A 56,616-nucleotide genomic window follows, 5' to 3' on the forward strand; every position below is an offset into this window, starting at 1 on the left:
AACGCCACCATCACCTTGGGCGGCTCCGACATCGACGCCAACTTCGTGGTCGTCGACGGGACCCTGTACGCCACGCTGACCCCCAACAAGTGGAGCGATTTCGGCAAGGCGTCCGACATCTACGACGTGTCGGTGCTGCTGAACCCGGACAGCGGGCTGGGCAACGCGCTGGCGAACTTCAGCGACGCCAAGGCCGAGGGCCGCGAGACCATCGACGGGCAGAGCACCATCAAGGTCAGCGGCAACGTCTCGGCCGACGCGGTGAACAAGATCGTGCCGCAGTTCAACGCGACCCAGCGGGTCCCGAGCACGGTGTGGATCCAGGAGTCCGGTGACCACCAGCTGGTGCGCGCCAACCTGGAGAAGAGTTCGGGCAATTCCGCCGAGGTCACCCTGTCGAAGTGGGGCGAGCAGGTTCAGGTCACCAAGCCCCCGGTGAGCTCGTGACCACACAAACCGGGCGCCGCGTCGCGATCAGCGCCGGCAGCCTGGCGGTTCTGCTGGGCGCCCTGGACGCCTATGTCGTCGTGACGATCATGCGCGACATCATGAGCGACGTTCACATCCCCATCAATCAGCTGCAGCGCATCACGTGGATCATCACGATGTACCTGCTGGGCTACATCGCCGCCATGCCGCTGCTGGGCCGGGCGTCCGACCGGTTCGGCCGCAAGCTGGTGCTGCAGGTCAGCCTGGCGCTGTTCATGGTCGGCTCGGTGGTCACCGCGCTGGCCGGTCATTGGGGCGATTTCCACCTGCTGGTCGGCGGCCGCACGATCCAGGGTGTGGCCAGCGGCGCGCTGCTGCCGGTCACCCTCGCCCTGGGCGCCGACCTGTGGGCCCAGCGCAACCGCGCCGGCGTGCTCGGCGGCATCGGCGCCGCCCAGGAACTCGGCAGCGTGCTGGGCCCGCTGTACGGGATCTTCATCGTCTTCCTGTTCCACGACTGGCGCTACGTGTTCTGGATCAACGTCCCGCTGACCCTCATCGCGATGGTGATGATCCAGTTCAGCCTGCCGTCGCACGAACGCACCGAAACGCCCGAGAAGGTCGACCTGGTCGGTGGCGTGCTGCTCGCGGTCGCGCTGGGGCTCGCCGTGATCGGCCTGTACAACCCACAGCCCGACGGCAAGCAGATCCTGCCCAGCTACGGGTTGCCGCTGGTGATCGGCGCGGCCGTGGTCGGGGTGCTGTTCCTGCTGTGGGAGCGGTTCTCCCGGACCCGGCTGATCGAACCGGCCGGCGTGCGCTTCCGGCCGTTCCTGGCCGCGCTGGGCGCCTCGTTGTTCGCGGGCGCGGCGCTGATGGTGACCCTGGTCGACGTCGAGCTGTTCGGCCAGGGAGTGCTGGGGCAGACCCAGACGCAGGCCGCCGGGCTGTTGCTGTGGTTTTTGATCGCGCTGCCGATCGGGGCGGTGCTGGGCGGGTGGATCGCCACCCGCGTCGGCGACCGGGCGGTGACCTTCGTCGGGCTGCTCATCGCGGCGTACGGGTACTGGCTGATCCATTACTGGCGCCAGGACGTGATGAGCCAGAAACACAACATCCTGGGGCTGCTCAACGTCCCGGTGCTGCACGCCGACCTGCTGGTGGCGGGCTTCGGCCTCGGACTGGTGATCGGGCCGCTGACGTCGGCCGCGCTGCGCGTCGTCCCGTCGGCCCAGCACGGCATCGCCTCGGCGGCCGTGGTGGTGGCCCGGATGACGGGCATGCTGATCGGGGTGGCCGCGCTCAGCGCGTGGGGCCTGTACCGGTTCAACCAGATCGTGGCGGGCCTGACGGCCGCGATCCCGCCTGACGCCACCCTGTTGGAGCGGATCGCCGCGCAGGGAACGATGTACCTCAAGGCGTTCGCCATGATGTACGGCGACATCTTCGCGGCCACCGTCGTGATCTGCATCGCGGGCGCGCTGCTGGGTCTACTGATCGGCGGCCGCAATGAACACGCCGAGGAACCGGAAATCCCTGAGCCGCAAGAAGTTTCGCTGAGCGAGCGCTAGGCGCTGCGCGGCACCAGGCTGAGTACCACGTCGGGTCCCACCCGATCGATTCCGTCGAACTGCCAGCGCAACGCCCGCGCGATCGTCGACACACCGACGTCGTCGACCGCGGTGACCGGTCCCCCCAACAGGGTCGGCGCGACGTAGGCGAGGATTCGGTCCACCGCCCCGGCCCGCAGGAAGGCGCCCGCCAGGGTCGGGCCGCCCTCCAACAGCACGTCGGTGCGGTCCGACACGGCCTTGAGCACCTCGGCGGGGTCGTGTGTCCGGATCAGCATGGTTCGCGAATCGTCGTTGAGAACCTTTGCCTCCGAAGGTATTTCGCGCATCCCCACGACGACCCGCAGCGGCTGTCGCGCGGCCAGCGAGCCGTCGGGCAAGCGGGCCGTCAGCGCCGGGTCGTCGGCCAGCACGGTGCCCGTGCCCACCACGATCGCGTCGCATGCCCCGCGGCGGCGGTGCAGGTCCAGCCGTGAGGCCTCGCTGGAAATCCACTGGCTGGAGCCGTCGGCGGCCGCGCTGCGGCCATCGACGCTGCTGGCGTACTTCCACGTCAGATGCGGCAGCCCGGTCCGCTGCTTGTGCAGCCACTCGCGCAGCGGCCCGCGGGCGACCTCGTCGGCCAGCACTCCGGAGCGCACCGCGACGCCCGCCTCCTCGAGCCGCGCCGCGCCCCCGGCGGCCTGCGGGTTCGGGTCGGCGACCGCGTAGACCACGGTGGCGACGTTCGCGTCCAGCAGCGCGTTCACGCACGGCGGGGTCTTGCCGTAGTGGTTGCACGGCTCGAGCGTGACCACGACGGTCCCGCCCGCGGCCAGGTCGCCGGCGCGGCGCAGCGCCAGGATCTCGGCATGATCGCCACCGGCCGGCTCGGTGCCGCCCACGCCGACCACCTCCCCGCCGGCGTCCAGGATGACCGCGCCGACCGGGGGATTCGGATACGTCGTTCCCTTGACGAGAGTGGACTGCTCGATCGCCAAGCGCATCGCGGCGTCAAGGCCGTCGCCCGGGGAAACGGTCATCGACGCCAATGCGGGGACGCGGCGGCGGCCTGACGGCGCAACGCGTCGATCGCCGTCTCCGGGTCGGCGGCGCCGTAGACGGCCGACCCGGCGACGAAGCAGTCGACGCCCGCCTCGGCGGCCTGCTCAATGGTGTCCCCGTTGATCCCGCCGTCGATTTCGACCAGGATCGTCAACTCCCCCGCGTCGATCAGCTTGCGGGCCGTGCGCACCTTGCTCAGGACCTCGGGAATGAAGCTCTGGCCGCCGAAGCCGGGCTCCACCGACATGATGAGCAGGGTGTCGAACTGCGGCAGGATCTCCAGGTACGGCTCGAGCGGCGTGCCCGGCTTCACGCTGATCCCCGCTTTGGCGCCGGCGGCGCGGATGTCGCGCGCGACGGCGATCGGATTCTGGGTGGCCTCGGCGTGGAAGGTGACGTTGTAGGCCCCCGCCTCGGCGTAGGGCGGTGCCCAGCGGTCGGGGTCCTCGATCATCAGATGGCAGTCCATCGGGATGGTGGTGGCCGCCAGCAGGCTCTCCACCACCGGCAGCCCGAGGGTCAGGTTCGGCACGAAGTGGTTGTCCATCACGTCGACGTGCAGCCAGTCGGCGCCGGTCACGGCGGCGGCCTCGTCGGCGAGCCGGGAGAAGTCAGCGGAAAGGATCGACGGTGCGATCAGGGGCCCCTTCGATGATTCCGTGTTGCCAGCCATGAGCGCCAGACTACTGAGCCGCGCGGGCCGGTTCACATCTGGCGGCGCTACCCCGCTTCGCGGCGCAGCGCGGCCGCGGCGGGGTTCTTCGTGTCGCGCCCCCGCTACCCCGCTTCGCGGCGCAGCGCGGCCGCGGCGGGGTTCGTCGTGTCGCGCCCGGCGCTACCCCGCTTCGCGGCGCAGCGCGGCCGCGGCGGGGTTCTTCGTGTCGCGCCCCCGCTACCCCGCTTCGCGGCGCAGCGCGGCCGCGAACATCGCGTCGGTGCCGTGCCGGTGCGGCCACAGCTGAACGTAAGGCCCGTCGCCCAGGTGGTCGACGGGCTCGAACAACGGCCGGGTGTCCAGCGCGCTCACCGGATGGCGGCGCAGCGCGTCGGCGACCACCCCGACGGTTTCGGCCAGGTGCGGCGAACAGGTGGCGTAGAGCACCACACCCCCGGGACGGGTCAGCGCGATCGCGGCGCCCAGCAACTCGCGCTGCAGCTTGGCCAGTGCCGGCACGTCGGACGGTTGACGGCGCCACCGGGCCTCGGGCCGGCGGCGCAAGGCCCCCAGCCCGGTGCAGGGCACGTCGACGAGCACCCGGTCGAACGCCGGCTCGAGGTCGGTGTGCCGGCCGTCGACCCGCAGCACGTCGACCGGCAGGCCGCGGGTGTTCTCGGTCACTAGGTCGGCGCGGCGCGGGGCCGGCTCCACCGCGGTGACGTGGGCCCCGGATCCCGCGCCCAGCGACGCCAGCAGCGCCGTCTTGCCGCCCGGCCCGGCGCACAGGTCGAGCCAGCGGCCGCCGTCGCGCTCGACCGGCGCCAGGGTCAGCGCGCGCGCCACCAGCTGGCTGCCCTCGTCCTGGACCAGCGCCGCACCGTCGCGCACCGGCGCCAGCCGCCCGGGATCGCCGCCCGGCAGGTACACCGCGTACGGCGAATACCGCCCGACGGTGCCGCCCACCGCGTCCGCCAGCTCGACGGCGGTCAGCGTGCCAGCGCGAGCGGCCAGATGCACCTGGGGCCGTTCGTCGTCGCTGGCGAGCACCGCGTCGAGTTCGCCCGCGGCCGCGCCCAGCGCGTCGGCGAAGGCCTGGGCGATCCACCGGGGATGGGCGTGCACGAACGCGGCGTGCCCGATCGGGTCCCGCGCCGGGTCCGGCGCCAGCTCCGCGACCCAGGATTGTTCGTCGCGCCCGGAGATGGTGCGCAGCACCCCGTTGACGAAACCCGCTCGCGCCGAGTCGAATTCGATGCCTGCCTGTTCGACGGTGGTGGACACCGCGGCGTGCGCATCGACCCGGGTGCGCAGCAACTGATACGCGCCCAGGCGCAGCAGGTCGAGCAGGACGGGGTCGATGGCTTGCGGGGCGCGCCCGGCGGCCGCGCCGATGACCGCGTCGAGCAGGCCACGGCTGCGGCACGCGCCGTACGTCAGCTCGGTGGCGAATGCGGCGTCGCGGCCGGTGATTCCGCGCTCGCGCAGCAGCGCGGGCAGCGCCAGGTTCGCGTACGCATCGCGCTCGCTGACCGCCCGTAGCACCTCGAACGCCGCTGCCCGGGCCGGGTCCAGCGGCCGGCGGGCGGGCCGCCGATCCCGCTGCGCAGGCCGGCGCTGCGGCCGGGCCGGCTGGCGGTCCGGCCGGTTGCGCTGGCGCCCGTCACGGCCGGCGCTCATGTCGCCCGCACCGCGGGGTCGAGCCGGGCGCCGCGCGCCCAGTCGACCGCGTTCATGAATTTCTTTCCGGGCGGCTGGATTTGACCCAGGCGAACCGGATCCGAACCGGTGCCGACCCAGACGCCTTTGCGATCGACGTGAATCGCGCCGGGCGGCAACGGTTCTGGCGAACCGGACGCGACGGCGGCGTCGACCGGCCCGAGTTTGACGCGCAGGTCGCCGATCACGGTCCACGCGCCGGGGTTGGGCGTGACGGCGCGAATGCGGCGTTCCACCACGAGCGCCGGCAGATCCCAGCGCACCCGGGCCTGCTCCACGGTGATCTTGGGGGCGACGCTGACCCCCTCGGCCGGCTGCGGCCGCGGCGTCAACGTCGAGTCGGCGATGCCGTCCAACGTGGTCGACAACAGCGCCGCGCCCAAAATGGCCAGTCGCTCAAGCAATTCCCCGGCGGTATCGGTCGGGCGGATCGTCTCGGTCACCACCCCGTAGATCGGGCCCGAGTCCAGGGTCGGCTCGATCTGGAACGTCGAGGCCCCCGTGATGGTGTCCCCCGCCGCGATGGCCGCCTGGACCGGCGCGGCGCCGCGCCAGGCGGGCAGCAGCGAGAAGTGCAGGTTGATCCAGCCCCGCGGGGGCACCGCCAGCAGGTCGTCGCGCAGCAGCGCGCCGTAGGCCACGACCGCGCAGCAGTCCGGCGCCAGCCGCGACAGCTCCGCGACGAATTCCGCCGAGTTGGGCCGCGACGGCCGCAGCACCGGAATGCCCCGGTCGAGCGCCTCACGGGCCACCGGCGACGGCTCCGGCTTGCCGCGTCGCCCGGCGGCGGCGTCGGGCCGGGTCAGCACCGCGATCACGTCGTGGCGTGGCGAGTCGATGAGGCGGCGCAGTGCGGGCAGCGCGGGCTCGGGAGTACCGGCGAAGACAAGGCGCACCGGCCCAGTCTAGAAAGCGCCGGAGGCCGGCCGGACCCACCCGAGGAGACCGGAATTGCGCGCGTATACTATTGCTTATGACTACTATTTCTAGTAGTCATGATCTGAGCGGCGTGAAACCGCGCGTGTCGACATCGACGTCGAAGACAACCTTTCCGTTCCCCCAAGGAGGTCTGATGACCGTCGACTCCACCATCAGCGACGCCCGAGTCGCCGCCACACACCGCACGGTTTGGGCGCTGGGCGACTACGCCCTGATGGCCGAGGAAGTGATGGCCCCGCTGGGCCCCGCCCTCGTCGAGGCCACCGGCATCGGGCCCGGCGTCCGAGTCCTCGACGTCGCCGCCGGCTCGGGCAACATCTCGCTGCCGGCCGCCGCCGCCGGCGCGGCCGTCGTCTCCACCGACCTCACCCCCGAGCTGCTCCTGCGCTCGCGGGACCGGGCCGCGGCGCAGGGCCTGACGATCGACTACCGGGAGGCCAACGCGCACGCGCTGCCGTTCGGCGACGGCGAATTCGACGTCGTCATGTCGGCGATCGGCGTGCAGTTCGCGCCCGACCAGCAACGCGCCGCCGGCGAGCTCGTCCGGGTCTGCCGGCCCGGCGGCACGATCGGCGTGATCAGCTGGACCCCGGAGGGCTTCTTCGGGCGGATGCTGGCCACCATCCGGCCCTATCGCCCGAGCCTGTCGCACCCCGTGCCGCCGGCGGCGCTGTGGGGACGGCCCGGCTACGTCACCGCGCTGCTGGGCGACCGCGTCGGCGAAATCACCACGGCGCGTGGGATGTTGGCGGTGGACCGGTTCGCCAGCGCGGAAGACGTCCACGCCTACTTCAAGCGGCACTACGGCCCGACGATCGAGGCCTACGCGAACATCGGCCACAACCGGGTGCTGGCCGCCGAGCTCGACGCCCAACTCGTCGAGCTCGCGCAGCAATACCTCGCCGACGGCACCATGGGGTGGGAGTACCTGCTGCTCACCGCCACCAAGCGGACCGACTAGGCGGGGTAGACCCGGCGGCTACAGGCCGATATCGGCGTCCAGGTGCACGTCGGGCTCGCCACCGGCCGCGGTGAACGCGGTCAGCGCCCGCACCAGCCCGTGGCGCTCGGGCGGCGGCATCTTCGCGACGATGGCCGCGATCTCGGTGCGCCGGTGCGCGGTGACCTGGTGGACGACGTCGCGTCCGCGCGTGGTCAGCGCGGCGAGCAGCTCACGGCGCGAGGTCGGGTGCGGCAGGCGGTCGATCAGTCCGGCGGCGACCAGCCGGTCCACCATCCGGCCGGTGGCCGACGGCTGCACGCCCAACAGACCCGCCAGGGTGGCCAGATTGACCGGGCCGCGGTTGGACAGGATCACCAGCGTCCGGAACTGCGCGATGGTGATGGTCTCGTCGACCTGCCCGACCGAACGGGCCGAGATCGCCATCAGCAAACGGGAGGCCGTCAGCAAAGCGTCGGTGATGACATCCAACGACTCGTCAACGGTCGCGTTGTCCGCTGTCATATCGCCCCTCCCCGGATTGTTTCCGGCCTCTCGGCGGCTAAGGAATAGAAAGTGTAGCAACCTTCGAATGTCGTAAACAGGAAATATTGCATGCACATACTGTCGCCCAGGGTAACGGTTTGTGACCGCTAGCCGATGTGCAGCGGATCGATCTGGACCCGGGCGGGCTCATGGGTTTGCCGGGCGCTGAGCACACCGACGCCGCGGCGCAGCGCGGCCGCCAGCGCCAGGCCCTGCCGGCGGGGCACGCGCACCAGCATTCTCGTCACCGCCACGCCCGCCGGGGTCCCGGCCGGGCGGCGCACGCCGGCCGGCAGGTCCACCGGCCCGAGCAGGTCGGCTTCCAGTTCGGCGAGCCGGACCTCGCCGAGCAGCGCGGTCACCGCGTCGGGCGTTCCGTCGATGGCCGCCATGTGCACGCTCGGCGGCAGGCCCACCTCGGCGCGGGCGGTCAGTTCCGCTTCCGCGTGCCCCACCGGATCCCAGCGGATCAGCGATTGCACTGTGGGAAGCGATGATTCGGCGATCACCAGCACCACGCCGCCGTCGCCGCGAGCACGCACCAGCGCGGCGGCGCTCATCCAGCGCCACAACGCGTCCTCGGCGGCGCGCAGATCCTGCCGGCCCAGCAGCGCCCACGTGTCCAACAGCAGCGCCGCCCCGTAACCACCGGACGCGCGCGGTTCGGCCCCCGGGGTGGCGACCACCAGGGCCGGTCCGGGCGCGACCTCGGGCACGACGCCATCGCCCGACGAGGTGATCACCGCCGTGCCCGGAAACGCGCGGCCGAGCTCTTCGGCGGTGCGGCGGGCCCCGACGACCACGGCGCGCACCGCGTCCGAACCGCAGCGCGCGCACCGGCGGGTCGGGTCGATCCGCCCGCACCAGCGGCAGAGCAGCGCGGCGCCCCCTTCCTGCAGCGACAGCGGCCCGGTGCAGTGCCGGCACCGGGCGATGGTGCGGCAGCGCGCACACGCCAGCGACGGGACGTATCCGCGCCGCGGCACCTGCACCAGTACCGGAGTCCCGGCCTGCAACGCCGAGCGGGCCGCGCGCAGCGCGATCGAGGGAATGCGCGCCGTGCGGGCCGCCGGGTCGCGCTCGTCGGCGTAGCCGGTGTCGTCGAGCGCGCTCACCCGCGGGGTGCGGGCGCGCACCACGGGCCGCGCCGCGACGATGTCGTGCGCCCATCCGCTGCGCACCAGCGCGTGGGCCTCCGCGGTGCGCGCGTAGCCGCCGATCAGGGCCGCGCACCGGGCCTGGTGCGCGCGCAGCATCGCCACCTCGCGGGCGTGCGGATACGGGGCCCGCGGCTCGGCCAGGCTGTCGTCGGCGTCGGCCCACACCATGACCAGGCCCAGGTCGCTCAGCGGCGCGAACACCGCGCTGCGGGTGCCGATCACCAGCCGCGCGGTGCCCCGCAGCGCCGCCAGCCAGCGGCGATACCGGGCCGCGGGGCCCAGACCCGCCGACAGGGCGACCACGCTGACCTCGTCGATCCGTGTCGTCGCCGCCCGCCACAGGGCGTCCAGGTCGCGCTGGTCGGGAACGATCGCCAGCGCGGACCGGCCGGCCCGCACCGTTTGGGCGGCGGCCTCGGCGAATCGGTCGGTCCACGGCTCGCCCGGCAGCGCCTGCCAGACGGCCCGGGCGGCCCGCGACTCGGCCAGGGCGGCCAGGAATTGAGCGCCCCGCCCGTAGCCGTCCCAGCCCGCGGGGTCGACGGGGTCCGGGATCGCCGGGCCCGGCGGGTCCCGGCTCACGACGGGCTCCCGCTCCACCCTGGCGTGGCGGGCCGGCACGGCCAGCCGCAAGACGTCGGGACGGGTGCCCGCGTAGCGCGCGGCCACCGCGTCGACCAGCCGGCGGATCTCGGGGGTGAGCACCGGTTCGGCCGACACGACGCGGTCCAGCCAGCCCAGCTTGCCCGGGTGGTCGGTGTCGGCGCGGCGCTCCAGCACGAACCCGTCGACCAGCCGGCCATGGAAACGCACCCGGACCCGCACCCCGGGCTGGGCATCGTCGGACTGCTCGGCCGACACCAGATAGTCGAACTCGCGGTCCAGGTGCGGCACGGACAGCATCGGCAGCACGCGGGCGATGGGTTCCACTTCGACCGGCGTGCGCGCGCTGGGGCTCACGGCGCCCTCGGGCCGCGAATCATGGTGCTATCCAATGCCTTTACCGTCCGGCCCGCAGCGTACCGGCGACCACCGACAGATCAGCCTTCGGCGGGCGCCGCGGCGTCCCCGCCGTCCTGGCCGGGAAGCTCGCGGCCGAAGAAGAATCCCGCCGTGATCAGGATCTGGGCCGCCGCGTACGACCACCAGATCGGCACGGCGAGCGCCTCGTTGCCCAGGATGAAGCGGCTGATCGCGATCATCGAATCCGAGGCCGCGAAACACACCGCCCCCACCGCCGTCCAGATCGTCGGCATTTTCGCCAGCAGCGCCGTGCACACCATCGCGGTCAGCACCACGATGTAGACCGTCACCGGCAACGTCAGCTTGTCCGGGCCCAGGTGCGGCCAAAACCACACCAGCAGCGCGATCGACACCAGGCACATCAGGACCACCGCGGCGATCCGGAGCGCCGCGGGCCGCTCGGCTTGCGACGACCACGACAGCGGGGGAACCAGCGGCAGCAGGGCACCGATGAAACACATGTGCGCCAACAGGAATGCCGCCAGGCCGATCTCGAAGGACAGCGTCCACCACGGGATCGCGAGCACCCAGTCGCCCAGGGCCGACAACAGCAGGGCCGGCATCAGCCACCGCCGCTCCCGTACGCATCCGTGCCCGGCGGCGGCGAGCATCAGCAGGATCGCCATCGAGGCCTTGAACGCCGGCTGCAGCACCCAGTGCCCGGTCAGCTCCATTCCGGGCGGCGAGCGCAGCGCCAGCACGGTCAGGTAGATGCCGTAGCCGAGGGCCACCCAGCCGGCCACCACCCAGGCGCCGGCCACCAGACGAGGTGCGTACGGTACGTCCATGCCCAGCTTGGATAACACAGCCGACGAGAAACCCGCGATCGACCCCATCCTGCAGAAGGTACTGGACGCGGTTCCCTTCCGGCTATCCACCGAGGACGGCATCGCCGCGGCGCGCCAGCGGTTCCGCGACCTGCCGCGCAGGCCGCTGCATCCCGAGCTGCGGGTCGAGGACCGCACGATTGCCGGCCCCGCCGGGCCGGTCGCGATCCGGATCTATTGGCCGCCAAGCCATTCCGACGGTCAAACCGGGGCGCCCGTCGTGTTGTTCTTCCATGGCGGCGGCTTCGTGATCGGCGACCTCGACACCCACGACGGCACGGCGCGCCAGCATGCCGTCGGCGCCGACGCGATCGTGGTGTCGGTCGACTACCGGCTCGCGCCCGAGCACCCCTACCCCGGCGCGGTCGAAGACGCGTGGGCGGCAACGCTTTGGGTCGCCGGGCACGCCGCCGACCTGCACGGCGACCCGGGCCGGATGGCCGTCGCCGGGGATTCGGCCGGCGGCACGATCGCCGCCGCGGTCGCGCAGCGGGCACGCGATCACGGCGGACCGGCCCTGAAATTCCAGTTGTTGTGGTACCCGTCGACCATGTGGGACGCCACGCTGCCGTCCTTCGCCGAGAACGCCACCGCGCCGATCCTCGACGTCAGGGCCGTCGCCGAGTTCTCCCGTTGGTACGCGGGCGAAGTCGACCTGTCCGACCCGCCGTCGGACATGGCGCCGGGGCGCGCGAAGGACCTGAGCAACCTGGCGCCGGCCTACATCGGCGTCGCCGGCTATGACCCGCTGCGCGACGACGGCATCCGGTACGGCGAACTGCTGGCGGCTGCCGGGGTCGCCGCCGAGGTGCACAACGCCGAGACGCTGGTGCACGGCTACCTGGGCTACGCCGGTGTGGTGCCCGCGGCCACCGCGGCGCTCGAGCGCGGCCTGGCGGCGCTGCGAACCGCCCTGCGGGGCTGAGCCCGGGGCGTACGGTGAGTTCATGACGGAGCGCACCTTCGCCCGGATGGACGGGGAAACCCCCGATTACCACACGCTGATCATCGGTGCCGGATTCTCCGGCATCGGCGCCGCCATCAACCTCGACAAGGCGGGGCTGCCCGATTACCTGGTGCTCGAGGCCGGCGACGGGGTCGGCGGCACCTGGCACTGGAACACCTATCCCGGTATCGCGGTGGACATTCCGTCGTTCTCCTACCAGTTCTCCTTCGAGCAGAGCCGGCACTGGTCGCGCACCTACGCGCCGGGCCGCGAGCTCAAGGCCTACGCCGAACACTGCGCCGACAAGTACGGCGTCCGCTCGCGGATCCGGTTCAACACCAAGGTGCAGGCGGCCGACTTCGACGACGAGCGCGGGCTGTGGCGGGTGCAGACCGACCCCGGCGGCGAAGTCACGGCGAGGTTTTTGATCAGCGCCTGCGGCGTGCTGACGGTGCCGAACCTGCCCGACATCGACGGCGTGGACTCGTTCGCCGGCGTCACGATGCACACCGCGCGGTGGGATCACGGCCAGGATTTGCGCGGCAAGCGCGTCGCGGTGATCGGCACCGGCGCGTCGGCCGTGCAGGTGATCCCCGAGATCGCGCCAATTGTCTCGTCGCTCACCGTGTTTCAGCGCACCCCGATCTGGTGTTTCCCGAAGCTGGACGTCCCGCTGCCCGCGCCGGCGCGCTGGGCGATGCGCATCCCGGGCGGCAAGGCGCTGCAGCGGCTGCTCAGCCAGGCGTACGTGGAACTGACCTTCCCGATCTCGGCGCACTACTTCACGGTGATCCCGCTGGCCAAGAGGATGGCCACGCTGGGACGCGCCTATCTGCGGCGGCAGGTCCGCGACCCGGTGGTGCGCGAGCAACTCACCCCGCGCTACGCCGTCGGCTGCAAGCGCCCCGGCTTCCACAACGGCTACCTGGCCACGTTCAACCGCGACAACGTGCGCCTGATCACCGAACCGATCGACAAGATCACGCCCGACGCGGTGGCGACCACCGACGGCGAAACCCACGAGATCGACGTGCTCATCTTGGCGACCGGCTTCAAGGTGATGGACCCCGACAGCGTCCCCACGTTCGCGGTCACGGGCAGCGGCGGTCGCTCGTTGAGCCGGTTCTGGGACGAGCACCGCTTGCAGGCCTACGAGGGCGTCACCGTTCCGGGCTTCCCCAACCTGTTCACGGTGTTCGGCCCGTACGGTTACGTCGGCTCTTCGTATTTCGCGCTCATCGAGGCGCAGACCCATCACATCGTGCGGTGCCTCAAGCGGGCGGAGCGCCTGGGCGCGACCCGCGTCGAGGTGAGCGAGGAAGCCAACGACCGCTACTTCGCCGAGATGATGCGCCGGCGGCACCGGCAGATCTTCTGGCAGGACAGTTGCCGGCTGGCCAACAGCTATTACTTCGACAAGAACGGCGACGTGCCGCTGCGGCCGGGCACCACCCCGGAGGTGTACTGGCGCAGCCGGCGATTCGATCTGGACGACTACCGCTTCACCGGCTAGCTAGCGGTTACGCTGCACGGGTGGCGAAGGAATTTGACAGCATCGACGAGTCGCTGCGCGACTTCATCCGCGAACAGGCCGTGTTCTTCGTCGCCACCGCGCCCTCCGAGGGAGGACGAATCAACATGTCCCCCAAGGGATATTGCGACACGTTCGCGGTGCTCGACGAGCGCACCGTGGCCTACCTGGACCTGTTCGGCAGCGGCGTGGAGACCATCGCCCATCTGCGCGACAACGGCCGCATCACTGTCATGTTCTGCTCGTTCACCCGCAACTCGCGGATCCTGCGGCTGTTCGGCACTGGGCGGGTGATCCGGCCCGACGACGCCGAATTCACCGATCTCATCACGCATTTCGGTGACCGGCATGCGGGGATCCGCGCCATCATCGTGGTCGATGTGGAGCGGATCGCCGACGCGTGCGGATTCGCGGTGCCCTACTACGAGCTGGTCGACGAGCGACCGGTCCTCAACGCGTATCACCACAAGGCGCCCGACGAGGCCTACACCCGGCTGATCAACCGCAACCGGCGCAGCATCGACGGGCTGCCCGCGCTCGATTCCGACCACCCGGGTCCACCGCGGTGACCCGTCGAACGTGACACTGTGGTCACGCTCGGCGCCGAACGTGACTGCGACGTCACATTCGAGGCGGCGGGCAACCTAGATGGCGCGCTTGAGGTCGTCGACCTTGTTCAGCTGCTCCCAGGGCAGTTCGACGTCGGTGCGGCCGAAGTGCCCGTAGGCGGCGGTCTGCGCGTAGATCGGGCGCAGCAGGTCCAGGTCGCGGATGATCGCGCCGGGACGCAGGTCGAACACCTCCGGGACGATCTTCTCGATCTTGACCGGGTCGACGGTCGCGGTCCCGAAGGTCTCGATGAACAGCCCGACCGGCGCCGCCTTGCCGATGGCGTAGGCCACCTGCACCTCGACCCGCTCCGCGAGCCCGGCGGCGACGATGTTCTTGGCCACCCAGCGCATCGCGTACGCCGCCGAGCGGTCCACCTTGGACGGGTCCTTGCCGGAGAACGCCCCGCCGCCGTGCCGCGCCCAGCCGCCGTAGGTGTCGACGATGATCTTGCGGCCGGTCAGCCCGGCGTCGCCCATCGGGCCGCCGACGACGAACTTGCCGGTCGGGTTGACCAGCAGCCGCGTCGAGGAGGTGTCCAGCGTGTCGTGCGCCAGGTCGTTGAGCACGGTGTTGAGCACCTTTTCCCGGATGTCGGGGGTCAGGGTGTTCTCCAGGTCGATGTCGGCCGCGTGCTGGGTGGAGATGACCACGGTGTCCAGCCGGACCGGGACGTCGTCCTCGAATTCGATGGTGACCTGCGTCTTGCCGTCGGGGCGCAGGTAGGGCAGCACGCCGTTCTTGCGGACCTCGGTCAGCCGGCGCGACAGGCGGTGGGCCAGCGCGATGGGCAGCGGCATCCGCTCGGGGGTGTCGTTGATCGCGTAGCCGAACATCAGGCCCTGGTCGCCGGCGCCCTGCGCATCCAGCGGGTCGGCGGCACCCTCGACGCGGGTCTCGTGGGCGGTGTCGACGCCCTGGGCGATGTCGGGCGACTGCGCGCCGATGCCGATGTTGACCCCGCAGGACGCCCCGTCGAAGCCCTTGTCCGACGAGTCGTAGCCGATGTCGAGGATGCGCTCGCGGACCGTGTTGGTGATGTCGGCGAAGGCCTCCTTGGCCGTCGTCGTCACCTCGCCGACCACGTGCACCTGCCCGGTGGTCACCAGGGTCTCAACCGCGACGCGTGAGCGGGGGTCCTGCGCCAGCAGGGCGTCGAGGACCGAGTCGCTGATCGCGTCACAGATCTTGTCGGGATGTCCCTCAGTCACCGACTCACTGGTAAACAGGCGACCCTTTTCGCTCATGCCAATCCTTCCAAATAGTTAGTCAACCGAATTATATCGGCCCGCGTCAGCCCGGCCGGCACCCCGTCCCGGTGCCGGGAAGAACTCGACCGCTTTACCCGCTGTCCCCGTGCAGGAACGCGGCGATCGCATCCACGATACGACTGGCCATCAATGTCTTGGAGCCGTGCTGCAGTGCGGACTCGGTGCCGTCGGAGGCCAGCAGCCAGCCGTCGTTGCTGTCCACCTCGAACGCGCGGCCCTCGCCGACGGCGTTGACCACCAGCAGATCGCAGCCCTTGCGCTGCAGCTTGGCCCGGGCGTGAAACAGCACGTCGCCGCTGGCGTCGCCGGTCTCGGCGGCAAAGCCGACGATTGCCCGCATGTTGGGCAACTGCCCGTGGGCGCGGGCCCGCACCGCCCCGGCGAGGACGTCGTCGTTGCGCACCAGCTCGATCGTCGGGGGCGCCGTCTCATTCGAGGCGCTCTTTTTGATCTTGGCGGCGGCAACGTGCGCGGGCCGGAAGTCGGCGACCGCGGCGGCCATCACCAGCACATCGGCCTCCGGGGCGCGCTTGGACACCGCGTCGCCCAGCTGGGCCGCGGAGCTGACGTGGACGACCTCGACACCGGCGGGATCGATCAGCCCGGCGGTGTGCCCGGCGATCAGGGTGACCTCGGCGCCGCGCTGGGCCGCCACCCGCGCCACGGCATAGCCCTGCTTGCCGGAGCTGCGGTTGCCGATGAAGCGCACGGGGTCGACCGGTTCGCGGGTGCCGCCGGCGGTGACCAGCATCTTGCAGCCGGCGAGGTCGTAGGGCAGCGCGTCGTGGCGTTCCAGCAGCAGGTGGGCCAGGGTGGTGATCTCCTCGGCTTCGGGCAGCCGGCCCGACCCGCTGTCCGTCCCGGTGAGGCGCCCGGCGGCGGGCTCGAGCACCACCGCGCCCCGCCGGCGCAACGTCGCCACGTTGTCGACGGTGGCCGGGTGCAACCACATCTCGGTGTGCATGGCCGGCGCGAACAGCACCGGGCACCGGGCGGTGAGCAGCGTGGCGGTCAGCAGGTCGTCGGCGCGACCGTGCACCGCGCGCGCCAGCAGATCCGCCGTGGCCGGGGCCACCACGACCAGGTCGGCCTGCTTGCCGAGCTGGACGTGCGGGACCTCGGGAACGTCGTTGAAGACGCCGGTGTGCACCGGCTGGCCGGAGAGCGCCTCAAAGGTGGCCGCGCCGACGAAACGCAGCGCGGACTCGGTCGGGATGACCCGGACGGAATGGCCGGCCTCGGACAGCTGGCGGACGACGGTGCACGCCTTGTAGGCGGCGATGCCGCCGGAGACACCGACTACGACTCGTTTGGGGATCCGCGTGCGGTCCACAGCGCGCCCGGCCCGGCCCTGTTACTCGCCCTCGGTGTGCTCGAGCAGGTCGCCGTGGATCTCGCGGAGCGCGATCGAGAGCGGCTTCTCCTGCAGCCCCGGCTCGACCAGCGGCCCCACGTACTCGAGGATGCCCTCGCCGAGCTGGTTGTAGTAATCGTTGATCTGACGGGCCCGCTTGGCCGCGTAGATAACCAGGGCGTACTTGCTCGAGACCCGGTCCAGCAGCTCGTCGATGGGCGGGTTGGTGATGCCCAGCGGGGTGTCGTAGGCGCCCGGCGCCCCGGCGGACAGGTCGAACCGATCGGGGACGGCGGCCAGCGCGGCGTCGGACTGCGGAATAGTCACTGAGGTCAATCTCCTCTACGTTCGAAGGCGGGCCAGGGCCCAAAACGGCTGATCGCCGGCGAAAAGTCGGTGCTCAATCTTGATTGGATGTGGTCTGGCTTTCGGTGTGGCCAGCCGGGTCGTGCCGGTCCGGGGCAGTTCCCACCAGCAAGGATACCAATTCGGCGCACGCAGACTCCAATCGACGGTTGACGACCACCCGGTCGAAGTCGTCACGGGCCGCCATTTCGATGCGGGCCGTCTCGAGGCGCCGCCGCATGACCTCCGGGGTCTCGGTGCCGCGGCCGACGAGCCTGGCCTCCAAGTCCTCCCAGCTGGGCGGCGCCAAAAACACCGTCAGGGCCTCGGGCATCGCCCTCTTCACGGCCCTGGCCCCGGCCAGGTCCACCTCGATCAAAACCGGGAATCCGCGGGCCGTGGCGTCGCGAACCGGCTCGGCCAGGGTGCCCGAGCGGTGCAGGCCCGCGTGAATTTCGGCCCACTCCAGCAGGGCGCCCTCGTCGATGAGCTGCTGGAAGCGGGCGGGGCTGACGAAGTGGTAGTCGACGCCGTCGACCTCGCCGGGCCGGGGCGCCCGCGTGGTGGCCGAGACGCTGAAATGCAGGTCCGGGACCCGCTCGCGCAGGCATCGGACCACGGTCGACTTGCCGACCGCGGAGGGACCGGACAGCACGACCACACGCCCCGCACGCGATGGTTCGGGACGTGCCCCGTGCTGGATGTCCGGTCCCCCGCCGCCGTTCATCGGCGCTCCCGGGCGGGTGCGCCCACGGCTCGGGTCGGTTTGCCCGCCTTCTCCTCAGGCCGTTCGGCCTGCATCGTCGGCGGCCGGGTTAGGAGCCGAACTTTTCCAGCAGGGCCTTGCGCTGACGGTCGCCGAGGCCGCGCAGGCGGCGGGTGGGGGCGATCTCCAGCTCAGTCATGATTTCCTGCGCCTTGACCTTGCCCACCTTGGGCAACGCCTCGAGAAGCGCCGAAACCTTCATCTTGCCCAGGACTTCGTCGGTCTCGGCGTCCTTGAGCACCTGGGTGAGGTTGGTGCCGCCACGCTTCAGCCGGTCCTTGAGCTCTGCTCGTGCACGACGTGCGGCAGCCGCCTTCTCCAACGCGGCCGCGCGCTGCTCGTCGGTCAACTGGGGAAGGGCCACGATTCCTCCGTATCTGATCAATCAATTTCAATCGATCTCATTTTGTCTCGCCGGTTCTTCTGCCAGCGGAGACGACCGTACTCAGGCCTCCTGACGAAATCTAACCCGCCCCCCTGCTTAACGGGGCAAACTCCCAGCATGCAACGGCGCGTGTCCCCCCAAAGCGGCCCGCCGCGCGACGTCGACGGCGCCCGCCGCGACGCCGTGCCGAGGGGCCCGGCGCAGCCCGTTTTGGGCCGTCGCCAAGCCATCTACCAGCGGCTTTATCCGAAGGGGCCGTCGTGGGGTGCGACGACGTGGCCGTCCGGAAACGCGCCGGCGCGCACCCGGGCGGGGCGGTGCGAGGGATCACGCATTCGTCGCGGCGTGTCGCGCGTGTCGCGTTCGGCCGGTCAAAGGGCAGGCCAGCGGCGCCGCCCCGCGGCCGCGCGGGCGGCGGGGGGTCCCGCGGGGTCGTGTGTGCCGCCCGGGCCCCACGGCGGCGGGCGTGTCACTTCCGCGGATTCGCGTCGGCGAGGGACGTGTCACCGCAGGAACGGGATCGTGGCCTGAGAGCGTTCCGTACCCGCGGGAAGGCCGCGGCGCCGGCCGCGTATCAGCTAATCCGCGGTCGTGGATCGGATACCATCGGGGCGTGTCCAACCTGCGAATTCGCCAGGCGGCTGAGCTGCTCGGCGTCAGTGATGACACTGTGCGGCGCTGGATCAACCAGGGGGCGTTGGAGGTCAGTCACGACGCGGCCGGCCGCAAAGTGATCGCCAGCGAGGACCTCGCCCGCTTCTCCCGCAGCAACGCGCCCGCGCCGCCGGCCGACCCGCTCAGCATCGGCAGCTCGGCCCGCAACCGCTTCGTCGGGCTGGTCACCGCAGTGGTCAGCGACAAGGTGATGACCCAGGTGGAGATGCAGTGCGGCCCGTTCACCGTCGTCTCGCTGATGAGCACCGAGGCCGCCGAGGAGTTGCAGCTGCGTCCCGGCAGCGTGGCGGTGGCCGTCGTCAAGGCCACCACCGTCATCGTCGAAACAGCCCAGCCCAGCACGGCGCTGGCGTCGGACTAGCGGCGATCGCAAGCGCGGCCGCGGCGATCGCAAGCGCGGCGTAGCCGGGCGCAGCGGGTCGCCGCATAGTCCAAGCCGGGCGCAGCGGGTCGCCGCCATCGGACTAGCTCACACCGCCAGGTAGGCGACAGCGTCCAGCATCCGTTCGGCCGCCCCGCGCAGCTCCGCCACCCCCGGCCCGGCCCGCAGCACCTCGCGCGCGACCGCGGGCAGCAGCTGCCCCGGCTCGGCGCCGCCCAGCCCGGCGAGCGCCTCGGGGCGCCCGCCCTGCACCCCGAGGCCCGGCACCAGCACGGGCCCACCCAGGGCGCTGAGATCGGGCGCCTGCAGCACCGTCGCGCCCACGACGACGCCGACGTATCCGGGCCCGGACGGGGTCGCGGACCGATTCACCACGGCCGCCTGGTCGACGACCAGCTGGGCCACCGTGCGGCCGTCGAAGGCGGCCCGCTGCACGGTCGCGCCCTCCGGGTTGGAGGTCGCGGCGAGCACGAACACCCCCCGGTCGTGCGCGGCGGCGGCTTCCAGCAGCGGCCGCAACGACCCGAACCCCAGGTACGGCGTGGCCGTCACCGCGTCGGCGGCCAGCGGCGAATCCCCCGCCCAGGCGGCGGCATAGGCGGCCATCGTCGTTCCGATGTCGCCGCGCTTGGCGTCGGCCAGCACCAGCACGCCGGCCGACCGCAGGGCCGCGATGGTGCGTTCCAGCACCGCGAATCCGGCCGCGCCGTACGCCTCGAAGAACGCCACCTGCGGCTTGACGACGGCGAAGCCGGAGAACGCCTCGATGCAGATGTCGCAGAACGCGGCCAGCCCGTCGGCGGTGGTGGGCAGCCCCCAGGCCCGCAGCAGCTCGGGGTGCGGGTCGATGCCCACGCACAGCGGTCCGCGTTCGGCCTTCGCGTCGCTCAGCCGGACCCCGAAGCCGGTCACCGGGCCCCGTTTCCGGGCAGGCCGCCCTGGCCGATCTGGCTGTGCAGCTCCTGCAGGCTGCGCACCCCGATGTCGCCGCGGATGCCCGCTTCGATGCCCTGCACCGCGGCCGACGCGCCCTGCACCGTGGTGACGCAGGGGATGTTGACCGACACCGCGGCCGAACGGATTTCGTAGCCGTCGATGCGCGGACCGGAATTGCCGTAGGGGGTGTTGATCACCATGTCGACCTCACCGGCCTTGATCACGTCCACCGCCGACTGCGCGGGCCGCCCCGGCTGCGGGTCCTCGAAGTGCTTGCGCACCTCGTCGCACGGAATCCCGTTGCGGCGCAACATCTCCGCGGTGCCCTCGGTGGCGAGGACGCGGAATCCCAGGTCGGCCAGGCGCTTGACGGGAAACACCAGCGAGCGCTTGTCGCGGTTGGCGACCGACACGAAGATCGTGCCCCGCGCCGGCAGCGACCCGTAGGCGGCGGTCTGGCTCTTGGCGAACGCGCTGCCGAAGTCGCGGTCGATTCCCATCACCTCGCCGGTGGACTTCATCTCCGGGCCGAGCAGCGAATCGATGGCGGCGCCGTCGATGCGGCGGAAGCGGTGGAAGGGCAACACCGCCTCCTTGACGGCGATCGGGGCGTCCAGCGCCGCGTGTGCCCCGTCCCCGGAAGCCGCCAGCAGCCCCTCCTCGCGAAGCTGGGAGATGCTGGCGCCCAACATGACCCGGGCGCACGCCTTGGCGAGCGGGATCGCGGTGGCCTTGGACACGAACGGCACCGTACGGCTGGCCCGCGGGTTGGCCTCGAGGACGTAGAGCACGTCGTCCTTGAGCGCGTATTGCACGTTCAGCAGCCCCACCACACCGATGCCGTGCGCGATGGACTCGGTCGCGCGGCGCACCTTCTCGATGTCGCTGCGGCCCAGCGTGACCGGCGGCAGCGCGCAGGCCGAGTCGCCGGAGTGGATGCCGGCCTCCTCGATGTGCTCCATGATGCCGCCGATGTACACCTCGGTGCCGTCGCAGAGCGCGTCGACGTCGATCTCCACGGCGTCTTCGAGGAAGCGGTCGACCAGCACCGGGTGTTCGGGCGAGAGCTCGGTCGCGCGGGTGATGTAGCCCCGCAGCGTCTCCTCGTCGTAGACGATCTCCATGCCGCGACCGCCCAGCACGTAGGACGGGCGCACCAGCACCGGGTATCCGATGTCTTCGGCGATCCGGCGGGCCTGGTCGAAAGTGGTTGCGGTGCCGTACTTCGGGGCCGGCAGGCCGGCCGCGGTGAGCACGTCGCCGAACGCGCCGCGGTCCTCGGCCAGGTCGATGGCTTCCGGCGGGGTGCCGACGATCGGCACGCCGGCGTCGGCGAGGCGTTGCGCCAGCCCCAGCGGGGTTTGACCGCCGAGTTGCACGATCACCCCGACCACCCCCGGCCCGTCCCCGGCCGATTGTTGCTCGGCGCGAAACACCTCCAGGACGTCCTCGAAGGTGAGCGGTTCGAAGTACAGCCGGTCGGCGGTGTCGTAGTCGGTCGACACGGTCTCGGGGTTGCAGTTGACCATCACGGTCTCGAAACCGGCCTGGCTCAACGTCGTTGCCGCGTGCACGCAACTGTAGTCGAATTCGATGCCCTGCCCGATCCGGTTGGGGCCCGAACCCAGGATCAGCACCTTGGGTTTCTGGGTCTGCGGGGCCACCTCGGTCTCGGCGGCGGGGTCGAGCTCGTAGCTGCTGTAGTGATACGGCGTCTTGGCCTCGAACTCGGCCGCGCAGGTGTCGACGGTCTTGTACACCGGGTGCACGCCGAGGCGCTCGCGTAGCGAGCGCACCCCGTTCTCGCCGGCCAATTCCGGTCGCAGCGCGGCGATCTGGCGGTCCGAAAGCCCGTTGTGCTTGCCGCGCCGCAGCAGGTCGGCGTCGAGGACCGGGGCGGCGATCAGTTCGGCGCGCAGCGTGATCAGCTCGCCGATCTGCGCGACGAACCACGGGTCGACGCCGCTGGCCTCGGCGACGCGTTCCACCGAAGCGCCCAGGCGCAGCGCGAGTTCGATGTCGTAGAGGCGGCCCTCGGTCGGGGTGCGCAGCCGGGTCAGCACCTCCGCCGGCCCCTTTTCGGCCCCTGCCGGATCGTCCGGCTTGGTCCAAAAGCCCGTGCGGCTGGTCTCCAGCGAGCGCATCACCTTGCCCAGCGCCTCGATGAAGTTGCGGCCCAACGACATTGCCTCGCCGACGGATTTCATCGTGGTGGTCAGGGTGGGGTCGGCGCCCGGGAACTTCTCGAAGGCGAACCGCGGGGCCTTGACCACCACGTAGTCCAGGGTGGGCTCGAAGCAGGCCGGGGTCTCCTTGGTGATGTCGTTGACGATCTCGTCGAGGGTGTAGCCGATGGCCAGCTTGGCGGCGATCTTGGCGATCGGGAAGCCGGTGGCCTTGGACGCCAAGGCGCTTGACCGCGACACCCGGGGGTTCATCTCGATGACGATCAGCCGGCCGTCGGCCGGGTTGATCGCGAACTGGATGTTGCAGCCCCCGGTGTCCACGCCCACCTCGCGCAGGATCGCGATGCCCAGGTCCCGCATCCGCTGGTATTCGCGGTCGGTCAGCGTCATGGCCGGCGCGACGGTGACCGAATCACCGGTGTGCACGCCCATCGGGTCGAAGTTCTCGATCGAGCACACCACGACGACGTTGTCGTTGCCGTCGCGCATCAACTCGAGCTCGAATTCTTTCCAGCCGTAGATCGATTCCTCGATGAGCACGTTGGCGCTGGGGCTTTCGGCCAGCCCGGCGCCGGCCATCCGGTCGACCTCCTCGACGGATCGCGCCATCCCCGAACCCAGACCGCCCATGGTGAAGCTGGGCCGCACCACCACCGGCAGGCCCAGCTCCTCGACCGTCTCGCGGACCTCTTCCATGGTGAAACACACTCGGCTGCGGGCGGATTCACCGCCCACCTTGGCGACGATGTCCTTGAACATCTGCCGGTCCTCGCCGCGCTGGATGGCGTCGAAGTCGGCCCCGATGAGCTCGACGCCGTGGCGCTCCAGCGCGCCGTTCTCGTAGAGCGCGACCGCGGTGTTGAGCGCGGTCTGCCCGCCCAGGGTGGCCAGCAGGGCGTCGATCTTGTTGCCGCGCTCGGCCTGCTGGGCGATCACCTTCTCGACGAATGCGGCGGTGATCGGCTCGACGTAGGTGTGGTCGGCGTACTCCGGGTCGGTCATGATGGTCGCCGGGTTGGAGTTGACCAGGCTGACCTCCAGGCCCTCGGCCCGCAGCACCCGGCAGGCCTGGGTGCCCGAGTAGTCGAACTCGCAGGCCTGACCGATGACGATCGGCCCGGAGCCGATCACCAGGACGTGACGCAAATCGGCGCGACGCGGCACTACCGCCCCTTTCCGCGGTTTGGGGCCGCCATCAACTCGATGAATTGGTCGAACAGATAATTCGCGTCGTGCGGCCCGGCGGCGGCCTCGGGATGGTATTGAACCGAAAAGGCCCGTCCGTCGGCGAGTTTGACACCCTCGACCACCCCGTCGTTGGCGCACGTGTGGCTGACGATCGCCTGGCCGAACGGCGTGTCGAAGGACTGTCCGGCCTCCCCCTCGAGTGCGAAGCCGTGATTCTGTGCGGTCACCGCCACCCGCCCGGTGGCGTGGTCGATCACCGGGATGTTGATGCCGCGGTGACCGAACACCATCTTGTAGGTGGACAGGCCCAGCGCGCGGCCCAGGATCTGGTTGCCGAAACAGATGCCGAACAGCGGGATTCCGGCGCCCAGCACCTCGCGGGTCACCGCCACGATGTGGTCGGCGGTGGCCGGGTCGCCCGGGCCGTTGGACAGGAACACGCCGTCCGGATTGATGTCGGCGATCTGCCGGTAGGTCGCCGAGGACGCCAGCACGTGGGTGCGGATGCCGCGGCGGGCGAAGTTGCGCGGCGTGTTGGTCTTGATGCCCAGGTCCAGCGCGGCCACCGTAAACCGGGGCTCCCCTTCGGGTTCCACGATGTAGGTGTCCGGCGTGCTGACCTCGCCGGCCAGGTCGGCGCCCAGCATGGACTGCTGGCCCCGCACCCGCTGCAACAGCTCGTCGGGGTCGGCGAGCGCGTCCCCGGAGAACACGCCCGCCTTCATCGAGCCGCGGGTGCGCAGGTGCCGCACCACCGCCCGGGTGTCGATGCCGGCGATCCCGACGACGTGCTGGCGGATCAGTTCGTCCTCCAGGGTGCCGGTGGCCCGCCAGTTGGACGGGCGCGGCGAGGGATCGCGCACCGCGTAGCCGGCGACCCAGATCTTGTCGCCGCGGCTCTCGGCGTCCTCGTCGTTCCAGCCGGTGTTGCCGATCTGCGGCGCGGTGGCCACCACGATCTGCCGGTGGTAACTGGGATCGGTCAGCGTCTCCTGGTAACCGGACATGCCGGTGGAAAACACGGCCTCGCCCAGTGTTTGGCCGATCTTGCCGAACGGGGTGCCGGTGAAGACGCGGCCGTCTTCGAGTACCAATAGGGCCTTACTGCTCACGCGACCTCATTCTCCTGGCCATCCCGTTCCTCCAGCCACGGGTCGTAGTCATGGCGGTGATCCGCCCGGAAACCGGTGTCGATCTCGACGCCCGACGGCAGCCGCCAGCGGATCGCCAGAATGCCGATCCGGGCCGGCCTGACCGCCATTCCGCGCTCCATGCGGATGGCCGTGATCGAGTCCCGTGGAATCCAAATCGGGTGGGCCCGCAGGCGTTCCACCATGATGCCCCCGGCGTAGCGGGTCAGCACCGCTTTGCTGCGGTAACCGAGATCGCCCGCCGCGATCCGCTCGTTCCAGCCCGGCGCCATCATGGACCCGCAATAGTGGCCGCGGGTGGTGATGCTCGCCGCACCGACCTGGTCCGGGATCTGCGGCAGGTCGCCGATCAGCTCCGCCTGCCGCTGCGCGCGGCGCTGCCAGCTGCGCATCATCAGCTGGATCACCACCGTGATCACCACCACCAGCACGGCCGCGAAGATCAGCGACCCCGCCAGCGTGCCCGAATTCATGCCGGGCACTTCCCGTCTCGGCAGGTGACCTTGCCGCGCAGCAGGGTCGCGGTCACGGTGGCGGGCAGGGTCATCGCTTCGTAGGGCGTGTTGGCCGACCGGCTGGCCAGGTCGGGCCCGGCGACGGTCCAGGAGGCGTCGGGGTCCACCACGGTCAGGTTGGCCGGCTCCCCCACTTCCAGCGGCCGGCCGTGATCGGGCAGGCCCACGATGCGCGCGGGGTTCTCGCTCATCACCCGGGCGAGGCCACGCCAGGTCAGCAGCCCCGGGATGACCATCGTCTGCACGACGATCGACAGCGCCGTCTGCAGTCCCAGCATGCCGGGCCGCGCCGCGGAGAACTCCACGCACTTCTCGTGCTCGGCGTGCGGGGCGTGATCGGTGGCCACGCAGTCGATGACGCCGTCGGCCAGCGCCTGGCGCAGCGCAACCGCGTCGGCCGCCTCGCGCAGCGGCGGGTTGACGCGGTTACGCCCGTCGTAGCTGGACAGCCGGCTGTCGTCGAGCATCAAGTGGTGCGGGGTGACCTCGGCGGTGATCGAAATCCCTTGATCCTTAGCCCATTTCACGATCTCGACGGTGCCGGCGGTGGAGGCGTGGCAGATGTGCACCCGGGCGCCGGCGTCGCGCGCCAGCAGCGCGTCGCGGGCGACGATGGATTCCTCGGCGGCCCGTGGCCATCCGGACAGGCCCAGCCGGGCGGCGGTGGGTCCCTCGTGGGCGACGGCGCCGACGGTCAGCCGCGGCTCCTCGGCGTGCTGGGCGACGAGCACGCCCAGCCCGGTGGCGTACTCGAGGGCGCGGCGCATCACCAGCGGATCGTGCACGCAGATGCCGTCGTCGGAGAACATCCGCACCTGCGCGGCCCCGGCGGCCATCATGCCCATCTCGGTGAGCTCCTTGCCGGCCAGCCCGACGGTGACGGCGCCCACCGGGTGCACGTCCACCAGGCCGACCTCCTGGCCCCGATGCCAGACGTGGTCGGTGACCACCGGGCTGTCGGCGACCGGGTTGGTGTTGGCCATCGCGAACACCGCGGTGTAGCCGCCCAAAGCCGCGGCGGCCGAACCGGTTTCGATGTCTTCGGCATATTCGCGGCCCGGTTCGCGCAGGTGGGTGTGCAGGTCGACGAACCCAGGCAGCAGCACCTGGCCCGTCGCGTCGATGACGTCGGCGGTGTCGGGGATCTTCAGGCCCGGGCCGATCTCGGCGATCTGACCGTCCTCGGCCAGGACGTCGACGCGGTCGCCTTCGCCGTACAGCCGAACCCCGCGCAGCAACACGCTCATGCGGCCCCCTCGCTTCCGGCCGACTCGGCACCCACCAGCACGTGAAACAGCACCGCCATCCGCACGTGCACACCATTGGAAACCTGTTGCAGCACGGCCGATTGCGACGAATCGGCCACCGATGACGCGATCTCCATGCCGCGCAGCATCGGCCCGGGGTGCAGCACCACGGCGTGCCCGGGCAGCATCGCCTGGCGGCGATCGGAAAGCCCGTACAGGGACGAGTATTCGCGCACCGACGGGAAGAAGCCGCCGTTCATCCGCTCGGCCTGCACGCGCAGCATCAGCACCGCGTCGGCGGCGGGTAGCTCGGCGTCGAAGTCGTTCGACACCGTCACCGGCCAGCCGTCGACGCCGACCGGCAGCAGCGTCGGCGGTGCCACCAGCACCACTTCGGCGCCCAGGGTGTGCAGCAGCATGACGTTGGAGCGGGCGACCCGGCTGTGCAGGACGTCGCCGACGATCACGACCCGCCGGCCCTCGATGCCGCCGAGCCGCTGGCGGATGGTGAGCGCGTCCAGCAGCGCCTGCGTCGGGTGCTCATGGGTGCCGTCGCCGGCGTTGATCACCGAGGGGCCGGAATCGCCGCCGGCGCGTGTCCATTCGGCAAGCAGGTGCGCGGCCCCCGACGCCGGGTGCCGGATGATCAGCGCATCGGCCCCGGCGGCCCGCAGCGTCAGCGCGGTGTCGCGCAGCGACTCGCCCTTGCCCACCGACGATCCGGCGGCGCTGACGTTGATCACGTCGGCGCTCATCCACTTGCCGGCCACCTCGAAGGACACCCGGGTGCGGGTCGAGTTCTCGTAGAACATCGTCACGATGGTGCGGCCGCGCAGCGTCGGCAGTTTCTTGATCTCGCGGCCGACCAGCGCCTGGGCGAAGCGGTCGGCGTCGTCGAGGATGGCGGTGGCGTCGTCGAGGCTCAGGTCCCCGGCGGCAAGCAGGTGTCGGGTCATCGCGAGATCACCACCCCGTCGTCACCGTCGCTCTCCCGCAACAACACGTGCACGCTCTCGGTGCGTGAGGTGGGGACGTTCTTGCCCACATAGTCGGCGCGCAGCGGCAGTTCGCGGTGGCCCCGGTCGACCAGCACCGCCAGCTGCACCACCCGGGGGCGGCCGACGTCGCGCAGCGCGTCCAGGGCGGAGCGCACCGAGCGGCCGGAGTAGAGCACGTCGTCGACCAGGATCACCAAGGCGTCGTCGATGCCGCCGGCCGGGATCGAGGTGGCTTCCAGCGGACGGGGTGGTTTTTGCATCAGGTCGTCGCGGTACAGGGTGATGTCCAAAGCACCCCAGGCGACGTTGGCGGGAGAGCCGCCGCTGTATTCGCCGATGTTGCCGGCCAGGCGTTCGGCCAGGATCACGCCGCGAGTGGGGATGCCCAGCAGCACGACCCGCGGAGCGTCGGGGCCGTCGAGGGCCGTCTTTTCGATGATCTGGTGTGCGATACGGGAAATGGTGCGGCCCACGTCGGCCGCCGACATCAATTCCCGGGAATCACTGCCTGAGCGCGTGTCGCCCGCAGCACCCATACGAAACTTGACCTCCTTCTCCGCCTCACCGGACGGATCGTTAAAGGATGTCGACTGCACGGCAGCGTAGCACTTATTTCGGGGGCGGCGGCGCCGGCCGCGTGTGGCGCGCATCGCTCCCCGGTCGCGCTCGTCACACGCGTCCCACGAGTCTCTCCGGGGAGGCACACGATGTGTGCCCACCTCCCAGCGACAAGTTGCCGAGCGGCACCCGCCACGGGCGGCACCGCTACGGGCGGCACCCGCCACGGCCCGCGTCCCGGCCCGTTGTCGCTCGGAGGCGGGCAAAACACCCATCGCTTCGCCCAGTGTCGCGTGGGAGGAGAATCGGACGGTCCGTCGGCGCGCGTTGCGCCGCGTTCGCGCGCGTTGCGCCGCGTCCGTGCGCGGCGGCGCCGGTCGCGCGGCGGCGCCGGCCCGCTAACCTGACCGGGTGAATCGCTCGACCCTTGACGGCAACGCGGCCTCCGTCCGCGAGGTGTGCGACGCCGGCCTGCTCGCCGGCGCGGTGACGGTGGTATGGCAGCGCGGAGAACTGCTGCAGGTCAACGAGATCGGCTACCGCGACGTGGACGCGGGCCTGCCGATGCAGCGGGACACGCTGTTTCGCATCGCGTCGATGACCAAGCCGGTGACGGTCGCGACGATCATGAGCCTGGTCGACGAGGGCAAGCTGACGCTCAAGGATCCGGTCGTGCGCTGGGCGCCGGAGCTGGCCGGCGTGCGGGTGCTCGACGATTCGCATGGCCCGTTGGACCGCACCCACCCGGTGAACCGCGCCATCCTCATCGAGGACCTACTCACCCATACCAGCGGCCTGGCGTACGGATTCTCGGTGTCCGGCCCGATCGCCAAGGCCTACATGCGGCTGCCGTTCAACCAAGGCCCGGACGCGTGGCTGGCCGAACTGGCCAAGCTGCCGCTGGTGCACCAACCCGGCGAGCGGGTCACCTACAGCCACTCCATCGACCTGCTGGGCGTCATCGCTTCCCGCATCGACGGCAAGCCGTTCCATCAGGTTCTCGACGAACGGATCCTGGGGCCGGCGGGCATGACCGACACCGGGTTCTTCGTCACCGCCGAGGCGCGGCGGCGCGCGGCGACCATGTACCGGCTCACCAACGAGCACCAGCTGCAGCACGGGGTGATGGGCCCGCCGCACCTCACGCCGCCGTCGTTCTGCAATGCCGGCGGCGGGTTGTGGTCGAGCGCCGACGATTACCTGCGCTTCGTGCGAATGCTGCTCGGCGGCGGAACGATCGACGGGGCGCGGGTGCTCTCGGAGGAGTCCGTGCGGCTGATGCGCACCGACCGGCTGACCGACGAGCAGAAGCGGCACAACTTCCTGGGCGCGCCGTATTGGGTCGGCCGCGGCTTCGGGCTGAACCTGTCGGTGGTGACCGATCCGGCAAAAAGCACACCGCTGTTCGGACCCGGCGGCGTCGGCACGTTCAGCTGGCCCGGCGCCTACGGGACCTGGTGGCAGGCCGATCCCACCGCGGATCTGGTCCTGATCTACCTCATCCAGAATCTGCCGGACCTGACCGTCGACGCGGCCACGGCTGTCGCGGGCAACACGTCGCTGGCCAAACTCCGCACGGCCCAACCGAGATTCGTCCGCAACACCTACCGCGCGCTCGGCCTCTAAAGGGCGCATCGCCATGCCCGACTACCCACCCGACCGCATCAACGGGCCGCGGCTGACCCTGCGCCTACCCACGCTCGACGACGCCGGACCGCTGTACCAGCGGGTCGCGCGCGATCCGCAGGTCACCAAGTATCTGCTGTGGGCACCGCATCCCGACGTCGCGGCGACGCGGCGGGTGATCACCGAAAAGCTCAACGCGGCCGCCGACGAGAAGACCTGGGTGATCGAACTGCGGCACCGCGGCGAGGTCGTCGGGCTGGCCAGCTGCCGACGCACGGCGGCGCACTCGGTCGAGATCGGCTACTGCCTGGGCCGGCGGTGGTGGGGCAAGGGCCTGATGTCGGAGGTGCTCGGCATGCTGCTAACCGCGCTCGACGCCGATCGCGACGTGTATCGGGTCTGGGCCACCTGCAGCGTCGACAACGAACGCTCGGCGCGTCTGCTCGAGCACGCCGGCTTCTTCCTGGAGGGCCGGCTGGCCCGGCACGCCGTCTACCCCACGATGGGACCCGAGCCGCAGGACAGCCTCCTCTACGCCAAGATCCTGCGCTGACTAGCCGTTCTGCAGCGAGCCGTCGTGCTCGAGCGCCCGGCGGGCGTAGGCCCGCACGTCGGCGTCGCTGTCCTTGAGCGCGATCCCAAGCGCGTCGCGGGCGTCGGGTTCGGCCGCCCAGCGCGTCAGGCTGAGCACCGCCGCCTTGCGCACGTCCAGGTGCGCGTCGCTGAGCGCCTCGGACAGCTGGGGAACCGCGAAATCCGCAGCCGCGCCGGCCAGCGCGCGCGCCGCGCCTTCGCGCACCTGCCAGGCCGGGGCCCGTAGCGCCTGCGTGACGGCGGCGTAATCGTCTTGGCTGCAACCTATCTCACCCAGCGCGGCGAGGCCGGCGGCACGGACCAACGGGTCGGTGTCGGCGACCAGCCCGCGCACCGCCCGGCTAGCTGGGGCTGCCACCGCCGCTAGCGTCGCCAGACCGGCGGCCGCGGCGATCCGGACCTCCCGGTTCTCGTCGCCGGCGGCGTCGACGACGCCCTGCACGTCGTCGACGGACACCAGCGCGCGCACCGCCTCGATGCGGACCCGATGATCGGCATCGGCGAGGGCGCGGCGGTAGTGGGCGCCGTCACCGGCGCGGCGTGCCGCCAGCACGTACAGCGCCGCCGCCCGCACCACGCGGTCGGCCGAATCCAGGTATTCCCGGGCCTTTTCGGGCTCGGGCAGCACCTCGACCAGTTCGCGGATCCCGTCGGCGCCGGTGCGGCGCACGGCCGCGTCGTCGTCGCCCAGCACCGCCAACAGCGCGGGGGCGTACCCGTCGGGGATGTGCTCGGTCAGCGTGGCCACCGCGGTGCGGCGCACGCCGGGATCGAAGTCGGCCAGGTAGCGCGCCAGGTCGGCGACCGTCGGCTCCTCGAGCGCCAGCACTTCGGCGATGCGAGGCGAGGGCGCCTCGAAAGCCGTTGTCGCCGAGGCGATTCGGGACACCGCCGTGGCCGGGGCCTGGCCGCCGATCAGCGGCGGCTCCTCCACCGGGTACACGGTCCGGTCGGTGGGCGGCAGGCCGTCCAGCTCCGGGACCGGCACGAAGTACGGCGCCACCGGCCGCTTGAGGAACACCATCTCCCCGCCGGCGTCTTTGCGAAGGTTGAGGTGGTAGCCCCACTGGGCGTCGTCGCGGCCGGGCAGATCGGCGCGGTCGTGATAGAGGCCCCACCGCGATTCGGTGCGGGTGTGCGAGGATCGGGCGGCCATCTCGGCGCAGTCCCGGATGAACGACACCTCCACCGCGCGCATCAGCTCGTGCGGGTTGCGGGCGCCCATCTCGGCGATCTCCTCGCTCATCCGCTCGAAGGTGCGGATCGCGAGCGACAGTTTGGCCGCCGTCTTGGGCGGGGCGACATAGTCGTTGACGAAGCGGCGCAGCTTGTATTCGACCTGCGGCTGCGGCGGCCCGTCGGGGTGGCGCAGCGGCCGGTAGATCAGCTCGTGCGCCTCGCGCACCTGGTCCTGCGGAAGCCGTTGCGGCGCGGCGACATCGGCCAGGGTGGACGCGGCGTGCGTGCCGGCGAGGTCGCCGAACACGAACGCCCCGATCATGTAGTTGTGCGGGACGCAGGCCATGTCCCCGGCGGCGTACAGGCCGGGCACCGTGGTGCGGGCCTGCTCGTCGACCCACACGCCGGACGCGGAATGCCCACTGCACAAACCGATCTCGGAGATATGCATCTCGATGTCGTGGGTGCGGTAGTCGTGGCCCCGGTTGGCGTGGAATGTGCCCCGGGTGGGCCGTTCGGTGGTGTGCAGGATGTTTTCCAGCGCCGTCAGCGTCTCGTCGGACAGATGCGTCACCTTGAGATAGATGGGCCCGCGCGCGGAGTCGATCTCGCTTTTGACCTCGGCCATCATCTGCCCCGACCAGTAGTCGGAGTCCACGAACCGCTCGCCGTGCGCGTTGACCTGGTATCCGCCAAAGGGATTGGCCACGTACGCGCACGCCGGCCCGTTGTAGTCCTTGATCAGCGGGTTGACCTGGAAGCATTCGATGCCCGACAGCTCGGCGCCCGCGTGGTAGGCCATCGAGTAGCCGTCGCCAGCGTTGGTCGGGTTCTCGTACGTGCCGTACAGGTAGCCCGAGGCGGGCAGCCCGAGCCGGCCGCACGCCCCGGTCGCCAGGATGACCGCCTTGGCGCCGACGGTGACGAACTCGCCGCTGCGCGTGTTCAGCGCCGCGGCGCCCACCGCGCGGCCGCCATCCACCAGCACCCGCACCGGCATCAGCCGGTTCTCGATCCGGATCTTCTCGCGCATCGACCGTTGCCGCAGCACCCGGTACAGCGCCTTTTTCACGTCCTTGCCCTCGGGCATCGGCAGCACGTACGAGCCCGAGCGGTGCACCCGGCGCACGGCGTATTCACCGTGCTCGTTCTTCTCGAACTTCACCCCATAGCGCTCGAGACGCTGCACCATCGCGAACCCGCGGGTGGCGGTCTGATAGATGGTGCGCTGGTTGACGATTCCGTCGTTGGCGCGGGTGATCTCGGCGACGTAGTCCTCGGGTTCGGCCTTGCCGGGGATCACCGCGTTGTTGACGCCGTCCATGCCCATCGCCAGGGCGCCCGAGTGCCGCACGTGGGCCTTCTCCAGCAACAGCACCTGCGCGCCGTTCTCGGCGGCGGACAGTGCCGCCATGGTGCCGGCGGTGCCGCCGCCGATGACCAGGACGTCACAGTCGAGCCGGACCGGTGCCGCCGGGTCGGGAATCTGCATCATGGAACCTCCGCGTGGTTCAGCGCGGCGATGATCTGCGCGCGCAACTCCTGCTGTGGCCGGTCGCTGCGCGGCTCCGGCACCTCGATCGAGGCACGCACCGGCTCACCGGCGCGGCCCAGCACCACGATGCGGTCCCCCAGCGCCAGCGCCTCGTCGACGTCGTGGGTGACGAACACGATCGTGGTCGGGTGGGTGCGCCAGGTGTCGATCAGCAGCCGCTGCATGGCGGCGCGCGTCTGGGTGTCCAGCGCGCCGAACGGCTCGTCCATCATGACCGCCCGGGGCGCCCCGGCCAGGCCCCGCGCGAGCTGGACGCGCTGGCGCATCCCGCCGGACAGGCTCTTGGGCAAATAGTTGCCGAATCCGGTGAGCCCGAGTTCGTCGATCCAGCGTTCGGCGGCGGCGCGCCGGCCGGCCCGGGGTGCGCCGCGCAGGCGCAGCGCCAATTCGATGTTGGACCGCACGGTGCGCCAGGGCAGTAATGCGTTGTCCTGGAACACCATTCCCCGGTCGCCCGAGGTGGTTTCGACGGGGTCGCCGTCGGCCAGCACGCGGCCGCCGTCGGGTAAGAGCAGGCCGGCCAGGGCGCGCAGCACGGTCGACTTGCCGCAGCCCGACGGCCCGGTCAGCACCAGGATCTCGCCCGGCCGCACCACCAGGCTCAGGTCGTCGATCACCGCAGGACCGTTGTAGGACAAGCGAACCCGGTCCAGCTCGAGGCCCATCCCGGTCTTGGTCGCGGTCATCGTGCGCCCTCCTGGGCGCGCGGCAGCCAGCGGGTCACGCGGCGGCCCACCAACTCGACGGCCGCCGACGTCACGAATCCCAGCACGCCGATGGTGATGATGCCGACGAACACCCGGGGATAGGCCAGCACGGTGTAGTCCTGCCAGGTGCGGTAGCCGACGCCCAGGCGCCCGGAGATCATCTCGGCGGAGATCACGCAGATCCAGGCCACGCCCATGCCGACGGACAACCCGCCGAACACACCCGGCAGGATGCCGGGCAGCACCACCTGGGTGAGCACCTGCCAGCGGCCGCCGCCGAGCGTGCGCACCGAGTCCTCCCACAGGGTGGGCAGCGCGCGCACGGCGTGCCGGGTGGAGACCATGATCGGGAAATAGGCCGCCAGGAACGTGATGAACACGATGCCGGCCTCGTCGGTCGGGAACAGCAGGATGGCCACCGGCACCATGGCGATGGCCGGGATGGGCCGGGCCAGCTCCACCAGCGGCCCGAACACGTCGGCGAACAACCGCGAGCGGCCCAGCAGCACACCGGTCGCGACGCCGACGACGGCGGCCAGCCCGAACCCGGTCAGGATGCGGATCAGCGACTGCGCCAGGTCGAGCCAGTACTCGCCGGTGCCGAGCCGGCGGTGCAGCGCGTTGACGATCTCGGTGACGGTGGGCAGCGTGTCGAATCGCAGCAGCAGCCGCACCTTGTCCGCGGTGAGCAATTGCCACACCCCGATCGCGGCGGCCACCGACGCCAGCCGCAGCAGCCGAGATTGCCACCGCGCCGCGATCCGCCGCGGCCGCGCCACCGCGGGCGTCGAGACGACGCCGAGGACTTGATCGGCCACCACTTGGGCAGTCATACCGAACCTCCCAGTGCCTCTTGGTAATCCATGGCGACACCGCGCGGGTGACCGGCGAGGTACCGGTTCGCCCCGGCCGGGGTGCCGAACGGCAGGTAGTTCTGCCCGTCTTTGACCCAGAACGCCTTGTCGGCGAACCAGCGGGTGCCGAGTTCGGCGTCGGGAACGTAGGCGGCGCGGACCTTGGCTCCGTGGCTGACCGCGTCCCGCACGGCCTGCAGCAGCGCGGTCGGGGTCGCGACCGTCTGCGTGGCGTCGGCCCCGTCCAGCCACAGCTCGCTGGCCAGCGCGGGGTCGCCGCGCAGCGCCGACGGGTTGGCGGTGCGCGCCCGCGACGCCGCATAGTCGAGGCCGCGGGCGGTGAACACCGCGCGCAGCGGTTCGTCCACGACGAACTTCGCCACATCGAGATCGGCGAAGTCACCGATCGACTTCAGGTACGGCACATCGCTTTTCAGCGCCTCGACCAGCGACGGCTTCAGCGTGGTGTCGAACGATGTGCCCCCGGGACCGTTGTAGAGGTAGACGACCTCCTGGGGCAGCCCGCTTTCCTTGGCCACGATGCGGGCGGCCTGCAGCGGCTTGTCGTTGATGAAATCGGTGGCGTCCAACTGCGCCTGCAGGAAGGCGCCCAGCACCTCCGGGTGCGCCGACGCGTAGGAGCGGCGCACCACCACACCGTGCAGGGTGGGCAGGTTCAGCTCGGCCCCGTCGTAGAGCAGCTTGGCCTTGCCCTGATAGACCAGCAGCCCCGGCCAGGCGACGAATTGCGAAAGCGCCTGTACCTGACCGGATTCCAGCGCCGATGCCCCGACCTGCGGTTGCTGGTTGAGCACCTCGACGCCGGTGACGCCGGCCCTGCCCAGCGCGCGCACCAGGGTGCCGTGGCCGGCCGACCCGACGCTGGCGGAGACCTTGGTGCCGGCGAGGTCGGCCAGGCCCTTGGCGCGCGAATCCGGGGTCACCACCACCATGTTGAGGGCGCCCTTGGGGTTGTAGCCAGTGATGGAGACGATCTCGGTGCGGGCCAGCGGGTTGGCCTGCGTCTTGGAGCCGTTGATCAGCATCGGATAGTCGCCCATCGAGCCGATGTCGATCTTCTCGGCGAGCATCTGCGCGGTGATCGGGGCGCCGGTGTCGTAATCCTGCCACCGCACCGCGTATTTGGTGCCGGTGCGGGTGGTGATGTCGGCAAGGCGGTGTTCGAGGTAGCCCTGTGCGCGCAGCAGCGTGCCCGCGGTGACGGTGTTGATGGTCTTGGACTGGTATCCCACCACCACGTTGACCACGCCGGATGACTGCGACAGGGATTCCAGCGAGCACCCGGAGAGCAGCGCGGCGATCGCGATCATCACCGACGCCGGCCAGACGGCGTGTCGTTTCATCGAAGAATCCTGGGGATAAACGCTTTTCAGCGAAGGAGATAGGGCATGTTGACGGTGACGGCGCCAGTCGGACAGCGGGCCGCGCAGGGGCCGCAGTACCAGCATTCGTCGACATGCATGAAGGCCTTGCCGGTGTCGGGGTTGATGGCCAGCGCGTCGAGCGGGCAGACCTCCACGCACAGCGTGCAGCCGTCGATGCACAGCGACTCGTCGATCGTCACCGGCACGTCCGCGCGCGTGTTGTTGATCAGCGTCATGGGTTGCTCCTCGTTTCGGCTCGGACAAGATTGCCGCGCATGGTGATTCGGTCCCCGCGCATCCGGATGTACTCGAGGTCGACGGGGGTGCCGTCGGCGAGGCTGGTGAGGCGCTCGAGCATCAGCAGCGCCGCGCCGTCGGGCACCTGCAGCGTGGCCGCCGAGTGCGCGTCGGCGGGGATGGCCTCGAGTGCCAACGCCGCCGAGCCCAGCCGCTGCCCGCTGACCTCCTCGATGAGCGCGAACAGGTCGTCGGTTTCCAGGGGATGGTTCAGGACCTGGGCGCCGATGTCCGGGGCGAGGTAGGTGAGGTCCAGGCTGAGCGGCAGGTCCCCGAGGTAGCGCAGCCGCTCGACGAACACCGCCCGCTCCCCCGGTTTCAGCCGCAACCGGCGGGCCACCGACGGCGGCGCGGTGACCGGCATGGCCGCCCGCACCTCGTTGCGCACCTCGCCGAGATCCTTGAACGTTTCCTTCAGGCCCAGCAGCGCGTCGAGCCCGTGGTCGTACTTGCGCTGCGCGACGTGGGTGCCGACCCTGGGCCCGCGGTCGATCAGCCCCTCGTGCTTGAGGACGGTCAGCGCTTCGCGAACGGTGTTGCGCGAGACCGAGAACTCGGCGGCCAGATCGAGTTCGGCCGGCAGGCCGTCCGGGTAGGCGTCGGCGTGGATCTGCTGGCGCAACACGTCGGCGACCCGGCGGGCGCGGCTGGCCCGCGAGCCTTGAACATCCCCGACGGGTACTGGTTGCGCCACGCCGCCACGCTAACGCAGCTCAGGGGCCCTTTCCGGGCCGCCGGGCAGCGTCGGCGACGGCGCCCAGCCGCATTGCGCCGGGTCCCGTTCGCGCCCGACCAGCGGAAACCTCGGACCGACGCGCCATTGCGCCACCTGCGGCGATCCGCCGGTGTTGCGATCTGGATGAGCAGAACCCGACGCGCGCGTCAGGTGTTGTCGGCGACCGACGGCACCGCCGGCGCGCCGTTGCGCGCTCCGTTCATGCCGGAGGCGACGGAGGCGTCTGCGGGCAGCTCGAACGCCGCGGTCACCGAGCCCACCGCGGCCGCCGCGGCGTTGCGTTGCGCTTCCATGCGCGCCAGCGCCGTCTCGGTGAAGACCGACAGCCCCAAATCGGGGTTGTAGCCGTGGATTTCCTTGACGTCGAGCTGGGCCAGGAAGTAGACGATCTCCTTGGAGACCACCTGGCCGGGCACCAGCACCGGGAAGCCCGGCGGGTAGGGCACCACGAACGTCGTCGACACCAGCGTCTTGCCCTCGGCCAGCCGCCGGCCCGCCATGCCGATCAGCACGTGCTCGCGATCGGCCTCTTCGTATCCGGCGTAGAACGCCGACCGCATGTCACCGAAGTTGCATTCGTCGACGGGCCGGAACGCGACGTCGAACTCGCTGAAGTCGGGCAGGTGCGGCAGGTCCTCGGTGATCTCCTCGACGTGGCGCTGCTGCAGCGCCCGGTCCGCCACGCTCGCCGCCTTTTCGGTGCGGTCGAAATCGATTGCCACCCTCCGCAACACGTCGAGCAGGTAGTGCACGCTCGACCAGGTGACGCCGATCGTGAAGATCAACAACACGCTGTTGATCGACGTCTTGTTGATCTGGATGCCGAACCGCTCCATCAGGATCTTCTCGCGGAAGTCGTAACCGTTCATCCCGGTCGCGCCGACGAACAGGGTTACGCGCGTCGCGTCCAGCACGAACTGGTCGGAGCGCCACGCCTCGTTCCATTCGGCCAGCGCGCCCTGCCTGACCTCGCGGTACGAACTGACCGACGACTCCCGGAATTCCTCGGGCACCAAATCGGATTCGTCGAGGATGCGGAACCACTTGCTGATCAGCCGGTCCTTGCGGACCCGGTGCCGGAAGACCAGCGCCATGTCGTAGACCTGCCGGACGAGTTGGAAACCCTCGATGTCGACCTGGCGGCGGGCCAGGTCCAGCGACGCGAGCAGCTGCTGGTTCGGTGAGGTCGACGTGTGGGTCAAAAACGCCTCCCCGAACGCGTCGCGGGTGAGTGCGTTGAAATCCTGGTCACGGACGTGGATCATCGACGCCTGCCGCAGCGCCGACAGCGATTTGTGCGTGGAGTGCGTCGCGTAGACGCGGACCCGCGCGCTCGCCGGATCGGGCATCAGCTCACGCTCGATCCACTCCGACCGGTCGACCCCGTCCATCGACGCGGCCCATTTCCGGTATTCCTCAACGTATTCCGGCGATGCCAGCATGTGCTCGAGGCGTTCGGCGGCCACCATCGCGGTCCGCTGCCGCGCCCACGGCACCGCCGTCGCGAAGGCGTACCACGCCTCGTCCCACAGAAAGCAGATGTCCGGCTTGATCGCCAGCACCTCCTGCATGACCTGCAGCGGGTTGTAGACGACGCCGTCGAACGTGCAGTTGGTCAGCAGCAGCATCCGCACGCGGTCCAGTTGTCCCGCCGCCTCCAGGTCCAGCAGCGTCTGCTTGATGGTGCGCAGCGACACCGCCCCGTAGATCGCGAACTGCGGCAACGGATAGGCGTCCAGGTAGAGCGGGTAGGCGCCGGCCAGCACCAGCCCGTAGTGGTGCGACTTGTGGCAGTTGCGGTCGATCAGCACGATGTCGCCGGGCCGGGTCAGCGACTGCACGACGATCTTGTTGGCGGTCGACGTCCCGTTGGTGACGAAGTAGGTGTGGTCGGCGTTCCACGTTTTCGCGGCCTTGTCCATCGCCTTCTTGATGTTGCCGTGCGGGTCGAGCAGCGAGTCCAGACCGCCGGAGGTGGTGGAGGTTTCGGCCATGAAGATGTTGCGGCCGTAGAACTCCCCCATGTCCTGCAGAGACCTGGAGTTGAAGATGCTGGCGCCGCGCGCGACGGGCAGCGCGTGGAACTGGCCGACCGGCGCCGCCGCATACGCCCGCAGCGCGTCGAAAAACGGTGTGGCATAACGGTTCCGCAGCCCGGCGAGCACTGTGCTGTGCAGATCGGTGACGTCGTTGAGCCGGTAGAACGTCCGGTCGTAGACGTCGGGCTCGCTGTCGTCGCCCGCCGCGATCGACTCGTCGGTGAGCAGGTACAGGTCGATGTGGGGCCGCAGCTCCCTGATCCATTCGCCGCACTCGACCCAGTCGTTGGCGCGGTCGGGGATGACGCCGTCCGCGTCCTCGTTGGGCCCGAGCAGCGTGTTCATCAGCGGCAGCCGGTCACGCGAGCGCAGCGGCAGGTCGTCGCGGATGATCGCGGCCTGGATCTCCCCGTTCAAAGCGACGGCGGTGATCGCGTCCTCGACGCTGGGGACGACCAGGATCTCGAACTGCACATCGTCGGACGGGCAACGCAGCGCCCGCAGGCATTCGGCCAGGCTGTCCGGCGCCGTGCTGGGGGCGTCGTCGGCGAGCAACACGGTGTAGAAGTGCTGCTGTTTGGCCTGCGCCACCAGCTCCTGGTCATCCAGCGGCGCCGAGGTGTCGAAAAGGCCTGCGCGGTCGCCGTATTCGCTCAGCAGCCGCACGGCCAGGGAGACCTCTTCGGTGAGCCGCACCGTGGACAGGCTCTCCAGGTGCGCGCGGAAGACCGCCAGGTTTTCCGCGCCCGGGTACAGCCAGTAGCGCTCGTAGGCGGCGATGCGGTCCATCAAACGCTTCACCCGGGCCACGTCGTGGGTTTTGTCCAAGCCGGCGAGATCCACCTCGGCGAGGTGGCGGCACGCGTCGTCGAGCAGGTTCCAGGTGTCGACCCGGGCGTAGGACGGGTTGGCCACCGCCGCCAGCGCGGAGACTCGAAGTCGTCGCGGCTGGGTGCTGTATCGGATCATGACCTCACCTGTTCTTCTCGGATCGCCGCCGCTGCAGTCCAACTCGTATTGTCAACCCGCCGCGCCCCGACCGTGGCCGTTTCACCTGAGCTTGATCAGTGATCCGGCTCGTCACCACCTTCGATCATCCGCCGGTTTGCCCGGGCGTCCGCCCACCGCAGCACGGGCAACTCCCGGCTACGGGCCGGCAGGTCGGTGACGTCGCTGAGCGCTCGCACCACGCCCTGCGTCAGGCCCATGATCGCGGCCATCACCGGCAGCAGCGGCTGCAGCGGCCGGGCCGCCGAACGCACCGTGCTGATGCGGCGGGCGACGGCCACCCGTTCGACGCAGTGATACAGCCACGCGCCCACCCCCAGCGCGAAGATCGAGAGCACCGAGGCGACGATGGTCCACCCGTAGGCGGCGCACACCACGGCACCCACCACCACCGCCGCGGCCAGCACGGCCGCAACGACCAGGCGCAGCTCCAACCGGCTCATGGCTGCGGTCCGTGGTCCTCCGCTGTGCCGGGGGCGTCGGAACCCGCCGCGCCCCGAACGGCCTGGGCGGCCGCCCTGATCTGCGGGGTGACCAGCATGACGTGGCCGAGCACCCCGTTGACGAAGCCCGGCGAGTCGTCGGTGGACAGCTCCTTGGCCAGCTGGACGGCCTCGTCGACGGCGACCGGCTCCGGCACGTCGTCGGCGTAGAGGAGCTCCCACACCGCGACCCGCAGGATGGCGCGGTCCACGGCGGGCAGCCGGTCCAGCGTCCAGCCCTGCAGATGCGAGCTGATCAGGTCGTCGACGTGTGCGGCGTGTTCGCCGACGCCCCGCGCCACCGCCGCCGTATACGGCTGCAGGGGCGCGATTTCGGGGTTCGCCTCGGCGAGCCCGGTGCGGACGTCGACCACCTCCGCGGGGCTCAATCCGCGCGCCTCGGCTTCGAACAACAGGTCGACGGCGCGCTTGCGAGCCTGATGTCGCCCTTTAACGGGCCGGCTCACGCGTTGACACGTCCCAGGTAGCTGCCGTCGCGGGTGTCCACCTTCAGCTTGTCCCCGGTGTTGATGAACAGCGGCACCTGAATCTCGGCCCCGGTTTCCACGGTGGCGGGTTTGGTGCCGGCGCTGGACCGGTCGCCCTGCAGGCCGGGCTCGGTGTGGGTGACCTCCATCTCGACCGACACCGGCAGCTCGATGTAGAGCGGCGCCCCGTTGTGGAACGCCACCTGCACCGGCAGACCCTCGAGCAGGAACCGGGCGGCGTCGCCGACCAGCGACTCCGGCAGCGGATGCTGCTCGTAGTCCTGGCTGTCCATGAACACGAAGTCCGAGCCGTCGCGGTACAGGTAGGTGGTGTCGCGCCGGTCCACGGTCGCGGTTTCCACCTTCACCCCGGCGTTGTACGTCTTGTCGACGACCTTGCCTGACAGCACATTCTTCAGCTTGGTGCGCACGAACGCCGGGCCCTTGCCGGGTTTGACGTGCTGGAACTCGACGATCTGCCACAGCTGGCCGTCGATCACCAGCACCAGTCCATTCTTGAAATCGGCAGTGCTTGCCACGGTTCGGTACGTCTCCTCGGGGATGGACAGTCGTCTAGGGAACTGTCTGTGACTTGTCGGCCAGTTTAGAGTGCTCGCCGGCGCGGGCCCGCGGCCCGGGGTCGGGGCGCTGACGGGTGGAACGTGTCAGCGGTGGGCGTGTTGTCCGTCGACCCGGGATGGTTCCTCGTGCGACGCCAACGGCTTGATCATCGTCAACAGCGGGACGCGCAGCGTCACCCCGCTGGCGAACGGCAGCCGCACGGCGAAATAGACGATGTCCATCTCCAGCCGTGTCTCGCGTAGGGGCTGGGCGTACATGTCCCACCGGAAATCCCGCAGGCGCGCCAGCCCCCGTGCCACCCCGTTCACGCCCCCGACCTTACTCGGGCGCGCAACCCCCCCGAGCTAGGAGAGAACGGCCAGCTCCTTGGGGAATTTGGTCAGCAGTTCCGGGGCCTGCGCGCGGCCCTCTTCCGGCACCACCAGGGTGTCCTCGATGCGGACGCCCCCGCGGCCGGGCAGGTAGACGCCGGGTTCCACGGTCACCACGGACTCGCCCAGCAAGGTGCCGGTGGACGTGGCGCCGATGCCCGGCGCCTCGTGGATCTCCAGACCCACGCCATGGCCCAGGCTGTGGCTGAACTGCTCGCCGTAGCCGGCGTCGGCGATCACCTGGCGGGCCGCGGCGTCCACCCCGCGCAGGTCGGCGCCGGCGCGCAGCGCCTCCCGGCCGGCCCGCTGGGAGTCGGCGACCAATTGGTAGATCTCCAGCTGCCAGTCGGCGGCCTTGCCAAGCACGAACGTGCGGGTCATGTCGGAGTGGTAGCCGCCGACCAGCGCGCCGAAGTCGATCTTGACGAAATCACCGGCCGCCAGCGCGGCGTCGGTGGGGCGATGATGCGGGATCGCCGAGTTCGGCCCCGCGGCCACGATGGTCTCGAACGAGATCGCGTCGGCGCCGTGGTCGAGCATCAGGGCCTCGAGCTCCCTGCTGACCTCGCGTTCGGTGCGGCCGGGCCGCAGCCCGCCGCGCGCCACCAGGTCGGTGAGCGCGGCGTCGGCCGCCTCGCAGGCCAGGCGCAGCAGGGCGACCTCACCGGCGTCCTTGACCTCGCGCAACGCCTCGACGGTTCCGGCGGCCTTCACCAGTTCGGTGGGCGCCTTCCGGTCGTTCAGCTCGCCGGTCAGGGCGTCGAATCCGTCGACGGTCACCACGTTGCTTTCGAAACCCAGCTTTCGCGCACCCGCCGCGGCGGCCTGCCCGACCAGGTAGCGCCCCAGCACGCGCTCGATGGCGACCTCCAAGTCCGGCGCCTGCTCGGCGGCCTGGGTGCGGTACCGGCCGTCGGTCGCCAGCAGGGGGCTTCGATCGTCGGCGAACACCAGCAACGCGCCGTTGGACCCGGTGAATCCGGAGAGATAACGGACGTTGACCAGGTCCGTGACCAGCAGCGCATCCAATCCGCTGGTCTGCAGCCGTGCTCTGAGCCTGTCTCGACGCTGTGAATGTGTCACGGGTCTTGACGGTACTCGCTACGCTTTTGGGCCATGAGTAACTGGATGCTGCGCGGATTGGTGTACGCCGCGGCGATGGTCGTCGTTCGATTGTTCCAAGGTGCGCTGATCAACGCGTGGCAGACCCAGGCGGGTTTGTTCAGCGTGGTGCTGCTGCTGCTGTTCGTCATCGGGGTCGCCGTGTGGGGGGTTCTGGACGGCCGGGCCGACGCCATCGCCAACCCCGATCCGGACCGACGCGGCGACCTGGCGATGACCTGGCTGCTGGCCGGCCTGGTCGCGGGCCTGCTCAGTGGCGCCGTCTCCTGGCTGATCGCGCTGGTGTACACCGGCCTGTACACCGGTGGGCTGATCAACGAGGTGACGACGTTCGCGGCGTTCACCGCGCTGTGCGTCTTCCTGCCCGGCATCATCGGCGTGACCATCGGCCGCTGGCGGGTGGACCGCAATCCCCCGCCGCGCCGCCCCGGCACTGACGAGGAACGCGCCGACACCGACGTGTTCTCCGCGGTGCGCGCCGACGACGCGCCCACCGGTGAGATTCCCGCGGCCGGCGCCCAGACCGAAGAGCGGACCTCCGCTGTCGCCACCGCCGAGCGCGAGGGGCCCACGGAGACGATGCCCACGGAGGAATCCCCCACCGAGACGATCGCCAAGACCGAGGACGACCCGAAGACCGAGGTCATCCCGTCGGCCCGCGAGGAGCCGAAAAAGGACTAGCCGGCGGCGGCCAGGTAACGCAGGGCGAGCAGATAGCCCTGCACGCCCAGCCCCACGATCACTCCGGTCGCGACCGGGCTGAGGTAGGAGTGCCGCCGAAACTCTTCGCGCGCATGCACATTCGAGATGTGCACCTCGATCAGCGGCGCGCTCAATTCCGCGCACGCGTCGCGCAGCGCCACCGAGGTGTGGGTGAGCCCGCCGGCGTTGAGGATCACCGGTTCGCTCGCGTCGGCCGCCGCGTGGATCCAGTCCAGTAGCTGCGCCTCGTTGTCGCTTTGTCGCACAACGGCTTTGAGGCCGAGCCCGGCGGCTTCGCGCTCAATCAGCGCCGCCAGCTGCTCGTGCGTGGTGTCGCCGTACACGTCGGGCTCGCGCCGGCCGAGCCGGCCGAGGTTGGGACCGTTGATCACGTTCACCGTGGTGGTCATGATTGCGCCTCCGCGAGTCCGGCGTACGCCGCCGCCAACAGCGACGGGTCGGGCCCGGCCAGCCGGCCGGGCTTCGCCAGCCCGTCGAGGACGACGAACCGCAGCACACCGGCGCGCGACTTCTTGTCCCCCGCCATGTATTCCAGCAACTGAGGCAACGCGTCGGCGTCGTAGCTGACCGGCAGGCCGAGCGCGGACAGAATGGTGCGGTGGCGCTGCGTGGTGGCGTCGTCGAGGCGCCCGGCGAGGCGGGCCAGTTCCGCGGCGAAGACCAGCCCCACCGATACCGCCGCGCCGTGCCGCCACTCGTAGCGCTCCCGGCGTTCGATCGCGTGCCCCAATGTGTGCCCGTAGTTGAGGATCTCGCGCAGCTCGGACTCCTTCTCGTCGGCGGCGACGACCTCCGCCTTGACCGCGATCGCGCGGCGGATCAGCTCCGCGAGCACCTCACCGGAAGGGTCCACGGCGGCTTTCGGGTCGGCCTCGATGAGGTCGAGGATCACCGGATCGGCGATGAAGCCCGCCTTGACGATTTCGGCCATCCCGGCGACGAGTTCGTTGTGCGGCAACGTTTGCAGCGTCGCCAGATCGACGAGGACCGCGCGCGGCTGGTGGAACGACCCGACCAGGTTCTTCCCCGCGTCGGTGTTGATGCCGGTCTTGCCGCCGACGGCCGCGTCGACCATGCCCAGCAGCGTCGTGGGCACGTGCACGATGTCGACGCCGCGCAACCAGGTGGCCGCCGCGAAACCGGCGACGTCGGTGGCCGCGCCGCCCCCGAGGCTGACCAACGCGTCCTTGCGCCCGATCCCGATGCGGCCCAACACTTCCCACAAAAAGCCCACGACCGGCAGATCCTTGCCGTCCTCGGCGTCCGGGATCTCGATGCGGTGGGCGTCAACGCCCTTGTCGGCCAACCGGCTTCGGATCAGCTCGGCGGTCTCGGCCAGGACCGGTTGGTGCACGATGGCCACCTTGTGCCGGTCGCCGAGCAGCTCCTCGAGCTCCGTCAGCAGGCCGGTGCCGATGATCACCGGGTACGGCGGGTCGACGGCCACCTCGATGGTGACCGGGTCACCGGCTGTCATATGGCGCCGCTCCTCCTCATCGCTTCGCTCTGCATCGTCGCCGGCGCTGCCCTCACGTGGCCGCCCCCGCCGGTGCCTGCAACCGCGAGACGATGTAGCGGACCACCGCGCCGGGGTTGCGGCGGTTGGTGTCGACGCGGATGGTCGCCGCCCGGCGATACAGCGGACTGCGTTCGGCCATCAGCGCGCGGTATTTGTCGGCGCGGTCGGGCCCGGCCAGCAGCGGGCGCACCGTGTTGCCGCCGGTGCGCCGGACGCCTTCGGTGGCGCTGATCTCCAGGTAGACGACGGTGTGGCCGGCGAGCGCCTCGCGGACGCCGGGGCTGGTGACGGCGCCGCCGCCCAACGACAGCACGCCGTCGTGGTCGGCCAGCGCGGCGCGGACCACGTCCTCTTCGATGCGCCGGAATTCCCGTTCGCCGTCGGTGGCGAAGATCTCGTCGATGCGCCGCCCGGTCCGCTGCTCGATCGCCGCGTCGGTGTCGAGGAAGCCGACGTCGAGCGCCTTGGCGAGCCGGCGCCCGATGGTGGACTTGCCCGACCCCGGCAACCCGATCAGGACCGCTTTGGGCGCCATCACGCCGTGCCCCGGGCGGCCGGCGATTCCCGCTCGGCGACCGCCCTGCGATAGGCCTCGACGTTGCGGCGGGTTTCGGCCAGCGAATCGCCGCCGAATTTCTGCAGCGCGGCGCGGGCCAGCACCAGCGCAACCATGGCCTCGACCACCACGCCGGCGGCGGGCACCGCGCACACGTCCGAGCGCTGGTGGATCGCGACGGCTTCGTCGCCGGTCGCCATGTCGACGGTGGCCAGCGCGCGCGGGACGGTGGAAATCGGCTTCATCGCCGCGCGCACGCGCAGCGGCTGGCCGTTGGTCATGCCGCCTTCGAGCCCGCCGGCGCGGTTGGTCGAGCGGACCACGCCGTCGGGGCCCGGGTACATCTCGTCGTGGGCACGGCTGCCGCGGCGGCGCGCGGTCTCGAATCCGTCGCCGATCTCGACGCCCTTGATCGCCTGGATGCCCATGACGGCGGCGGCGAGCTGGCTGTCGAGCCGGTTGTCGCCGCTGGTGAACGAGCCCAGCCCGACGGGCAGGCCCAGGGCGACCACCTCGACCACACCGCCGAGGGTGTCGCCGTCCTTCTTGGCCGCTTCGATCTCGGCGATCATCGCCTTTTCGGCCGCCTCGTCGTACGCGCGGACCGGGCTGGCGTCGATCGCGGCCAGGTCCCCCGGGCCCGGCGGCGGGCCCTCGTAGGGCGCCGACGGGCCGATCGCGATCACGTGCGAGAGCACCTCGACGCCCAGCGCCTGGCGCAGGAACGACCGGGCGACGGTCGCCGCGGCGACGCGGGCCGCGGTCTCCCGGGCGCTGGCCCGCTCCAGGACCGGCCGGGCGTCGTCGAAGCCGTACTTGAGCATGCCCGCGTAGTCGGCGTGGCCGGGCCGCGGCCGGGTCAGCGGGGCGTTGCGCGCGCTGTCGGCCAGCTCGCCGGGGTCGACCGGGTCGGGAGCCATCACGGTCTCCCACTTCGGCCATTCGGTATTGCCGATCTCGACGGCGATGGGCCCGCCCAGGGTGACGCCGTGGCGCACCCCGGACAGCACGCTCACCGCGTCCCGCTCGAACGCCATCCGGGCGCCGCGGCCGTAACCGAGCCGGCGGCGGGCCAACTGCTCCGAAATGTCCAGGGAGGTGACCTCCACGCCGGCGACCATGCCTTCGAGCACGGCCACCAGCGCACGGCCATGCGACTCCCCGGCGGTGATCCAACGCAACACGCGTCCCATCTTCCCATGGCGGCTTCCGAAAGCCGATTCGCGCAGCCCGCGGCTGCGGGGAACCGATGCGGGGACTTTCATCCTCCCTGATGCCAGGGGTGACCACGCGATTCGGTCGGCGGCCGGGCCGGGCCGCCGCGGTCGTGTGCCAGCATCTTGTCTGGTGGGTCAATTTCTCTGGTACATACCGAATACCGTCGAGCCCGGCCATCGCGGCGACGACACCGTCGACGGCTGGGGAAGCCTCGACTATTCCGTCGAACTGGCGCAGCGCGCCGAGCAACACGGCTGGGACGGCGCGCTGATCGGCACCGGCTGGGGACGTCCGGACACCTTCACGGTCGCGACCGCAATCGCCGCGCGCACCAACCGCTTCGCGCCGCTGGTGGCGGTCCGTCCCGGGTACTGGCATCCGGCGCATTTCGCCAGCGCGGCGGCCACCCTCGACCGGCTCAACGACGGCCGGCTGCTGGTCAACATCGTCAGCGGCGCCGACGATCCGGCCGCCTACGGCGACGCCGAGGTCGACAAGTCACGCCGCTACGACCGCACGCGGGAATTCATCCGGTTGCTGCGCCGGTTGTGGCGCGAGGACGACGTCACCCACCGCGGCGAGTTCTACACCGTCGAACACTCGAGCCTGCAGCCCCGCCCGCTCGGCGCGGCCGAGGGCCGGCACCCGACGCTGTACTTCGGTGGGGCATCGGCGGCCGCCGAGCAGGTCGCCGCGACCGACGCCGACGTCCAACTGTTCTGGGGGGAGCCCCTGGACGGGATCGCCGAACGCATCGACCGGCTGAAGTCGTTGTCCGCCAAGCTCGGTCGCGAGCACGCGCCGCTGGAGTTCGGCCTGCGGGTCACCACGCTGGTGCGCGACACCTCCGAGCAGGCCTGGCGCGACGCCGAGGCCAAGGTCGCCACCCTGGCCGGAACGCCCACCATGCAGCTGCTGCACGACCCGAAGGGATCCGCGGGCCAGCGGCGGCTGTCCGACCTCGCCGCGCGCGGCGAGGTGCTCGATTCCTGTCTGTATACGACGCCGAGCAAGTACGGCGGCGAAGGCGCCGGGACGACGTGGCTGGTCGGGTCGGCCGCCGAAGTCGCCGCCGCGCTGCGCAAATACGCCGACCTGGGGGTCAGCCATTTCGTGCTGTCGGACACCCCGTACAAGTCGGAGACGGTCCGGCTCGGCGACGAGCTGTTGCCGCTGCTGCGCCCCGCCGTCGTCGGCAACTGAAGGCGTCAGAGCAGCGACAGGCCGATGCCCGCCGCGCTGGCCAAGCACATCGACGGCCCGTGCGGCACCGTGCGGCCGCCCCGAGCGCCGCCGCGAATCCGGGCGACCATCCCGACCAGCACGGTCAGCAGCGGCGCACCGAACGCCGCCAGGAACCACACGCCGGCGCCACAACAACCGGTCAGCGCGCCCACGCCGATGGCCAGCTTGACGTCGCCGGCCCCCATCCCGCCCGGCGCCACCCAGTGGACCAGCAGATAGATCGCGGTCAACGCCGCGGCTCCGGCCAGCGCCGACCACCCGCGCCCGGCCACCCCGGCCACCGCCAGGATCGCCGCGGCGCCGGTCAGGGTCAGCGCGTTGGGCAAGCGCCGTTGGTGGATGTCGTAGCAGCTCAACGCCGCCAACCAGGCCAGCACCAGGCACCCCGCCGCAATCCGCATGCGCGGCAGGCTAATCCGATGCCTCCAGGGCGCAAGCCATGGCCTCGCGGGGCGCCGGCAGCCCGGTGAACTGTTCGACCTGCGCGAAGGCCTGGTGCAACAGCATCTGCACGCCGCTGATCACCCGGCCCCCCGCGGCGCTCACCGCGGCGGCCAGCGGCGTCGGCCACGGGTCGTAGACGGCGTCGAGCAGCACACCGATGCCGGCGAACGTGCCGGCATAGCGGGCGGCCACGTCCGCGGGAATGGTGCTGACCAGCACGTCGGCGGAAGCGACCTCGTCGGCCAGCCCGCCGCCGTCGAGGTCGCAGAACCGCGTCGCGACGCCCATCGCGTGTCCCAGCTCCACCAGCCGGGCCGCCTTGCCGGGATTGCGGGCCACGACGGTGATGCCGCCGACGCCCAGTTGCGCCAGGCCGGCGACGGCCGCCGGCGCGGTGCCGCCCGATCCACAGACCAGCGCCCATCCAGAGGCCGTCGACCCGAGCGCGCCCGCCACCCCGTCGATGTCGGTGTTGTCGGCCCGCCAGCCCGCCGGGGTGCGCACCAGGGTGTTGGCCGACCCCACCCGCTCGGCACGCTCGGTGCGCTCGTCGGCGAACGCCAGGGCGGCGAACTTGCCCGGCATGGTCACCGACACCCCGACCCATTCGGGGCCGAGCCCGCCGACCACCCCGGGCAGCTGGTCGGCGTCGCATTCGATGCGGTCGTAGGTCCAGCCGGTCAGGCCCAGCGCGCGGTAGGCCGCCAGGTGCAGCTGCGGGGATTTCGAGTGGGCGATGGGTTTGCCGAGCACCGCCGCCTTCCGGGGTGCGCCGCTGGCTTGACCGAGCGGCGACCCGCTGCGCCCGGCTTCGCCGCGCTTGCGATCGCCGTCAGCGGGCGGAATCGAGGACACCGTTGTGCTTAGCCAGCTCGATGTTGGCCAGGTGCTGCTGATAATCCTTGGTGAACAGCGTCGTCCCCTGACCGTCGATGGTGACGAAGTACAACCAGTCGCCGGGTTCGGGGTGCTCGGCGGCGTTGAGCGCGTCGACACCGGGCGAACAGATCGCGGTGGCCGGCAGGCCCTGGGACACGTAGGTGTTCCACGGCGTCTTCTGGGCCCGGTCGCCGTCGGTGGTGGCCACCTCCCGGCGGTCCAGCGGGTAGTTGACGGTCGAGTCGAACTCCAGCGTGTGGTGGGCGTGCAGCCGGTTGTAGATGACGCGGGCAACCTTCGCGAAGTCCTGCGACCTGGCCTCCTGCTGCACCAGCGACGCCACCACCAGGATGTCGTAGGGCGACAGGCCCATGGCCTGGGCGGTGTCGACCAGCCCGGACTTCATGTACTCCACCGCCCCGGCGCCGATCAGGTTCGACAGGATGGTCTCGGGCGGCGCGGACGGATCGACGTTGAAGGTCCCCGGCGCGATCAGCCCCTCGATGCGGCGGTGGTCCTTGCCGAGCTCACCGACGGGTTCGGTGGCCCAGGGCGGCACCGCCAACGCCAAGGGAGAACTGTTGGTGGCGGCCGCGCGCAGGTCCTCCACGGAGACGCACCGCTTACTCCCGTCGAAATCCACGCAGGTGGCCCGCGAGATCAGGGTGAAGATGCCGGGGTTGACCACGTTGGTCTTCATGTCGGTGGTGTCGTCGAGCTGCCGGCCCTCCGGGATGACCAGCCGGCCCACCCGGCTGTCGGGGTCGGCTAGCCGCGTGACGGCGTTGGCGGCCGGGATCTCGGTGCGCATCCGGTAGAAACCGGGCTGGATCGAGGAGATCTTGCTGTTGCCGTGCGCGGCGTTGACGAACGCGCGGACGGTCTTGATCACGTGCTCGTTCTGCAGCGTCTCCCCGACCATGGTGGTCGAGTCGCCGTCCTTGATCTGAATCACGATGTCGCGCTTGCCGTTTCCGGTGTAGTCGTCACCGGGACCGAACACGGCGTGCCACAGCTTGCCGCCGGCGAAAACACCCGCCACCACGATGACCGCCACCAGCGCCAGCGCGGTGCGCAGGGCGGTGCGCCGGCGCCGGCGGCCCCGCTCCGCCCGATTGCGGGCGGTGCGGCTCGACCTGCGCCGGGGCGGACCCACGGCCTCGGGTTCGGCGCGTTCACGCCGTGCGCTGTCAACCATCGGCACGCTCCCCGGGCCCGGTCAGGGTCGCGCGGCGCTGATCCAGCCAACTCTGCAGGATGGCCACCGCCGCCGCCTGGTCGATCACCGCACGCTGCTCTTTGGCCCGCACCCCGGCCGCGCGCAGCGATCGCTGCGCGCTCACCGTGGTCAGTCGCTCGTCGGCCAGCCGCACCGGCGTGGGTGCGACGCGGTCGGCCAGCGCGTCCGCCAGCTCGATCGCGTCGATCGCCGAGGGACCGGTGCGGTCGGCCAGCGTGCGCGGCAGCCCGACGACCACCTCGACGGCCTCGAGTTCGGCGGCCAGCGCCGCCAGGCGGCGCAGGTGTTTGCCGGAGCGGTCGCGGCGCACGGTTTCCACCGGGGTGGCCAGGATGGCGTCGGGGTCGCTGCAGGCCACGCCGATGCGGACGCTGCCCACGTCGACGCCGAGCCGCCGGCCCCGCCCGGGGTCCTGGTCAGGATCGCCGGGCCGGTCGGGCGCGCGGTGCTGTGCGGAAACCACTCAACCGACCCGCGCTATCGCGGTGATCTCCGAGCGGATTGCGGCGAGGGCGGCGTCGATGCCGGTCGGGTCCTTGCCGGAGCCCTGCGCCAGGTCGGCCTTTCCGCCGCCGCGGCCGTCGACCGCCGCGGCCAGCTTCTTGACCAGGTCGTTGGCGCGAAGCCCGAGGTCCTGGGCGGCCGGATTGGCCGCGACCGCATACGGCACGCTTCCGCCCTCGCCGTCGGCGATCAGCGCGACCACCGCGGGATCGCCGCCCAGCTTGCCGCGGATGTCACCGACCAGGGAGCGCAGATCGCCCGCCGTCATCCCGCCGGTCATCCGTTGCGCCACCACCCGGACGTTACCGATGCGCTCCGCGCCGGCCGCGGCGTCGGTGGCGGCGGCCTTCGCGCCGGCCAACCGGGCGCGTTCGAGCTCCTTCTCCGCCGCCTTGAGCCGCTCCACCAGGTTGGCCACCCGGGCGGGCACCTCGTCGGACGGCACCTTGAGCGACGACGCCAGCCCGGCCATCAGCGCGCGTTCCTTGGCCAGGTGCCGGAAGGACTCCAGCCCGACGTAGGCCTCGACCCGGCGCACCCCGGAGCCGACCGAGGATTCGCCCAGGATCGTGACCGGCCCGATCTGCGCGGAGTTGTGCACGTGGGTCCCGCCGCACAGCTCCAGCGAGAAGGGCCCGCCGATCTCCACCACCCGCACCTCGTCGGGATAGCGTTCGCCGAACATCGCGATCGCCCCCATGGCCTTGGCCTTTTCGAGTTGCTCGGTGAACGTGTGCACCTCGAAGTCGGCCTGCACGGCCTGGTTGGTCACCTCTTCGATCTGGGTGCGCTGTTCGTCGGACAGGGCGCCCTGCCAGTTGAAGTCGAAGCGCAGGTAGCCCGGCCGGTTCAGCGATCCGGCCTGAACGGCGTTGGGGCCCAACACTTGTCGCAGCGCCGCGTGCACCATGTGGGTTCCCGAGTGGCCCTGGGTGGCGCCCCGCCGCCATTGCGGGTCGACGGCCGCGATGACGGTGTCGCCCTCCACGAATTCCCCGGACTCGACGTTGACCCGGTGCACCCACAGGGTTTTGGCGATCTTCTGCACGTCGGTGACCGCGGCGCGGGCGCTCCCGCTGGCGCCCGTCCCGCTGATGGTGCCCTCGTCGGCGATCTGGCCGCCGGCCTCGGCGTAGAGCGGGGTGCGGTCCAGCACGAGTTCGACGCGGTCGACCCCCTCGGTGCCGTGCGTGACCACCGGCACCCGCTTGCCGTCGACGAAGATTCCCAAAAGCTTTGCCTCGGACGTCAATTCGTCGAAGCCGGTGAATTCGGTGGGGCCGGCGTCGACCAGTTCGCGGTACGCGCTCAGGTCCGCGTGCGCGTGCTTGCGGGCGGCGGCGTCGGCCTTGGCGCGGCGGCGCTGTTCGGCCATCAGCTCCCGGAACCCGACCTCGTCCACCTGCAGGCCGGCCTCGGACGCCATCTCCAGCGTGAGCTCGATCGGGAACCCGTAGGTGTCGTGCAGGGTGAAGGCGTCCGATCCCGAAATCGCCTTCGCGCCTGAGGCTTTGGTGGTGCCGGCGACCTCGTCGAACAGTTTCGATCCCGCCGCCAGCGTGCGGTTGAACGCGGTTTCCTCGGCGACGGCGATGCGCCTGATCCGGTCGAAATCGGCGACGAGTTCGGGATACGACGGGCCCATCGCGTCGCGCACGGTGGCCATCAGGTCGCCGACGATGGGGCCCTCGATGTCGAGCAGCTTGGCCGAGCGGATCACCCGGCGCAGCAGCCGGCGCAGCACGTAGCCGCGGCCGTCGTTGCCCGGCGTGACGCCGTCGCCGATCAGGATGGCCGCGGTGCGGCTGTGGTCGGCGATGACCCGGTAGCGCACGTCGTCGTCGTGGTTGCCGGCGTCGTATCCGCGCGGGGCCCGCGCGGCCACGGCGTCGATGACCGGGCGCAACAGGTCGGTCTCGTAGACGTTGTGCACGCCCTGCAGGATGAACGCGACCCGCTCCACACCCATGCCGGTGTCAATGTTCTTGCGGGGCAACGGCCCGAGGATCTCGAAGTCCTCCTTGCCGGTCCCCTCCCCGCGCTCGTTCTGCATGAACACGAGGTTCCAGATCTCGATGTAGCGGTCCTCGTTGGCGATCGGGCCGCCCTCGACGCCGAATTCGGGTCCCCGGTCGTAATAGATCTCCGAGGACGGGCCGCACGGCCCGGGGATGCCCATCGACCAGTAGTTGTCGGCCATGCCGCGGCGCTGGATGCGCTCGTCGGGCAGCCCGGCGATCTCCTTCCACAGCTGCACGGCCTCGTCGTCGTCGAAATAGACCGTCGCCCAGATGCGTTCGGGATCCAGGCCGTAGCCGCCCTGCTCGACGCTGTTGGTCAGCAGGGTCCACGCCAATTCGATGGCGCGGCGCTTGAAGTAGTCGCCGAACGAGAAATTCCCGGCCATCTGGAAGAACGTGTTGTGCCGGGTGGTGATCCCGACCTCGTCGATGTCGGGGGTGCGGATGCACTTCTGGATGCTGGTGGCGGTCGGGTATTCCGGTGTGCGCGCGCCCAGGAAGTAGGGCACGAACTGGACCATGCCCGCGTTGACGAACAGCAGGTTGGGGTCGTCGAGGATCACCGATGCGCTCGGCACCTCGGTGTGACCCGCCTTCACGAAATGATCAAGAAACCGTTTCCTGATCTCGTGTGTCTGCACTTTCGGAGTCCGCTTCTTTCTCTTACTTCGACGTCTTGTTCCCAGCCTATTCGCCGGGGTATGGGAAGCCCGTCTAACGACGCATTTCGACCGCTCACAGTACCTGCTCGGTGGCGTCGGCTACCGGGCCGCTAACCCTCCAAAAAGCTCAGCCGGACCGAGCGTTGCGGGTTGTCGCGGTTCAGGTCGACCAGCACGATGCTCTGCCAGGTGCCCAGCATCGGCTCCCCGCCGGAGACCGGAACCGTCACCGACGGCGCGACGAGCGCGGGCATCACGTGGTCGGCGCCGTGCCCCTCGGAGCCGTGCGCGTGCCGGTAACGGTCGTCGCGCGGCAGCAGCCGTTCCAGCGTGTCGACCAGGTCATCGTCGGAGCCGGCGCCCGTCTCGATGATGGCCACCCCCGCCGTGGCGTGCGGGATGAACACGTTGCACAGACCGTCCCCGCGCGACCAGCAGAAGCCGCGCACCGCCTCGGTGAGATCGACGATGCGGCGGCGGGAGGTGTCCACGTCCAGCACATCGGTATGCATCCGAACCAGCCTACGGCGCGCGCGTCGCGAGCGGCCAATCGTTTGTGAGCGCGACCACATTTGGGCATTGCGGCGCGTAACCCGCAGGAGGAAGGTGGTTCATGACCGGTGGCGCCACCGGGGCGCTGCCCCGAACAAAGAGGGGGTGGATCGTGTACGCACGCTCTACCACAATTCAGGCGCAACCCTCGTCGATCGACGCCGGGATAGCGCATGTTCGCGATGAGGTCATGCCCGCGCTGCAAGGCATGCCGGGCTGCATCGGAGTATCCCTTTTGGTCGACCGTCGCTCCGGCCGGTGCATCGCCACCAGCGCCTGGGAGAGCGACGAAGCCATGCGCGCCAGCGGTGAAGCCGTGACGGGAATCCGCGATCGGGCGGCGGAAATGTTCGGGGGCACGACGGACGTCGAGCAGTGGGAGATCGCGGTGCTGCATCGCGACCACCACGCGCCCGACGGTGCGGGCGTGCGGGCGACGTGGGTCATGGTGCCGCCGGAGACCATGGACCAAGGCATCGAGTACTACAAGTCGTCCGTCCTGCCCCAGCTCGAGGGCCTCGACGGGTTCTGCAGTGCGAGCCTGCTGATCGACCGCGCCTCCGGGCGTGGCGTGTCCTCGGCGACGTTCGACAGCATCGACGCGATGGAGCGGAACAGGGAACAGGCAACCGCGCTGAAGAGCTCCTCGATGCAAGAGGCGCGCGCCGAGGAGCTCGATGAATGCGAGTTCGAGCTGGCGCTGGCGCACCTGCGAGTGCCCGAGCTGGTCTGATCGAGAGGGGCGGTGGACCGGCCGAACCAGGCATTCGGCCGGTCGCCGATCCGCGTCCCGAAAGCATTGCGGCGAGTTGCCGGCAGGAGGAAGGTAACTGGTGGGACCGGTGGCGCCACCGGGGTGCCGCCCCGACAGAGAAGGGGTCGACCGTGTACGCACGCTCTACCACCATCCAGGCGCAACCCCTTTCGGTCGACATCGGAATTGCGCATGTTCGCGACGTCGTCATGCCCGCCCTCAAGGAGATCGACGGGTGGTTGGGGTTGTCGCTGTTGGTCGACCGGCAGTCCGGCACCTGCATCGCCACCAGTTCGTGGGAGACGGTGGAGGCGATGCGTGGCAGCGCCGAGCGGGTCGCGCCCATCCGTGACCGGGCCGCGCTGATGTTCGACGGCAGCGCGCGGGTGGAGGAATGGGACATCGCCCTGCTGCACCGCGACCACCCCTCCCGCCAGGGCGCGTGCGTGCGCGCCACCTGGCTCAAGGTGGTGCCGGACCAGCTGAGCAGATCCCTGGACTTCTACCGGATGGCGGTGCTGCCCGAGATGGAGAACCTGGACGGGTTCTGCAGTGCCAGCCTGCTGGTCGACCACCCCAGCTGCCGCCGGGCGGTGACCTGCTCGACGTTCGACTCGATGGACGCGATGGCCCGCAACCGCGACCGCGCCACCGAGCTGCGCAGCCGGCGGGTGCGCGAGCTGGGGGCCGAGGTGATCGACGTCGGGGAATTCGAGCTGGCGATCGCCCACCTTCGGGTGCCCGAGCTGGTCTGAGCGCGCGCCCGCGGGTCAGGGCAGCGCGTCCCCGGGGAATCCGCGGCAGGCGTGCACCTGGTAGACGAACACCCCCGCCGCCACCCCCGGGTCGTCGGCCATGATGGCGGCGGTCTCGTCGACGGTCGCGGCGAAAACGCCGATGCCGCAGACGTCGGACTCGTCGGTGACCGGCAGTACCACCGCGAGCACGCCGTCGTCACGCAGTCCGAAGTTGCGCCGGCCGTGCTCCCAGATGATCTGCGCTGACGACTCGTCCCCGAACCTCGGGCCGCGCTTGAGGATGACGACGCTGTATTGCTTGGCGGTGGGCAGCAGTTGGCCCATCTCCTCGTCGCTGAAGGTTTTCATCCCTTGTCACCCCGCTTCCGGCGGATGATCGCGCGCAGCCGCTCCAGCCGGCCCGCCATGTCGCGCTCGAAGCCCCGGGCGGTGGGCCGGTAGTAGTCGACGCCCACCAGCTCGTCGGGCGGATACTGTTGCGCCGCAACACCATCCGGCTGATCATGGGAGTATTTGTAGCCCTGCGCATTGCCCAGCGCCTCCGCCCCCGAATAGTGTCCGTCGCGCAGGTGGGGCGGCACGAGGCCGGCCTTGCCGGCCCTGATGTCGGCCATCGCCGC

56 protein-coding genes (2 of these 56 cut by a window edge) are annotated in these 56,616 nt (G+C 70.6%); 13 read left to right on the top strand and 43 right to left on the bottom strand.

Translation table 11 applies throughout. The annotated features are described in order from the left end of the window. Window positions 1–447 carry the 3' portion of an LppX_LprAFG lipoprotein gene (locus W7S_RS16025; RefSeq protein WP_008258177.1) on the top strand. Its footprint begins 261 nt before the window's first position, so the window shows 447 of its 708 coding nt (coding positions 262–708); the start codon falls outside the window, past its left edge; its stop codon occupies window positions 445–447. Further along, window positions 444–2,000, top strand: coding sequence for an MFS transporter (locus tag W7S_RS16030; protein WP_008258179.1), 1,557 nt, complete (start codon window positions 444–446; stop codon window positions 1,998–2,000). Before W7S_RS16025 ends, W7S_RS16030 begins: the two co-directional genes overlap by 4 nt. Here the strand turns inward: W7S_RS16030 and ribD are convergent. The 4 genes from ribD to fmt form a co-directional block, all read right to left on the bottom strand. Further along, a complete protein-coding gene (gene ribD / locus W7S_RS16035) occupies window positions 1,997–3,022 on the bottom strand; it encodes a bifunctional diaminohydroxyphosphoribosylaminopyrimidine deaminase/5-amino-6-(5-phosphoribosylamino)uracil reductase RibD (RefSeq protein ID WP_008258181.1) in 1,026 nt (341 codons plus the stop codon). The genes W7S_RS16030 and ribD overlap by 4 nt on opposite strands. Next, complete coding sequence (gene rpe, locus W7S_RS16040; RefSeq protein ID WP_085976506.1) at window positions 3,019–3,726, bottom strand: ribulose-phosphate 3-epimerase; 708 nt, start codon at window positions 3,724–3,726, stop codon at window positions 3,019–3,021. Before rpe ends, ribD begins: the two co-directional genes overlap by 4 nt. A 210-nt stretch (window positions 3,727–3,936) precedes the next feature. Next, window positions 3,937–5,379, bottom strand: coding sequence for a 16S rRNA m5C967 methyltransferase (locus W7S_RS16045; RefSeq protein ID WP_008258183.1), 1,443 nt, complete (start codon window positions 5,377–5,379; stop codon window positions 3,937–3,939). Further along, entirely contained in the window at window positions 5,376–6,314 is a 939-nt protein-coding gene (fmt, locus tag W7S_RS16050; protein WP_008258184.1) for a methionyl-tRNA formyltransferase, read from the bottom strand. Before fmt ends, W7S_RS16045 begins: the two co-directional genes overlap by 4 nt. A gap of 176 nt (window positions 6,315–6,490) precedes the next feature. Between fmt and W7S_RS16055 the strand changes: the two genes are divergently transcribed. Next, window positions 6,491–7,318: a class I SAM-dependent methyltransferase gene (locus W7S_RS16055; protein ID WP_008258185.1), complete on the top strand. Its 828-nt coding sequence runs from the start codon at window positions 6,491–6,493 to the stop codon at window positions 7,316–7,318. 18 nt (window positions 7,319–7,336) lie between these two features. Here the strand turns inward: W7S_RS16055 and W7S_RS16060 are convergent, their stop codons facing one another. The 3 genes from W7S_RS16060 to W7S_RS16070 form a co-directional block, all read right to left on the bottom strand. Then, window positions 7,337–7,822: a MarR family winged helix-turn-helix transcriptional regulator gene (locus W7S_RS16060; RefSeq protein ID WP_008258186.1), complete on the bottom strand. Its 486-nt coding sequence runs from the start codon at window positions 7,820–7,822 to the stop codon at window positions 7,337–7,339. A gap of 128 nt (window positions 7,823–7,950) precedes the next feature. Continuing rightward, window positions 7,951–9,963: a primosomal protein N' gene (locus W7S_RS16065; RefSeq protein WP_179300149.1), complete on the bottom strand. Its 2,013-nt coding sequence runs from the start codon at window positions 9,961–9,963 to the stop codon at window positions 7,951–7,953. Between the two features lie 80 nt (window positions 9,964–10,043). Beyond that, window positions 10,044–10,814 (bottom strand): lysoplasmalogenase, encoded by a 771-nt coding sequence (locus W7S_RS16070; RefSeq protein WP_036429014.1) that lies wholly within the window; start codon window positions 10,812–10,814, stop codon window positions 10,044–10,046. Here W7S_RS16070 and W7S_RS16075 point away from each other — a divergent pair. Genes W7S_RS16075 through W7S_RS16085 form a run of 3 tightly spaced genes read left to right on the top strand, consistent with a single transcriptional unit; the run spans window position 10,813 to window position 13,899 of the window. After that, on the top strand, window positions 10,813–11,778 hold the full coding sequence (locus W7S_RS16075) for an alpha/beta hydrolase (protein WP_008258189.1): 966 nt from the start codon (window positions 10,813–10,815) through the stop codon (window positions 11,776–11,778). The two genes, W7S_RS16070 and W7S_RS16075, sit on opposite strands and share 2 nt — an antisense overlap. A gap of 46 nt (window positions 11,779–11,824) precedes the next feature. Next, window positions 11,825–13,312, top strand: a complete 1,488-nt coding sequence (locus W7S_RS16080) for an NAD(P)/FAD-dependent oxidoreductase (protein WP_036429282.1) — start codon at window positions 11,825–11,827, stop codon at window positions 13,310–13,312. 20 nt (window positions 13,313–13,332) lie between these two features. Then, a complete protein-coding gene (locus W7S_RS16085; protein WP_008258191.1) occupies window positions 13,333–13,899 on the top strand; it encodes a pyridoxamine 5'-phosphate oxidase family protein in 567 nt (188 codons plus the stop codon). Between the two features lie 75 nt (window positions 13,900–13,974). On the opposite strand, the gene metK is transcribed toward W7S_RS16085, so the two are convergent. The 5 genes from metK to mihF form a co-directional block, all read right to left on the bottom strand. Further along, on the bottom strand, window positions 13,975–15,186 hold the full coding sequence (gene metK, locus W7S_RS16090; RefSeq protein ID WP_008258192.1) for a methionine adenosyltransferase: 1,212 nt from the start codon (window positions 15,184–15,186) through the stop codon (window positions 13,975–13,977). Window positions 15,187–15,280: 94 nt separating this feature from the next. Further along, complete coding sequence (gene coaBC, locus W7S_RS16095) at window positions 15,281–16,543, bottom strand: bifunctional phosphopantothenoylcysteine decarboxylase/phosphopantothenate--cysteine ligase CoaBC (protein ID WP_008258194.1); 1,263 nt, start codon at window positions 16,541–16,543, stop codon at window positions 15,281–15,283. A gap of 21 nt (window positions 16,544–16,564) precedes the next feature. Further along, a complete protein-coding gene (gene rpoZ / locus W7S_RS16100; protein ID WP_008258195.1) occupies window positions 16,565–16,891 on the bottom strand; it encodes a DNA-directed RNA polymerase subunit omega in 327 nt (108 codons plus the stop codon). Between the two features lie 73 nt (window positions 16,892–16,964). After that, window positions 16,965–17,636, bottom strand: coding sequence for a guanylate kinase (gene gmk / locus W7S_RS16105; RefSeq protein ID WP_085976452.1), 672 nt, complete (start codon window positions 17,634–17,636; stop codon window positions 16,965–16,967). Between the two features lie 88 nt (window positions 17,637–17,724). After that, a complete protein-coding gene (gene mihF / locus W7S_RS16110) occupies window positions 17,725–18,039 on the bottom strand; it encodes an integration host factor, actinobacterial type (protein ID WP_007171927.1) in 315 nt (104 codons plus the stop codon). Between the two features lie 634 nt (window positions 18,040–18,673). Between mihF and W7S_RS16115 the strand changes: the two genes are divergently transcribed. After that, a complete protein-coding gene (locus tag W7S_RS16115) occupies window positions 18,674–19,096 on the top strand; it encodes a molybdopterin-binding protein (protein WP_008258197.1) in 423 nt (140 codons plus the stop codon). Window positions 19,097–19,204: 108 nt separating this feature from the next. Here W7S_RS16115 and pyrF read toward each other — a convergent pair whose 3' ends face one another. From pyrF to pyrR, 7 genes are read right to left on the bottom strand one after another with little or no spacing between them, the layout of a single operon-like run. Beyond that, a complete protein-coding gene (pyrF, locus tag W7S_RS16120) occupies window positions 19,205–20,029 on the bottom strand; it encodes an orotidine-5'-phosphate decarboxylase (protein WP_008258199.1) in 825 nt (274 codons plus the stop codon). After that, window positions 20,026–23,403, bottom strand: coding sequence for a carbamoyl-phosphate synthase large subunit (gene carB, locus W7S_RS16125; RefSeq protein ID WP_008258200.1), 3,378 nt, complete (start codon window positions 23,401–23,403; stop codon window positions 20,026–20,028). Before carB ends, pyrF begins: the two co-directional genes overlap by 4 nt. Next, a complete protein-coding gene (carA, locus tag W7S_RS16130) occupies window positions 23,403–24,539 on the bottom strand; it encodes a glutamine-hydrolyzing carbamoyl-phosphate synthase small subunit (RefSeq protein ID WP_008258201.1) in 1,137 nt (378 codons plus the stop codon). Before carA ends, carB begins: the two co-directional genes overlap by 1 nt. After that, the gene (locus tag W7S_RS16135) at window positions 24,536–25,051 is read right to left on the bottom strand and encodes a hypothetical protein (RefSeq protein WP_036429018.1); all 516 of its coding nucleotides are present in this window, start codon (window positions 25,049–25,051) and stop codon (window positions 24,536–24,538) included. The genes carA and W7S_RS16135 overlap by 4 nt, the downstream gene beginning before the upstream one ends. Then, on the bottom strand, window positions 25,048–26,340 hold the full coding sequence (locus tag W7S_RS16140) for a dihydroorotase (RefSeq protein ID WP_008258203.1): 1,293 nt from the start codon (window positions 26,338–26,340) through the stop codon (window positions 25,048–25,050). The genes W7S_RS16135 and W7S_RS16140 overlap by 4 nt, the downstream gene beginning before the upstream one ends. Beyond that, window positions 26,337–27,296 carry an aspartate carbamoyltransferase catalytic subunit gene (locus W7S_RS16145; protein WP_008258204.1) on the bottom strand — a complete coding sequence of 320 codons (960 nt, stop codon included), beginning with the start codon at window positions 27,294–27,296 and terminating at the stop codon, window positions 26,337–26,339. Before W7S_RS16145 ends, W7S_RS16140 begins: the two co-directional genes overlap by 4 nt. Beyond that, entirely contained in the window at window positions 27,293–27,874 is a 582-nt protein-coding gene (pyrR, locus tag W7S_RS16150; protein WP_008258205.1) for a bifunctional pyr operon transcriptional regulator/uracil phosphoribosyltransferase PyrR, read from the bottom strand. Before pyrR ends, W7S_RS16145 begins: the two co-directional genes overlap by 4 nt. 433 nt (window positions 27,875–28,307) lie before the next feature. On the opposite strand from pyrR, the gene W7S_RS16155 reads away from it, so the two are divergent. Together W7S_RS16155 and W7S_RS16160 are read left to right on the top strand one after the other, a co-directional pair. After that, window positions 28,308–29,522, top strand: coding sequence for a serine hydrolase (locus W7S_RS16155; protein WP_036429020.1), 1,215 nt, complete (start codon window positions 28,308–28,310; stop codon window positions 29,520–29,522). A gap of 13 nt (window positions 29,523–29,535) precedes the next feature. Continuing rightward, on the top strand, window positions 29,536–30,075 hold the full coding sequence (locus W7S_RS16160) for a GNAT family N-acetyltransferase (RefSeq protein WP_008258207.1): 540 nt from the start codon (window positions 29,536–29,538) through the stop codon (window positions 30,073–30,075). Here W7S_RS16160 and W7S_RS16165 read toward each other — a convergent pair whose 3' ends face one another. From W7S_RS16165 to W7S_RS16220, 12 genes are all read right to left on the bottom strand, one after another. Next, entirely contained in the window at window positions 30,076–32,790 is a 2,715-nt protein-coding gene (locus W7S_RS16165) for a fumarate reductase/succinate dehydrogenase flavoprotein subunit (protein WP_081490122.1), read from the bottom strand. After that, a complete protein-coding gene (locus tag W7S_RS16170; protein ID WP_008258209.1) occupies window positions 32,787–33,536 on the bottom strand; it encodes an ABC transporter ATP-binding protein in 750 nt (249 codons plus the stop codon). Before W7S_RS16170 ends, W7S_RS16165 begins: the two co-directional genes overlap by 4 nt. Beyond that, window positions 33,533–34,390: an ABC transporter permease gene (locus W7S_RS16175; protein WP_026071322.1), complete on the bottom strand. Its 858-nt coding sequence runs from the start codon at window positions 34,388–34,390 to the stop codon at window positions 33,533–33,535. The genes W7S_RS16170 and W7S_RS16175 overlap by 4 nt, the downstream gene beginning before the upstream one ends. Continuing rightward, the gene (locus W7S_RS16180) at window positions 34,387–35,775 is read right to left on the bottom strand and encodes an ABC transporter substrate-binding protein (RefSeq protein WP_014712008.1); all 1,389 of its coding nucleotides are present in this window, start codon (window positions 35,773–35,775) and stop codon (window positions 34,387–34,389) included. The genes W7S_RS16175 and W7S_RS16180 overlap by 4 nt, the downstream gene beginning before the upstream one ends. 26 nt (window positions 35,776–35,801) lie before the next feature. Further along, window positions 35,802–36,032 carry a ferredoxin family protein gene (locus W7S_RS16185; protein WP_008258228.1) on the bottom strand — a complete coding sequence of 77 codons (231 nt, stop codon included), beginning with the start codon at window positions 36,030–36,032 and terminating at the stop codon, window positions 35,802–35,804. Then, window positions 36,029–36,787 carry a GntR family transcriptional regulator gene (locus W7S_RS16190; protein WP_036429023.1) on the bottom strand — a complete coding sequence of 253 codons (759 nt, stop codon included), beginning with the start codon at window positions 36,785–36,787 and terminating at the stop codon, window positions 36,029–36,031. Before W7S_RS16190 ends, W7S_RS16185 begins: the two co-directional genes overlap by 4 nt. 188 nt (window positions 36,788–36,975) lie before the next feature. Then, window positions 36,976–39,837 (bottom strand): aminotransferase class I/II-fold pyridoxal phosphate-dependent enzyme, encoded by a 2,862-nt coding sequence (locus W7S_RS16195; RefSeq protein WP_008258230.1) that lies wholly within the window; start codon window positions 39,835–39,837, stop codon window positions 36,976–36,978. Between the two features lie 95 nt (window positions 39,838–39,932). Further along, window positions 39,933–40,319, bottom strand: coding sequence for a hypothetical protein (locus W7S_RS16200; protein WP_008258231.1), 387 nt, complete (start codon window positions 40,317–40,319; stop codon window positions 39,933–39,935). After that, window positions 40,316–40,825 (bottom strand): transcription antitermination factor NusB, encoded by a 510-nt coding sequence (nusB, locus tag W7S_RS16205; RefSeq protein WP_008258232.1) that lies wholly within the window; start codon window positions 40,823–40,825, stop codon window positions 40,316–40,318. The genes W7S_RS16200 and nusB overlap by 4 nt, the downstream gene beginning before the upstream one ends. Then, on the bottom strand, window positions 40,822–41,385 hold the full coding sequence (efp, locus tag W7S_RS16210; RefSeq protein ID WP_007171952.1) for an elongation factor P: 564 nt from the start codon (window positions 41,383–41,385) through the stop codon (window positions 40,822–40,824). The genes nusB and efp overlap by 4 nt, the downstream gene beginning before the upstream one ends. A gap of 126 nt (window positions 41,386–41,511) precedes the next feature. Further along, window positions 41,512–41,736, bottom strand: a complete 225-nt coding sequence (locus tag W7S_RS16215; protein WP_008258233.1) for a hypothetical protein — start codon at window positions 41,734–41,736, stop codon at window positions 41,512–41,514. Between the two features lie 36 nt (window positions 41,737–41,772). Further along, a complete protein-coding gene (locus W7S_RS16220; RefSeq protein ID WP_008258234.1) occupies window positions 41,773–42,882 on the bottom strand; it encodes a Xaa-Pro peptidase family protein in 1,110 nt (369 codons plus the stop codon). A gap of 33 nt (window positions 42,883–42,915) precedes the next feature. Here W7S_RS16220 and W7S_RS16225 point away from each other — a divergent pair, with 33 nt between their 5' ends. Further along, window positions 42,916–43,602, top strand: a complete 687-nt coding sequence (locus W7S_RS16225; protein ID WP_009955904.1) for a B-4DMT family transporter — start codon at window positions 42,916–42,918, stop codon at window positions 43,600–43,602. On the opposite strand, the gene aroQ is transcribed toward W7S_RS16225, so the two are convergent. From aroQ to aroC, 4 genes are read right to left on the bottom strand one after another with little or no spacing between them, the layout of a single operon-like run. Then, a complete protein-coding gene (aroQ, locus tag W7S_RS16230; RefSeq protein WP_008258236.1) occupies window positions 43,599–44,033 on the bottom strand; it encodes a type II 3-dehydroquinate dehydratase in 435 nt (144 codons plus the stop codon). The genes W7S_RS16225 and aroQ overlap by 4 nt on opposite strands. After that, window positions 44,030–45,121, bottom strand: coding sequence for a 3-dehydroquinate synthase (aroB, locus tag W7S_RS16235; RefSeq protein ID WP_008258237.1), 1,092 nt, complete (start codon window positions 45,119–45,121; stop codon window positions 44,030–44,032). The genes aroQ and aroB overlap by 4 nt, the downstream gene beginning before the upstream one ends. Before the next feature lie 52 nt (window positions 45,122–45,173). Further along, entirely contained in the window at window positions 45,174–45,698 is a 525-nt protein-coding gene (locus W7S_RS16240; protein WP_008258238.1) for a shikimate kinase, read from the bottom strand. Continuing rightward, window positions 45,698–46,903: a chorismate synthase gene (gene aroC / locus W7S_RS16245; protein ID WP_008258240.1), complete on the bottom strand. Its 1,206-nt coding sequence runs from the start codon at window positions 46,901–46,903 to the stop codon at window positions 45,698–45,700. The genes W7S_RS16240 and aroC overlap by 1 nt, the downstream gene beginning before the upstream one ends. A 163-nt stretch (window positions 46,904–47,066) precedes the next feature. On the opposite strand from aroC, the gene W7S_RS16250 reads away from it, so the two are divergent. Continuing rightward, window positions 47,067–48,140: an LLM class flavin-dependent oxidoreductase gene (locus W7S_RS16250; protein ID WP_008258241.1), complete on the top strand. Its 1,074-nt coding sequence runs from the start codon at window positions 47,067–47,069 to the stop codon at window positions 48,138–48,140. A 5-nt stretch (window positions 48,141–48,145) separates the two neighbouring features. On the opposite strand, the gene W7S_RS16255 is transcribed toward W7S_RS16250, so the two are convergent. The 6 genes from W7S_RS16255 to W7S_RS16280 form a co-directional block, all read right to left on the bottom strand. Then, entirely contained in the window at window positions 48,146–48,583 is a 438-nt protein-coding gene (locus tag W7S_RS16255) for an A24 family peptidase (RefSeq protein ID WP_008258242.1), read from the bottom strand. 10 nt (window positions 48,584–48,593) lie between these two features. Continuing rightward, the gene (locus W7S_RS16260) at window positions 48,594–49,379 is read right to left on the bottom strand and encodes a shikimate dehydrogenase (RefSeq protein ID WP_029385085.1); all 786 of its coding nucleotides are present in this window, start codon (window positions 49,377–49,379) and stop codon (window positions 48,594–48,596) included. Window positions 49,380–49,458: 79 nt separating this feature from the next. After that, the gene (mltG, locus tag W7S_RS16265; protein WP_008258249.1) at window positions 49,459–50,703 is read right to left on the bottom strand and encodes an endolytic transglycosylase MltG; all 1,245 of its coding nucleotides are present in this window, start codon (window positions 50,701–50,703) and stop codon (window positions 49,459–49,461) included. Then, window positions 50,696–51,208, bottom strand: a complete 513-nt coding sequence (gene ruvX, locus W7S_RS16270) for a Holliday junction resolvase RuvX (protein WP_008258252.1) — start codon at window positions 51,206–51,208, stop codon at window positions 50,696–50,698. Before ruvX ends, mltG begins: the two co-directional genes overlap by 8 nt. Further along, a complete protein-coding gene (alaS, locus tag W7S_RS16275) occupies window positions 51,209–53,911 on the bottom strand; it encodes an alanine--tRNA ligase (protein ID WP_014385286.1) in 2,703 nt (900 codons plus the stop codon). A 131-nt stretch (window positions 53,912–54,042) separates the two neighbouring features. Further along, window positions 54,043–54,432, bottom strand: a complete 390-nt coding sequence (locus W7S_RS16280; RefSeq protein WP_008258256.1) for a secondary thiamine-phosphate synthase enzyme YjbQ — start codon at window positions 54,430–54,432, stop codon at window positions 54,043–54,045. A gap of 164 nt (window positions 54,433–54,596) precedes the next feature. Between W7S_RS16280 and W7S_RS16285 the strand changes: the two genes are divergently transcribed. Both W7S_RS16285 and W7S_RS16290 read left to right on the top strand, forming a co-directional pair. Further along, window positions 54,597–55,217 carry a putative quinol monooxygenase gene (locus tag W7S_RS16285; RefSeq protein ID WP_014382843.1) on the top strand — a complete coding sequence of 207 codons (621 nt, stop codon included), beginning with the start codon at window positions 54,597–54,599 and terminating at the stop codon, window positions 55,215–55,217. A 152-nt stretch (window positions 55,218–55,369) separates the two neighbouring features. Further along, window positions 55,370–55,993: a hypothetical protein gene (locus W7S_RS16290; protein ID WP_008258260.1), complete on the top strand. Its 624-nt coding sequence runs from the start codon at window positions 55,370–55,372 to the stop codon at window positions 55,991–55,993. Between the two features lie 15 nt (window positions 55,994–56,008). Here the strand turns inward: W7S_RS16290 and W7S_RS16295 are convergent, their stop codons facing one another. Next, window positions 56,009–56,344, bottom strand: a complete 336-nt coding sequence (locus W7S_RS16295; RefSeq protein WP_009955916.1) for a hypothetical protein — start codon at window positions 56,342–56,344, stop codon at window positions 56,009–56,011. Continuing rightward, on the bottom strand, window positions 56,341–56,616 hold the final stretch of the coding sequence (locus W7S_RS16300) for a replication-associated recombination protein A (RefSeq protein ID WP_014712009.1). 1,089 nt of this gene lie beyond the right edge of the window; 276 of the gene's 1,365 nt are visible here — the last part of the coding sequence; its start codon lies beyond the right edge, outside the window; its stop codon occupies window positions 56,341–56,343. Before W7S_RS16300 ends, W7S_RS16295 begins: the two co-directional genes overlap by 4 nt.

It is taken from the genome of Mycobacterium sp. MOTT36Y, assembly GCF_000262165.1.
Classification (GTDB): domain Bacteria; phylum Actinomycetota; class Actinomycetes; order Mycobacteriales; family Mycobacteriaceae; genus Mycobacterium; species Mycobacterium intracellulare.

Excerpts from the sequence above, each read along its gene's own strand:
- W7S_RS16135 (WP_036429018.1), bottom strand. The coding sequence starts at position 25,051 with ATGAATTCGGGCACGCTGGCGGGGTCGCTGATCTTCGCGGCCGTGCTG.
- W7S_RS16160 (WP_008258207.1), top strand. The coding sequence starts at position 29,536 with ATGCCCGACTACCCACCCGACCGCATCAACGGGCCGCGGCTGACCCTG.
- W7S_RS16165 (WP_081490122.1), bottom strand. The coding sequence starts at position 32,790 with ATGATGCAGATTCCCGACCCGGCGGCACCGGTCCGGCTCGACTGTGAC.
- pyrR (WP_008258205.1), bottom strand. The coding sequence starts at position 27,874 with ATGGGTGCTGCGGGCGACACGCGCTCAGGCAGTGATTCCCGGGAATTG.
- W7S_RS16145 (WP_008258204.1), bottom strand. The coding sequence starts at position 27,296 with ATGACCCGACACCTGCTTGCCGCCGGGGACCTGAGCCTCGACGACGCC.
- W7S_RS16080 (WP_036429282.1), top strand. The coding sequence starts at position 11,825 with ATGGACGGGGAAACCCCCGATTACCACACGCTGATCATCGGTGCCGGA.
- W7S_RS16225 (WP_009955904.1), top strand. The coding sequence starts at position 42,916 with ATGAGTAACTGGATGCTGCGCGGATTGGTGTACGCCGCGGCGATGGTC.
- W7S_RS16060 (WP_008258186.1), bottom strand. The coding sequence starts at position 7,822 with ATGACAGCGGACAACGCGACCGTTGACGAGTCGTTGGATGTCATCACC.
- W7S_RS16295 (WP_009955916.1), bottom strand. The coding sequence starts at position 56,344 with ATGAAAACCTTCAGCGACGAGGAGATGGGCCAACTGCTGCCCACCGCC.
- aroQ (WP_008258236.1), bottom strand. The coding sequence starts at position 44,033 with ATGACCACCACGGTGAACGTGATCAACGGTCCCAACCTCGGCCGGCTC.
- W7S_RS16185 (WP_008258228.1), bottom strand. The coding sequence starts at position 36,032 with ATGACGCTGATCAACAACACGCGCGCGGACGTGCCGGTGACGATCGAC.
- W7S_RS16180 (WP_014712008.1), bottom strand. The coding sequence starts at position 35,775 with ATGAAACGACACGCCGTCTGGCCGGCGTCGGTGATGATCGCGATCGCC.
- W7S_RS16195 (WP_008258230.1), bottom strand. The coding sequence starts at position 39,837 with ATGATCCGATACAGCACCCAGCCGCGACGACTTCGAGTCTCCGCGCTG.
- W7S_RS16055 (WP_008258185.1), top strand. The coding sequence starts at position 6,491 with ATGACCGTCGACTCCACCATCAGCGACGCCCGAGTCGCCGCCACACAC.
- W7S_RS16170 (WP_008258209.1), bottom strand. The coding sequence starts at position 33,536 with ATGACCGCGACCAAGACCGGGATGGGCCTCGAGCTGGACCGGGTTCGC.
- metK (WP_008258192.1), bottom strand. The coding sequence starts at position 15,186 with ATGAGCGAAAAGGGTCGCCTGTTTACCAGTGAGTCGGTGACTGAGGGA.
- mltG (WP_008258249.1), bottom strand. The coding sequence starts at position 50,703 with ATGGTTGACAGCGCACGGCGTGAACGCGCCGAACCCGAGGCCGTGGGT.
- W7S_RS16175 (WP_026071322.1), bottom strand. The coding sequence starts at position 34,390 with ATGACTGCCCAAGTGGTGGCCGATCAAGTCCTCGGCGTCGTCTCGACG.
- W7S_RS16045 (WP_008258183.1), bottom strand. The coding sequence starts at position 5,379 with ATGAGCGCCGGCCGTGACGGGCGCCAGCGCAACCGGCCGGACCGCCAG.
- W7S_RS16255 (WP_008258242.1), bottom strand. The coding sequence starts at position 48,583 with ATGCGGATTGCGGCGGGGTGCCTGGTGCTGGCCTGGTTGGCGGCGTTG.
- W7S_RS16240 (WP_008258238.1), bottom strand. The coding sequence starts at position 45,698 with ATGGCGCCCAAAGCGGTCCTGATCGGGTTGCCGGGGTCGGGCAAGTCC.
- W7S_RS16070 (WP_036429014.1), bottom strand. The coding sequence starts at position 10,814 with ATGGACGTACCGTACGCACCTCGTCTGGTGGCCGGCGCCTGGGTGGTG.
- ribD (WP_008258181.1), bottom strand. The coding sequence starts at position 3,022 with ATGACCGTTTCCCCGGGCGACGGCCTTGACGCCGCGATGCGCTTGGCG.
- aroB (WP_008258237.1), bottom strand. The coding sequence starts at position 45,121 with ATGACAGCCGGTGACCCGGTCACCATCGAGGTGGCCGTCGACCCGCCG.
- gmk (WP_085976452.1), bottom strand. The coding sequence starts at position 17,636 with ATGAACGGCGGCGGGGGACCGGACATCCAGCACGGGGCACGTCCCGAA.
- W7S_RS16200 (WP_008258231.1), bottom strand. The coding sequence starts at position 40,319 with ATGAGCCGGTTGGAGCTGCGCCTGGTCGTTGCGGCCGTGCTGGCCGCG.
- W7S_RS16140 (WP_008258203.1), bottom strand. The coding sequence starts at position 26,340 with ATGAGCGTGTTGCTGCGCGGGGTTCGGCTGTACGGCGAAGGCGACCGC.
- W7S_RS16075 (WP_008258189.1), top strand. The coding sequence starts at position 10,813 with ATGCCCAGCTTGGATAACACAGCCGACGAGAAACCCGCGATCGACCCC.